The organism is Streptomyces sp. NBC_01381, from assembly GCF_026340305.1.
In the GTDB taxonomy this organism is placed as follows: domain Bacteria; phylum Actinomycetota; class Actinomycetes; order Streptomycetales; family Streptomycetaceae; genus Streptomyces.
Map to the genome: position 1 here is coordinate 2,793,215 of NZ_JAPEPI010000001.1, position 56,255 is coordinate 2,849,469.

At 70.7% G+C, this 56,255-nt stretch carries 50 protein-coding genes (2 of these 50 running past the window's edge); 21 read left to right on the forward strand and 29 right to left on the reverse strand.

The window, feature by feature from the left end:
* A protein-coding gene (locus tag OG453_RS13195; protein ID WP_266867618.1) for a small ribosomal subunit Rsm22 family protein crosses the window boundary here: on the forward strand, positions 1-892 show its 3' portion. The gene continues 116 nt to the left of window position 1, outside the view; 892 of the gene's 1,008 nt are visible here — the last part of the coding sequence; its start codon lies beyond the left edge, outside the window; the stop codon is at positions 890-892.
* Positions 893-899: 7 nt separating this feature from the next.
* Here OG453_RS13195 and ddaH read toward each other — a convergent pair whose 3' ends face one another.
* Complete coding sequence (ddaH, locus tag OG453_RS13200; protein ID WP_266869844.1) at positions 900-1,682, reverse strand: dimethylargininase; 783 nt, start codon at positions 1,680-1,682, stop codon at positions 900-902.
* A gap of 207 nt (positions 1,683-1,889) precedes the next feature.
* Positions 1,890-2,072 carry a DUF6243 family protein gene (locus tag OG453_RS13205; protein WP_266867620.1) on the reverse strand — a complete coding sequence of 61 codons (183 nt, stop codon included), beginning with the start codon at positions 2,070-2,072 and terminating at the stop codon, positions 1,890-1,892.
* Positions 2,073-2,210: 138 nt separating this feature from the next.
* Here OG453_RS13205 and OG453_RS13210 point away from each other — a divergent pair, with 138 nt between their 5' ends.
* Complete coding sequence (locus OG453_RS13210; protein ID WP_266867622.1) at positions 2,211-2,843, forward strand: TetR/AcrR family transcriptional regulator; 633 nt, start codon at positions 2,211-2,213, stop codon at positions 2,841-2,843.
* 13 nt (positions 2,844-2,856) lie between these two features.
* On the opposite strand, the gene OG453_RS13215 is transcribed toward OG453_RS13210, so the two are convergent.
* Positions 2,857-3,750, reverse strand: a complete 894-nt coding sequence (locus tag OG453_RS13215; protein ID WP_266867624.1) for a glycerophosphodiester phosphodiesterase — start codon at positions 3,748-3,750, stop codon at positions 2,857-2,859.
* Positions 3,751-3,920: 170 nt separating this feature from the next.
* Between OG453_RS13215 and OG453_RS13220 the strand changes: the two genes are divergently transcribed.
* Positions 3,921-4,670, forward strand: a complete 750-nt coding sequence (locus OG453_RS13220; protein ID WP_266867626.1) for a bifunctional DNA primase/polymerase — start codon at positions 3,921-3,923, stop codon at positions 4,668-4,670.
* Positions 4,671-4,696: 26 nt separating this feature from the next.
* Here OG453_RS13220 and OG453_RS13225 read toward each other — a convergent pair whose 3' ends face one another.
* The 7 genes from OG453_RS13225 to OG453_RS13255 form a co-directional block, all read right to left on the reverse strand.
* Positions 4,697-5,677 (reverse strand): hypothetical protein, encoded by a 981-nt coding sequence (locus OG453_RS13225; RefSeq protein WP_266867628.1) that lies wholly within the window; start codon positions 5,675-5,677, stop codon positions 4,697-4,699.
* 269 nt (positions 5,678-5,946) lie between these two features.
* Positions 5,947-6,795: an iron uptake transporter permease EfeU gene (efeU, locus tag OG453_RS13230; RefSeq protein WP_266867630.1), complete on the reverse strand. Its 849-nt coding sequence runs from the start codon at positions 6,793-6,795 to the stop codon at positions 5,947-5,949.
* Positions 6,796-6,812: 17 nt separating this feature from the next.
* Complete coding sequence (efeB, locus tag OG453_RS13235) at positions 6,813-8,093, reverse strand: iron uptake transporter deferrochelatase/peroxidase subunit (RefSeq protein ID WP_266867632.1); 1,281 nt, start codon at positions 8,091-8,093, stop codon at positions 6,813-6,815.
* Positions 8,094-8,125: 32 nt separating this feature from the next.
* Positions 8,126-9,292 (reverse strand): iron uptake system protein EfeO, encoded by a 1,167-nt coding sequence (gene efeO / locus OG453_RS13240; protein ID WP_266867634.1) that lies wholly within the window; start codon positions 9,290-9,292, stop codon positions 8,126-8,128.
* A gap of 352 nt (positions 9,293-9,644) precedes the next feature.
* Entirely contained in the window at positions 9,645-10,490 is an 846-nt protein-coding gene (locus OG453_RS13245; RefSeq protein WP_266867636.1) for a heme ABC transporter ATP-binding protein, read from the reverse strand.
* Entirely contained in the window at positions 10,487-11,572 is a 1,086-nt protein-coding gene (locus OG453_RS13250; RefSeq protein WP_266869845.1) for an iron ABC transporter permease, read from the reverse strand. The genes OG453_RS13245 and OG453_RS13250 overlap by 4 nt, the downstream gene beginning before the upstream one ends.
* A gap of 44 nt (positions 11,573-11,616) precedes the next feature.
* Positions 11,617-12,630, reverse strand: coding sequence for a hemin ABC transporter substrate-binding protein (locus OG453_RS13255; RefSeq protein ID WP_266867638.1), 1,014 nt, complete (start codon positions 12,628-12,630; stop codon positions 11,617-11,619).
* 135 nt (positions 12,631-12,765) lie between these two features.
* Here OG453_RS13255 and OG453_RS13260 point away from each other — a divergent pair, with 135 nt between their 5' ends.
* The 3 genes from OG453_RS13260 (at position 12,766) to OG453_RS13270 (ending at position 16,498) form a co-directional block, all read left to right on the forward strand.
* Complete coding sequence (locus tag OG453_RS13260) at positions 12,766-14,214, forward strand: HtaA domain-containing protein (protein WP_266867640.1); 1,449 nt, start codon at positions 12,766-12,768, stop codon at positions 14,212-14,214.
* A 61-nt stretch (positions 14,215-14,275) separates the two neighbouring features.
* Complete coding sequence (locus OG453_RS13265; protein ID WP_266867642.1) at positions 14,276-15,805, forward strand: HtaA domain-containing protein; 1,530 nt, start codon at positions 14,276-14,278, stop codon at positions 15,803-15,805.
* A 33-nt stretch (positions 15,806-15,838) separates the two neighbouring features.
* Positions 15,839-16,498, forward strand: a complete 660-nt coding sequence (locus OG453_RS13270) for a PhzF family phenazine biosynthesis protein (RefSeq protein ID WP_266867643.1) — start codon at positions 15,839-15,841, stop codon at positions 16,496-16,498.
* A 456-nt stretch (positions 16,499-16,954) separates the two neighbouring features.
* Here OG453_RS13270 and OG453_RS13275 read toward each other — a convergent pair whose 3' ends face one another.
* Positions 16,955-17,623: a heme oxygenase (biliverdin-producing) gene (locus tag OG453_RS13275; RefSeq protein WP_266867645.1), complete on the reverse strand. Its 669-nt coding sequence runs from the start codon at positions 17,621-17,623 to the stop codon at positions 16,955-16,957.
* A 138-nt stretch (positions 17,624-17,761) separates the two neighbouring features.
* Positions 17,762-18,619 (reverse strand): type I methionyl aminopeptidase, encoded by an 858-nt coding sequence (gene map / locus OG453_RS13280; protein ID WP_266867647.1) that lies wholly within the window; start codon positions 18,617-18,619, stop codon positions 17,762-17,764.
* A 58-nt stretch (positions 18,620-18,677) separates the two neighbouring features.
* On the opposite strand from map, the gene OG453_RS13285 reads away from it, so the two are divergent.
* Complete coding sequence (locus tag OG453_RS13285; protein ID WP_266867649.1) at positions 18,678-18,905, forward strand: hypothetical protein; 228 nt, start codon at positions 18,678-18,680, stop codon at positions 18,903-18,905.
* A 140-nt stretch (positions 18,906-19,045) separates the two neighbouring features.
* Here the strand turns inward: OG453_RS13285 and OG453_RS13290 are convergent, their stop codons facing one another.
* Both OG453_RS13290 and OG453_RS13295 read right to left on the reverse strand, forming a co-directional pair.
* On the reverse strand, positions 19,046-20,317 hold the full coding sequence (locus OG453_RS13290; RefSeq protein WP_266867651.1) for an MFS transporter: 1,272 nt from the start codon (positions 20,315-20,317) through the stop codon (positions 19,046-19,048).
* 43 nt (positions 20,318-20,360) lie between these two features.
* Positions 20,361-20,963 carry a hypothetical protein gene (locus OG453_RS13295; RefSeq protein WP_266867653.1) on the reverse strand — a complete coding sequence of 201 codons (603 nt, stop codon included), beginning with the start codon at positions 20,961-20,963 and terminating at the stop codon, positions 20,361-20,363.
* Positions 20,964-21,042: 79 nt separating this feature from the next.
* Here OG453_RS13295 and OG453_RS13300 point away from each other — a divergent pair, with 79 nt between their 5' ends.
* Genes OG453_RS13300 through OG453_RS13310 form a run of 3 tightly spaced genes read left to right on the forward strand, consistent with a single transcriptional unit; the run spans position 21,043 to position 23,123 of the window.
* On the forward strand, positions 21,043-22,119 hold the full coding sequence (locus OG453_RS13300) for an exo-alpha-sialidase (RefSeq protein ID WP_266867655.1): 1,077 nt from the start codon (positions 21,043-21,045) through the stop codon (positions 22,117-22,119).
* 37 nt (positions 22,120-22,156) lie between these two features.
* A complete protein-coding gene (gene npdG / locus OG453_RS13305; protein WP_266867657.1) occupies positions 22,157-22,861 on the forward strand; it encodes an NADPH-dependent F420 reductase in 705 nt (234 codons plus the stop codon).
* 13 nt (positions 22,862-22,874) lie between these two features.
* Positions 22,875-23,123: a hypothetical protein gene (locus OG453_RS13310; protein WP_266867658.1), complete on the forward strand. Its 249-nt coding sequence runs from the start codon at positions 22,875-22,877 to the stop codon at positions 23,121-23,123.
* 3 nt (positions 23,124-23,126) lie between these two features.
* Here the strand turns inward: OG453_RS13310 and OG453_RS13315 are convergent, their stop codons facing one another.
* A complete protein-coding gene (locus OG453_RS13315) occupies positions 23,127-23,930 on the reverse strand; it encodes a site-2 protease family protein (RefSeq protein WP_266867660.1) in 804 nt (267 codons plus the stop codon).
* A 259-nt stretch (positions 23,931-24,189) separates the two neighbouring features.
* Between OG453_RS13315 and OG453_RS13320 the strand changes: the two genes are divergently transcribed.
* Positions 24,190-27,528 (forward strand): BTAD domain-containing putative transcriptional regulator, encoded by a 3,339-nt coding sequence (locus tag OG453_RS13320; RefSeq protein WP_266867662.1) that lies wholly within the window; start codon positions 24,190-24,192, stop codon positions 27,526-27,528.
* A 12-nt stretch (positions 27,529-27,540) separates the two neighbouring features.
* On the opposite strand, the gene OG453_RS13325 is transcribed toward OG453_RS13320, so the two are convergent.
* The 3 genes from OG453_RS13325 to panB all read right to left on the reverse strand — a co-directional run bounded on the left by OG453_RS13325 (position 27,541) and on the right by panB (position 30,460).
* Positions 27,541-28,371: an ABC transporter permease gene (locus OG453_RS13325; protein ID WP_266867664.1), complete on the reverse strand. Its 831-nt coding sequence runs from the start codon at positions 28,369-28,371 to the stop codon at positions 27,541-27,543.
* Positions 28,368-29,390: an ATP-binding cassette domain-containing protein gene (locus OG453_RS13330; protein ID WP_266867665.1), complete on the reverse strand. Its 1,023-nt coding sequence runs from the start codon at positions 29,388-29,390 to the stop codon at positions 28,368-28,370. Before OG453_RS13330 ends, OG453_RS13325 begins: the two co-directional genes overlap by 4 nt.
* Before the next feature lie 185 nt (positions 29,391-29,575).
* Positions 29,576-30,460, reverse strand: a complete 885-nt coding sequence (panB, locus tag OG453_RS13335; protein ID WP_266867667.1) for a 3-methyl-2-oxobutanoate hydroxymethyltransferase — start codon at positions 30,458-30,460, stop codon at positions 29,576-29,578.
* Positions 30,461-30,655: 195 nt separating this feature from the next.
* Here panB and OG453_RS13340 point away from each other — a divergent pair, with 195 nt between their 5' ends.
* The 4 genes from OG453_RS13340 (at position 30,656) to OG453_RS13355 (ending at position 35,465) form a co-directional block, all read left to right on the forward strand.
* Entirely contained in the window at positions 30,656-32,248 is a 1,593-nt protein-coding gene (locus tag OG453_RS13340; RefSeq protein ID WP_266867669.1) for an MFS transporter, read from the forward strand.
* A 76-nt stretch (positions 32,249-32,324) separates the two neighbouring features.
* On the forward strand, positions 32,325-32,924 hold the full coding sequence (locus tag OG453_RS13345) for a TetR/AcrR family transcriptional regulator (protein WP_266867671.1): 600 nt from the start codon (positions 32,325-32,327) through the stop codon (positions 32,922-32,924).
* 173 nt (positions 32,925-33,097) lie between these two features.
* Entirely contained in the window at positions 33,098-34,123 is a 1,026-nt protein-coding gene (locus tag OG453_RS13350) for an endonuclease/exonuclease/phosphatase family protein (RefSeq protein ID WP_266867672.1), read from the forward strand.
* A gap of 130 nt (positions 34,124-34,253) precedes the next feature.
* Positions 34,254-35,465 carry an MFS transporter gene (locus OG453_RS13355; RefSeq protein WP_266867673.1) on the forward strand — a complete coding sequence of 404 codons (1,212 nt, stop codon included), beginning with the start codon at positions 34,254-34,256 and terminating at the stop codon, positions 35,463-35,465.
* A gap of 18 nt (positions 35,466-35,483) precedes the next feature.
* Here OG453_RS13355 and OG453_RS13360 read toward each other — a convergent pair whose 3' ends face one another.
* The 3 genes from OG453_RS13360 to OG453_RS13370 all read right to left on the reverse strand — a co-directional run bounded on the left by OG453_RS13360 (position 35,484) and on the right by OG453_RS13370 (position 39,671).
* Positions 35,484-37,235, reverse strand: a complete 1,752-nt coding sequence (locus OG453_RS13360; protein WP_266867675.1) for an NAD+ synthase — start codon at positions 37,233-37,235, stop codon at positions 35,484-35,486.
* A 118-nt stretch (positions 37,236-37,353) separates the two neighbouring features.
* Positions 37,354-39,039, reverse strand: coding sequence for a multicopper oxidase family protein (locus OG453_RS13365; RefSeq protein ID WP_266867677.1), 1,686 nt, complete (start codon positions 39,037-39,039; stop codon positions 37,354-37,356).
* 134 nt (positions 39,040-39,173) lie between these two features.
* Complete coding sequence (locus OG453_RS13370) at positions 39,174-39,671, reverse strand: hypothetical protein (protein WP_266867679.1); 498 nt, start codon at positions 39,669-39,671, stop codon at positions 39,174-39,176.
* Between the two features lie 73 nt (positions 39,672-39,744).
* Here OG453_RS13370 and OG453_RS13375 point away from each other — a divergent pair, with 73 nt between their 5' ends.
* Positions 39,745-40,479 (forward strand): DUF998 domain-containing protein, encoded by a 735-nt coding sequence (locus OG453_RS13375; protein ID WP_266869846.1) that lies wholly within the window; start codon positions 39,745-39,747, stop codon positions 40,477-40,479.
* Positions 40,480-40,502: 23 nt separating this feature from the next.
* Complete coding sequence (locus OG453_RS13380; RefSeq protein WP_266867681.1) at positions 40,503-41,240, forward strand: alpha/beta fold hydrolase; 738 nt, start codon at positions 40,503-40,505, stop codon at positions 41,238-41,240.
* Positions 41,241-41,668: 428 nt separating this feature from the next.
* Here the strand turns inward: OG453_RS13380 and OG453_RS13385 are convergent, their stop codons facing one another.
* The 4 genes from OG453_RS13385 to OG453_RS13400 all read right to left on the reverse strand — a co-directional run bounded on the left by OG453_RS13385 (position 41,669) and on the right by OG453_RS13400 (position 46,365).
* Positions 41,669-42,718 (reverse strand): LacI family DNA-binding transcriptional regulator, encoded by a 1,050-nt coding sequence (locus tag OG453_RS13385; protein ID WP_266867683.1) that lies wholly within the window; start codon positions 42,716-42,718, stop codon positions 41,669-41,671.
* Positions 42,719-42,838: 120 nt separating this feature from the next.
* On the reverse strand, positions 42,839-44,491 hold the full coding sequence (locus OG453_RS13390) for an extracellular solute-binding protein (RefSeq protein ID WP_266867685.1): 1,653 nt from the start codon (positions 44,489-44,491) through the stop codon (positions 42,839-42,841).
* Positions 44,492-44,578: 87 nt separating this feature from the next.
* The gene (locus OG453_RS13395; protein WP_266869847.1) at positions 44,579-45,442 is read right to left on the reverse strand and encodes a carbohydrate ABC transporter permease; all 864 of its coding nucleotides are present in this window, start codon (positions 45,440-45,442) and stop codon (positions 44,579-44,581) included.
* 68 nt (positions 45,443-45,510) lie between these two features.
* Positions 45,511-46,365, reverse strand: coding sequence for a sugar ABC transporter permease (locus OG453_RS13400; protein ID WP_266869848.1), 855 nt, complete (start codon positions 46,363-46,365; stop codon positions 45,511-45,513).
* 404 nt (positions 46,366-46,769) lie between these two features.
* On the opposite strand from OG453_RS13400, the gene OG453_RS13405 reads away from it, so the two are divergent.
* The gene (locus OG453_RS13405) at positions 46,770-47,741 is read left to right on the forward strand and encodes a hydroxyacid dehydrogenase (protein WP_266869850.1); all 972 of its coding nucleotides are present in this window, start codon (positions 46,770-46,772) and stop codon (positions 47,739-47,741) included.
* Positions 47,742-47,832: 91 nt separating this feature from the next.
* Here the strand turns inward: OG453_RS13405 and OG453_RS13410 are convergent, their stop codons facing one another.
* Positions 47,833-49,206, reverse strand: coding sequence for a hypothetical protein (locus tag OG453_RS13410; RefSeq protein ID WP_266867687.1), 1,374 nt, complete (start codon positions 49,204-49,206; stop codon positions 47,833-47,835).
* A 434-nt stretch (positions 49,207-49,640) separates the two neighbouring features.
* On the opposite strand from OG453_RS13410, the gene OG453_RS13415 reads away from it, so the two are divergent.
* On the forward strand, positions 49,641-51,002 hold the full coding sequence (locus tag OG453_RS13415) for a glutamine synthetase family protein (protein WP_135335056.1): 1,362 nt from the start codon (positions 49,641-49,643) through the stop codon (positions 51,000-51,002).
* 149 nt (positions 51,003-51,151) lie between these two features.
* Here the strand turns inward: OG453_RS13415 and OG453_RS13420 are convergent, their stop codons facing one another.
* Both OG453_RS13420 and OG453_RS13425 read right to left on the reverse strand, forming a co-directional pair.
* A complete protein-coding gene (locus tag OG453_RS13420) occupies positions 51,152-51,586 on the reverse strand; it encodes a VOC family protein (protein WP_266867691.1) in 435 nt (144 codons plus the stop codon).
* Between the two features lie 32 nt (positions 51,587-51,618).
* Entirely contained in the window at positions 51,619-52,134 is a 516-nt protein-coding gene (locus tag OG453_RS13425; RefSeq protein ID WP_266867693.1) for a pyridoxamine 5'-phosphate oxidase family protein, read from the reverse strand.
* Between the two features lie 115 nt (positions 52,135-52,249).
* Here OG453_RS13425 and OG453_RS13430 point away from each other — a divergent pair, with 115 nt between their 5' ends.
* Positions 52,250-55,243, forward strand: coding sequence for a bifunctional [glutamine synthetase] adenylyltransferase/[glutamine synthetase]-adenylyl-L-tyrosine phosphorylase (locus OG453_RS13430; protein WP_266867695.1), 2,994 nt, complete (start codon positions 52,250-52,252; stop codon positions 55,241-55,243).
* 18 nt (positions 55,244-55,261) lie between these two features.
* Here OG453_RS13430 and OG453_RS13435 read toward each other — a convergent pair whose 3' ends face one another.
* The gene (locus OG453_RS13435) at positions 55,262-55,864 is read right to left on the reverse strand and encodes a TetR/AcrR family transcriptional regulator (protein ID WP_266867697.1); all 603 of its coding nucleotides are present in this window, start codon (positions 55,862-55,864) and stop codon (positions 55,262-55,264) included.
* Between the two features lie 149 nt (positions 55,865-56,013).
* Here OG453_RS13435 and OG453_RS13440 point away from each other — a divergent pair, with 149 nt between their 5' ends.
* Positions 56,014-56,255, forward strand: the 5' end (the start) of a protein-coding gene (locus tag OG453_RS13440) for an APC family permease (RefSeq protein ID WP_266867699.1). 1,207 nt of this gene lie beyond the right edge of the window; 242 of the gene's 1,449 nt are visible here — the first part of the coding sequence; its start codon is at positions 56,014-56,016; its stop codon lies beyond the right edge, outside the window.

Sequence of the window (56,255 nt, forward strand, 5' to 3'; positions counted from 1 at the left end):
CAGTTATCGGGGGCGTACCCCTACCGACGCCCCGATTCTGCGTGACCGCGCGGATGTCGCCGCGTATGCCGCGTACCGGATGCCCGCGACGTTCGAGGCGGTGCGTTCCGCGCTCGGTGCTCTCGCGGACGCGGCGCCCGAGGGGTGGGTGCCCGGCAGTCATGTGGATGTCGGCGGTGGCACCGGCGCGGCGGTCTGGGCGGCGAGCGCGACGTGGGGCGGTGAGCGGCCGGTGACTGTCCTTGACTGGGCCGAGCCCGCTCTTGCCCTGGGGCGTGAACTGGCGGCCGGGGTCCCGGAGTTGAAGGCGGTGCAGTGGCAGCGCTCTCGTATCGGAGCGGCGCTCAGCATCGAGAGCACTGATCTCGTCACGGTGTCGTACGTACTGAATGAGCTGACCGAGGCCGACCGGCGCTCCCTCGTGGACGCGGCCGCAGCAGCCGCGGCGCAGGCCGTCGTCATCATCGAGCCCGGCACCCCCGACGGCTACGCACGCGTCATCGAGGCCCGCGACCGGCTGATCGCCGCGGGCTTCCGGGTCGCCGCGCCCTGCCCGCACAGCGCCGCCTGCCCGATCGTGCCCGGCGAGGACTGGTGCCACTTCTCGGCGCGCGTCAGCCGCTCCTCCCTGCACCGGCAGGTCAAGGGTGGCTCATTGGCGTACGAGGACGAGAAGTTCAGCTATGTGGCGGCCGTCCGCTTCGACGCGGAGCCCGCGGCCAACCGCGTCGTGCGCAAGCCGCAGATCCGCAAGGGCCAGGTCCTGCTCGACCTGTGCGCGGCGGACGAGACCCTTGGCCGCGAGACGGTGACCAAGCGGCACGGCCCGCTGTACAAGGCGGCCCGCGACGCGGAGTGGGGCGACCCGTGGCCGCCCCACCAGGAGGGGTAGCCGGGAGTCACCCGCGCAGCTCCTGCGTGCAGCACTTCACGCTGCCGCCGCCCTTGAGCAGCTCGGTCAGATCCATGCCGATCGGTTCGTAGCCGCGGGCCCGCAGCGGCTCGAAGAGGCCGACCGCGGCCTGCGGGAGCAGGACGTGCAGGCCGTCCGACACCGCGTTGAGCCCCAGGGCCACCGCGTCCGGTTCCTCCGCGATCAGCGCGTGCGGGAAGAGCCGCCGCAGCACCGCCTGGCTGCCCGGTGAGAACGCCGGCGGGTAGTACATGACGTCGTTCGCCGCGTCGTCCAGGACGGCGAGCGCGGTGTCGAGGTGGTAGTAGCGGGGGTCGACGAGGTCGAGTCCGAGCACCGGGCGGCCGAAGAACTCCTGGGCCTCCCCGTGCGACAGCGGGCTGGCCCGGAAGCCGCGGCCCGCCAGGACGCAGGAGGACGTGACGGCGAAGTCGCCCTCGCCCTCGTTGATGTGCACCGGTTCGTGGAGGTCCGTGAAGCCGTGCTCCCGGAACCACTCCAGGTGGGCCTCGGCCTCGGGTCCGCGCTCCGGGTGGGCGAACCGGGCGCCGAGCACGCGTCCCTCGACGACGGTCGCGCCGTTCGCGGCGAAGACCATGTCCGGCAGGCCGGGGCGCGGGGTGAGCTCTTCGACGGTGTGACCGAGCGAGCGGTAGCGGTCGCGCAGGTCTTCCCACTGCGCGACGGCCAGTGGCACGTCGACGGGTTTGGAGGGGTCCATCCACGGATTGATGGAGTACGTGACCTTGAAGTGTGCCGGTGAGCACATCAGATAGCGCCGGGGTGTGGCGCGACGAGGAAAACGACTCAACGAGGGCTCCTCACGTACCGCGGTGGTCAGTTGTCGCTGCCTTCTGTGGGGCAGGTGCTGACCATGGTGCGGTGTGCGGAGCCCTCGCGCTGTGATCTGAACGGGTGGTTCGACAAGTGGTCACCCGGGGCGGGGGATGGTTAACACGCCATCCACGTCCCGGTCTCATGACCCGTCGTGCGCCGAGCGGCCTTCCTGGAGCTTGCGAAGGAGTTCACGCTTCTGTGCCTGCGGACTGAGCCCGCCGCCGATCTGGCCGTCGCGGCCCGAGCCCCGCAGTGCCTTGCGGGACAGCTTCGAGCGCGTACCGCCGACGCCCAGCATGTTTCCTGCTCCACCTCGTGACATGTGCGTACCTCCGGATCGAGAGTTCCCTTGGCGAGACGTCTCGTCTCGCTTCCTTGGATACTTTGAACGAGACGATGCGTCTTGTCAAGGGTTTTCGAGACGGTACGTCTCGCCTCGTTCGCTGCTACATTCGGAGACATGGCCACGAAATCCGCCCCTGACTCCACGCGCCGCAGCGAGCGCTCGCGCCGCGCCATCTATGACGCCGCCATGGACCTCGTCACCGAGGTCGGCTACGGCAAGCTCACCATCGAGGCGATCGCCGCCCGCGCGGGCGTCGGCAAGCAGACGATCTACCGCTGGTGGCCGTCCAAGGGCGCCGTCCTGCTCGACGCCTTCCTCGACCTCGGCGAACAGGCCACCCGGCAGGCGAGCGACGCGGCGGGCCACGAGACGACCCAGTACGAGATCCCGGACACCGGAGACCTGGAGACCGACCTCAAGAACGTCGTGCGGTCCACCATCGACGAGTTCAAGAACCCCAAGTACGACGCCCCTTGGCGCGCGCTCGCCGCCGAAGGCATGATCAACCCGGAGCTCAGCGCCGAGTACGTGGAGAAGCTCCTTGAGCCCTCGCTCCAGCTCTTCGTGAAGCGCCTGGAGATCGCCAAGGAAGCCGGCCAGGTCGCCCCCCATGTGGACCCGCGCATCGCCCTGGAGCTGTGGAGCGGCCCGCTCGCCCAGCGCTGGCTGCAGCGCACCGGACCGCTCACCCACGAGTACGGCGACAAGCTCGTCGAGTACGCCCTCTACGGCATCGCTCCGCGCTGATCGTCCGCCGCGGTCAGTCGGCCGGCCACCACCTCTGCAGGTCGGCGGCCCTCGCGGCCTTCCCGCCCTTCACCGGTGTCCGCGCGAGCAGGCCCGGCGCATCCGTGATCACGCCGTTGCAGCCGAGTCGCAGCGCCCGGTCGCGCTGCTTCGGGGTGGTCACCGTGTGCGCCCACACCCGCGGGACGCCGGAGTTGACCGCGCGGACCAGGTCGCGGTCGCGCGCCTTGTAGTCCACGTCCAGTACGTCCACGAAGCCCGCCCAGCGCTCGGGCCGGTCGCCGAGCATCTGCTTCTTGGTGCGCCACAGCTGCGCAAGCAGACCCATGCGGTGCGCGCGCAGCGCCACGGCCGGCTCGTTGGAGTTCACGAACACCGAGCGGGTCAGGCCACGCGCCCGGATCAGCGCGCCGAGCTTGCGCAGGCTGCGCGGGTCCTTCGCCTCCAGCATCAGCACGACCTGCCCGCCGAACCGGTCCAGGACCTCCGCGACCGTCGGCGGCCGCTCGGCGCGCCAGCTGCCGGGCAGCGCCCTGCCCGGCCGCAGCCGGACGTCCCGCCACTCCCGCCGGGTGAGCGCACGCACCGGTCCGGTGGACGTCGTCGTACGGTCCAGGGTCGCGTCGTGCATGGCGACCAGCGTGCCGTCGCGCAGCATCCGCGTATCGACGTCGATGACCTCGGCCGTGCCGCGCTCGTACGCCGCCACCAGGCCCGACATGCTGTTCTCCGGAACCTCCAGGGCGCCGCCCCGGTGTGCGGTGTAGACGACGCGGGGGAGCGCCTTCACCGTCAGCGGGCCACCGCCCCATTCCAGCGGGGCCAGCGGGCCGGTGGGTGCCGTGAGGGCCAGCGTGGTGAGGCTCGTGAGCCCCGTGAGTCCCGTGAGCACAGTCCTGGTGACCATGGCGAACACGGTAGGGGCGTATATCCCGTCTTCATGCGCAATGACGCGCGATGTCACCCTGCGCCTTGCATCACCCCTGCTACCCCGGATGTGGGCTCTGGCCCCCCGAGGCGCAGGATGGTGGGACCATGGGAGAGGCTTCTCGGCACAAGTGTGAGGTGAGGGGATAGATGGGCGCGGAGTTCGGCCGCCGTTCCGGCGGGCAGAGCAGGATTTCCCAGTGGCTTCGCCGCCGCCCCCGTCCGCAGGACGCGGACGCGACGGGCGACGCGGCGGAGCGCGAAGCGCTGCTCGTCGCCGCCGCGGGGGCAGGGTTTCCGCTCTCGCCCGCCGCGCACCCTTCCGCGTACCGATGTTCCTGCGACCGCATCGGATGTCCCACCCCCGCGCGGCACCCGCTCTCCTTCGCCTGGCAGACGCAGGCCACCACCGATCGTGCGCAGATCGAGCGATGGGCCAGGCACCAGCCGCAGGCCAACTTCATCACCGCCACGGGGATGGTGCACGACGTCCTCGACGTCCCGCTGGCCGCCGGACGCGCGGCCCTGGAGCGGCTGCTCGCCGAGGGCATCGACGTGGGGCCCGTCGCCGAGTCCGACGGTGTCATGGACGAGGGGCGGATGCTCTTCTTCACGCTCACCCGCGGCACCCCCGAGGACGAGGACGAGTGGTGGCCCTGCGAGCTGGACTGCCACCCCGAGACGACGAACGAACACCCGGGCTTCCGGTGGCACTGCCGCGGTTCGTACGTCCTGGTGCCGCCCGCGCGGCTGCCGGGTGATCTCGCGGTCCACTGGATCCGGGGTCCCGAGCACGCGCTGCCGGATCCGCTGACGCTGCTCGAGGCCCTCACGGACGAATGCGCCCGGGTCGCGGGCGAGCCCCAACACGACGTGGCCGCTTGGCCGTTGAGGGGCTGACACCCCCAACGGGCAGGCGCCCCCCGCTACTCGCCCTTGGCGCCCGTCAGGCCCTGGATGCGGCTCAGAAAGGCCACCGGCTCCGAGCCCGCCGGGTCGATGACGAGCTGGTTGGAGACGCGCTCCAGCGTCACCGACTGCTTGACCTCGCCCTTCAGCAAGGGCTTCACGTCGGCGTCGACGGTGAGGTTGACGCCCTTCGCGGCGGTCTGCTTCTCGTAGTGGTGCGTCGCGAAGAAGACCATCGCCCCGCCGTCCTTGGTCCGCAGACCCACCGGCGCGAACGTGCCGGCGTTCTGCGGCTCGTCGATGTACTGGACGGCGATGCCCCGGCGCTTGGTGTTCTTGTCGCGGAACGCCTTCCACGTCGACGTGTGATCGCCCGGCGCGAACGTGTCGCCGCCCGACTTCAGATACGTCACGTACTCCTCGCCGAGATTCCTCGGCGCCACCGCGAGACCCGACGCGCCCACCTCGACCGGCTCGGCCCAGCCGTCCTTGTCCTTCTTGAGCTCAGGGACCTTCCCCGGCGCCACCAGGTTCAGGTACGAGGCCTCCCACAGCTGGTCGGCACTGCCCCGCGTGAAGACCAGCAGCCAGCGCATGTCCTCCCGGCGATTGGCATGCGTATCGGCGACGAACCACCGGGGCCAGCCGGCCTTCTTGGGGATCGAGAACTTCACGTCCGTCAGCTCCAGCGGCACCTGCTTGGGATTGCCGCCCGGATGCTGGGCCCTCTTGGACTTCAGCCCCGCCTGATTGATCGCCCCCAGGGGGCCCGTGATCCGGGCCGCGTCCAGGGCCGGGTCGTACGCTTTGTCCGCCTTGTTGTACGCGGTGAGGAAATCCTTCAGTGCGCGATTCGCCTCGGCCTTGGTCGCCGCCGGGACGACTTCCCGCTCCCCGTGCACCGTCACGCACCCGCTCGCCGTCATCGACAAGGCGCTCACCACTGCCGCCGCCGTGGCCGGTCGGCTGAGACTGCGAAGCCTGCGCACGTTACTCATGGGTCCCTCCACCTACGCCCTTCCCGGCCCCGAACCCTACCGGGGCCGGGAAAAGCGTCGAAGGCGGGTCAGAGCTCCTGGAGAGAGAAGTCGTAGACCCAGCCGCGGGCGCTGGTGCGGGGCAGGTCGCCGTAGTACCAGCGGTTGCCGTGGCTGTTCACGGCGTTGTTGCTCGGACCCTTGCGGGCGGTGCCGCCGAGATTGCCCGGCGAGTGCCAGGACCGTCGCGCCGATCAGGCCGGCAACTGGCCTGGGACGGCAGGTCAGCCCTATTCCGGAGCTGTCGCTTTCTCCTTCACCGGGGTCTCGCGGCGGGTGGACCTCACCGGGGCGAAGAAGAACGCGAGCGTCGGGATCAGGTACAGCAGCCACACCGTGACCTGGGCGACCGTCGGGTCGGGCTGGAAGTTGAAGATGCCCTTCAGGAGCGTGCCGTACCAGCTGTCCGGAGGGATCGTCGCGCTGATGTCGAACGCCTTGTCCTGCAGGCCGCCGAGGAACTCCGCCTCCTGCAGGTCGTGCACGCCGTACGCGAGCACGCCCGCCGCCACGACCACCAGCATGGCGCCGGTCCAGGTGAAGAACTTCGCCAGGTTGATGCGGACCGTGCCCTTGTAGAACAGCCAGCCCAGCGCGATCGCGGTGGCAAGGCCAAGGAGCACGCCGATCAGCGGACCGGGCGTGCCGTCGCCCGATGCCCGCACCGAGGCCCACACGAACAGCGCGGTCTCCAGGCCCTCGCGGCCCACGGCGAGGAACGCCGTGGCGACCAGCGCACCCGTGCCCATCTGCAGGGCCGCGTCCAGCTTGCCGTGCAGCTCGGCCTTGAGATGACGGGCCGTACGCCGCATCCAGAAGACCATCCACGTCACGAGCGCCACGGCGAGGATCGACAGCGAACCGCCGAGCGCCTCCTGCGCCTTGAACGTCAGCTCCTGCGAACCGAAGGTCAGCGCGCAGCCGAAGCCGAACGCGATGGCGCACGCGGCACCGATGCCGATCCAGATGGGCCGCAGCGCGTCGCGGCGCTCCGTCTTCACCAGATAGGCGATGAGGATGCAGACGACCAGGCTGGCCTCAAGGCCTTCGCGCAGGCCGATCAGATAGTTGCCGAACATGATTCAGTCAGTTCCCCTCAGCTGAACAGTGCCCGGCCCCACCAGTCGTCCTTGTCGCGGACGCCCGGCGGGATCGCGAAGACCGCTGAACCCACGTGCTGGATGTACTCGTTGAGAACGTCGGCGCGCGCCAGGCTGCGCTGCACCGGAATGAAGCCCGTACGGACGTCCTTCTGGTACGCGAGGAAGAAGAGCCCCGCGTCCAGGCGGCCCAGGCCGTCGGTGCCGTCCGTGAAGGAGTAGCCGCGGCGCAGGATCGTCGCACCGTCGTTGCTGTCCGGATGCGCGAGCCGTACATGGGCCTCGGGCTTCATCGCCTTCAGGAACGGCTCGTCGTGCTCCTTGGCCTTGCCGACCGGGGCGCCCTCGCGCTTGTCGCGCCCGAAGATGTCCTCCTGCTCACCGAGCGGAGTACGGTCCCAGGTCTCGACGTTCATCCGGATACGGCGCGCGACGAGATACGAGCCGCCGGCCATCCACTCCGGTCCGTCCTTCTCGCCCACCCAGACATGCTTGGCGAGCGCGGAGTTGTCCTCGCCCGAGACATTGCGGGTGCCGTCCTTGAAGCCGAACAGATTGCGCGGCGTCTGCGCGCCCGGCGTCGTCGACGACGTCTTGCCGAAGCCGAGCTGCGACCAGCGCACCGCGACCTTGCCGAAGCCGATGCGGGCGAGATTGCGGATCGCGTGCACGGCGACCTGCGGGTCGTCCGCGCAGGCCTGTACGCAGATGTCGCCGCCGCCACGGGACTTGTCGAGGTTGTCGCCGGGGAACTTGGGCAGATCGACCAGGGCTTCGGGCCGCCGGTCCTTGAGCCCGAACTTCTCGAAGAGGCTCGGACCGAAGCCGATCGTGAGCGTGAGCCGGGACGGCTTGAGGCCGAGCGCCTCACCGGTGTCGTCCGGCGGCGCCTCGGCGAGACCGCCGTAGGCGCCCTCGCCGACCTCGTGCCCCGCCGTCATCCGTGCGGCGGCCTTCGTCCAGTCCTTGAGGAGCTGCACGAACTGCTCGCGGTCGTCCGTCTTCACGTCGAACGCGGCGAAGTGAAGCCGGTCCTGGACGGCGGTCGCGATGCCCGCCTGGTGCCTGCCGTGGAAGGCGACCGCGCCGCCCGCCGACGCCGCGGGCACGGTCTCGTCACCGGACCGCCCCACCGCCACCGCGCCGCCCGTGACAGCGGCACCGAGCGCGAGCCCGGCGCCGCCCCAGCCGAGGAGCGAACGCCGGGAAGGGGAGGCGGAGTTGGTGTCCTCGTCCGGTATGGACGCACCGTCGGTGCCGCTCGTGATCTCAGTCATCCCTCGGTTCCCCCTTGCCTCTGCCCTTGCCTCTACTTGGACTTGCCGACGACTGCGGCGGCCAGCTTCGACAGCGGCTCCGCGAGGGCGTTGACGCCGTTCTGCAGCTCCTTGACGTCGGCCTTGCCGAGCTTCTCGTACGACTTGAAGGTGTACGAGTCCTTGCCGCCGCCCGTGCGGTACTTGCCGAGCAGTTTGTCCAGGGCCGCGAACTGCTTGTCGAGCTCCTTGGTGAGCGCCGGGTCGTTCTCGGACGCGACGGCCTTCAGCAGTCCGTACGCCTTCTCCGCACCCTCGACGTTCGCCTTGAAGTCGACGAGGTCGGTGTGCGAGTAGCGCTCCTCCTCGCCGGTGACCTTGCCGGTGGCGACCTCGTCGAGGAGCTCCTTGGCGCCGTTGGCCATGGAGGTCGGGGTGATCACGGCCTTGCCGACACGGTTCTGCCAGTCCTTGAGGTCCTTGTCCAGCTGGGTGGCGAGCTCCTTGTCCCGCTCGCCGATCTTCTTGTCCTGCCACAGGGACCGCTCCAGACGGTGCCAGCCCGTCCAGTCCTTCTCCAGGTCCTGGCCCTCCTCCAGGCCGTCCTCGCGGAGGTCGACCTTCGGGTCGATGTCACCGAAGGACTCGGCGACGGGCTCGGTGCGCTCCCAGCCGATGCGGGAGTTGGCGTACGTCTTCTTCGCGGCCTCGATGTCGCCCTTGCGGACGGCGTCGGTGAAGAGCTTCACCTTGGGCAGCGTCGCGTCGGCCTGCTCCTGCGCGTAGGCGCGGTAGTCGGCGACGGCCTTGTCCAGGCGCGGGTCGCGCTTGACGGCCTTGCCGCCGCTGACGGTGACCTTCTGGCGGATGCCGTCGCCCTTCATGCCGGGCTTGCAGGCGATCTGGTACGAACCGGACTTCACCTCGGCGGTCAGCTTCTGCTTGGTGCCGGGGCCGATGTTCTCGCGCTCGCTGACGATGCGGTCGTCGGGGAAGAGGAGGTAGACCTCGGTGACCTTGGAGCCCTTGTTCTCGATGGCGAGCTCGACGTGCCCGGCGGAGAGCTTGGTCTTGGAGACCTCGCACTTGTCGTCGGTGGCGGTCACCTCGACGGTGTTCCCGCCGCCCTTGGCGTCGCTTTTCTCGGTGCAGCCCGTGACGGCGGTGAGCGCTGCCGCTGCGGCGATGGCAGTGGCGGCGGAGAGGCGGACGGGGCGCATAGGGGCTCCAAGGCGGGGTTCACGGACGATTCCGGCACGGCATGCCGGTGAGGCGGACCTAACTTAACTGAGCCTTACCTGGTCGATACCCAGCCGTTCCGTGATTCACCTCTCAGTGTTCGGCGGTGCTTACGGGGGTGTCACGGTGGGGTGATGGGCGCTTCATGGGGTGGCAAAGTGCGGGTCAAGGAGTTGGATCACCGGCTCCGCCGAGTTCGTCCTCAAACGCCGGACGGGCTGGATAGATCCAGCCCGTCCGGCGTTTGAGGACATCTTGTACGGGGGTCCAGGGGGCGGAGCCCCATGGTTTCGGGAAGGGGCGGGATTGGGGAAAGCCCCGCAGGGCCCGCCCTCAGCCCCGCACCGGGGTCACGAGCGGAGCCCCCGTACGGGGATGCGGGAACACCTCCACCGGCTGGCGGTAGACCTTGCTCAGGAGCTCCCCGGTGAACGCCTCACCCGGAGGGCCCTCCGCGGCCACCGCCCCGCCGCGCAACACCACCGCCCGGTCCGCGTACGCCGCCGCAAGCCCCAGGTCGTGCAGGACCACGACCACCGCGTCCCCCGCGGCGGCCCGCTCCCGGCAGATCCGCAGGACCAGCTCCTGGTGGCGAAGATCCAGCGCCGCGGTCGGCTCGTCGAGCAGAAGGAGCGGTGCCCGCTGGGCCAGGACCCGGGCCAGCGCGACCCGCGCCCGCTCGCCCCCGCTCAGCGCGGAGAAGGAACGGGCGGCGAACTCGCCGACCTCCGTCGCGGCCATCGCCTCATGTACGGCACGGTCGTCGTCGTCCTCCAGGGCCGTCCCCGCCCAGGGCGCGCGCCCCATGCGGACGACGTCCTCCACCGCGAACGGAAAGGACAGCGCGGCCGCCTGCGGCAACACCGCACGCCGCAGGGCGAGTTCACGGGCCGGCCACTGGGCGACCGGGCGCCCGCAGACGCGCACGCTGCCCTCGTCCGCAGCGATGTCTGCCGCCAGGGCCGCCAACAGGGTTGATTTACCCGCCCCGTTGGGCCCGACGAGGGCCAGCACCTCACCCGCCCGCGCAGTGAGGGACACCCCGGCGAGCACCTCGCGCCCCCCGAGCCGCACCCGCAGGTCCGAAACCTCCGCGAGCGCATCACCGGGGGAGACCGGCCCCGGCAGGACGCGCCCGCCGCCGGAGGAGAACAGCCGGTGGGTGATCCGCCCGATCATGCCCAACCCCCTTGCCTGCGACGGGTCCTGCGCAACAGCCAGAAGAAGAACGGGCTGCCGAAGAGCGCCGTGAGCACCCCCAGCGGCAGCTCGGCCGGCGCCGCGACCGTACGCGCCGCCAGGTCCGCGCCGACCAGCACCACCGCCCCGCCCAGCGCACTGCCCGGCACCAGGAAGCGGTGCCCGGGGCCCGCCGCCATCCGCAGCAGATGCGGCACGAGCAGACCCACGAACGTGATGATCCCGGCGACGGCCACCGCGGCCGCGGTCAGCAGCGCCACCACGAGAACCAGCACGAGCCGCAGCCGCTCGACGTCGACCCCCAGATGCCGCGCGGGCCGCTCGCCGAGCGCGAGGAGGTCCAACTTCCGTGCGTACAGCGGCGCGACGGCAAGTCCGGCCACCGCGCACGGCAGCACGGCGAGCACCTTCGGCCAGGTCGCACCGGCGAGCGAGCCGAGCTGCCAGAACGTGATCTGGGTGATCTGCGCGTTGTCCGCGAAGAAGATGCAGAGCCCGATCAGCGCCCCCGCGAACGCGTTCACGGCGATCCCGGTGAGAATGAGCGTGACGACCTCCGTACGCCCGCCGTCGCGCGAGAGCACGTACACGAGAAGGACGGTCGCGAGCCCGGCGACGAACGCGCACACCGTCACCGTCCAGTTCCCGAAGAAGCTGAGGCCGAGCGCGATCGACGCGACGGCGCCGACGGCCGCGCCCGCCGAGATCCCGATGACCCCGGGCTCGGCGAGCGGATTCCCGAACACGCCCTGCATCAGCGCCCCGGCGCACCCCAGCGACCCCCCGACCAGCAGGGCGAGCGTCACGCGTGGCAGCCGCACGTTCCACAGCACGCTCTCCCCGACCCGGTCGAGCGCACTCCCGCCGAGCCCCATCCGATGCCGGACCGAACTGAGTACGTCCCCGAGCGGGATGTCGTACGCACCGATTCCGGCGGAGAGGAGGCAGAGGAGGACGAGGGCGCCGACGAGACCGAGGGTCAGGAGGAAGGGCGCGCTGCGCTTGGAGGTCCCGCCTTCGTTGTGGGCAGGCGTTCCGCACGGCGGAACGGGTGGGCACAACGCCTTACCGCCGGGCGCGGATGAAGCGGCCTTGGAGGTAACCGTCACTTCTCTGCGCCCCCGTACAACTGCCCCACCAGAGACTTCAGGACCTCATCCGTCCGAGGCCCATAGTTCAAAAGCACCCCGTCGTCGATCGAGACGACACGGCGGTCGAGCCCCGCGGGGGTCTCGGCGACGCCCGGGATCTTGAGCAGCCCGTCCACGCCGTCCACCGATTCAAGCCCCTTGGACATCACAAGAATCGCGTCCGGCGCCGCCTCGGCCAACGCCTCGCTGGTGATCGCGGTGAAGTCCTTCTTCAGGCCTGACGCCTTGCCCGCGTCGACCGCGCCCGCCGCCTCCAGGAGCGAACTCGCCCCCGACTCGCGCCCGCCGAGCAGATAGACGGAGGCGGACCCGCGCAGATACAGGAAGGCCACGCGCGGCTTCTCGGTGCGGGCGGACGCGGGGATGGACTTCCGCACCGCCGAAATCCGCTTCTCCGTACGGGACTTCAGCTCGTCGCCCGCCTTCTTCACGCCCAGGGCCTTGGCCACCGCGTCGATCCGCGGGCCCACGTCGTCGAGGCTCTTCGCCGGGTCGAGGACGACCAGCGGGATGCCCGCGTCACGGATCTGGTCGATCGCCTCGGCCGGGCCCGTGGAGGTGTCCGCGAGGACGACCGTCGGCTTCAGGGAGAGCACGCTCTCCGCCGAGACGTCGTGCGCACGTGTCACCACCGGCAGCTTCTCGGCCTGCTCGAAGGTCGCGGTGATGTCGCGGGCCACGACGTTCTTGCCGAGGCCGAGCGTGAACACGATCTCGCTCAGGCTGCCGGTGAGCGGCACGATCCGGCTGGTGTCCTTGACGGTGACCTTCTTGCCGTCGGCCGACGTGACAGTGGCGGGGAGCACGGGGTCGGGGCGGGACTTCAGGGGCTCGACCCGGTCGGGCGCGGAGGCCGTCTTCGCCTTCGGGGACGTGGCGCCACCGTCGTCCGACGATGATCCACAGCCCGTGAGGGCCAGGGCGAGAACGGCGGTCCACGCACCGGCGATACGGAGTGGGCGCGGCATGCGAAGCACCGAATTCCACCGTCCTGTCGTGTTGTTGAGCCGGCCGAGATCCGGGTGGCCGGGGTTGGGGGTTCCAGCCGGAGTGATCGTAGTTTAGGTTAGCCTTACCTCATTAGCCACACTCGGAGGGGTCCCATGTCGTCGTCAAGACAGACGCGAGCCATCGCCCGCGCCGGAGCCGTGGCGGTGCTCACCGCGCTCGTCGCGGCGCTGCTTCCCGCGGCCGCCGCGCACGCGGAGAGCCGCACGGTCCAGGGCGGACGGCTCGACTGGGGCATCAAATCCTCCTTCCAGAGTTACGTGACCGGGCCGATCGCCCAGGGGAGTTCGACGCTGCAGGGCGGCGCGGCCACGGTCGGCGGCAGCCAGTTCCGCTTCCATTCGGCCAAGGGGTCGTACGACCCGGACAGCGGGGCCTTCACCGCCGGGTTCTCCGGCGGAGTGCACTTCCTGGGGCACAAGAAGGGCGGCTCGTACGAGCTGGACCTCACCATCAGCAACCCCACCGTCAAGATCTCCGGCGGCTCCGGCACGCTCCACGCCGACATGGTCAGCAAGGAGAAGGGCACGGGCAAGGTCACGACCAACGCCCAGGTGCCGCTCGCGACCCTCGGCATGTCCGGCATCGACATGTTGGGCGGCTCGGGCCCGATCGCCCTCAACAACCTTCCCGCGACGCTCACTTCACAGGGGGCGAAGGCCTTCGCCGGGTACTACACGGCGGGCACCGAGCTCGACCGGGTGAGCCTGTCGACGGACCTCGCGGCGAAGTCCGGCTCCGACAAGCCGTCGAAGAAGCCGTCGCCGAAGCCCTCGGAGTCCGAGAAGAAGACGAAGGCGGGCCGCGTCGAGGACGCCGCCGTCGACTGGGGCGTGCGCCGCACCTTCCGGGAGTACGTCACCGGATCCATCGCCAAGGGCGAGTGGAAACTGTCCGCCGGGGCGCAGGACGGCGGCGCGTACTTCCGCTTCGCCGAGGGCGAGGGAACGTACGACAAGAAGAAGCAGACCCTCGACGTGGACTTCGCGGGGACGGTGCGCTTCACCGGCGCGCACGGCCTCGACCTCGCGCTGAGCAAGGTCGCCGTCGAGGTGAAGGACGGCAAGGGCACGCTCCTCGCGGACGTCGACAGCAAGGGCGACAAGGGCGTCACGCTGAAGAAGGCCCCGCTGGTCACCTTCGCGGCCGGGGAGCTGAAGCCGAAGGACGGCCTCGTCTCCCTCACCGAGGTGCCGACGAAGCTCACCGGCGACGGTGCGAAGGCCTTCGGGTCCATGTACAAGGCGGGCTCCGCGATGGACCCGCTGTCGCTCGCCGTCGCCCTCGACGCCGACGCGAAGCTGCCCGCGCTGCCGGACCTCGGCTCGTCCGCGAGCCCGACGCCGCAGCCGAAGAGGGCGACCGGGCCGAAGACACAGAACGCCGCCGACTCGGCCGACTCCTCATCGCCCGCCGTGCCGATCGGCGTGGGCGCGGGCGCGGCACTGCTGCTCGCCGCGGCGGTCGCGTTCGGCGTCGTACGCAAGAAGCGCGCGGCGTCAGGCGCCGACGCGTCGACGGACACCACCGGCTCCGATTCCTGACCCTTCCGGGTCACCCACCCCAGCTCACTTCCTCACCCGTCTCTCAAGGAGAAGACCGACCATGGCCGCCATTCGTCGTCCCATAACCCTCGCCGCAGCCGTCGCGACCGCCGTCACGCTCGGCGCGACCGCCCTCACCCTTCCCGCGCTCGCCGCCGACGGCGGCGCAGCAGCGGCGCCGCAGGTCGAGCTCAAGGACGGCACGCTGGACTGGGGCTTCAAGGAGTCCTTCCGCAAGTACGTCACGGGCATGGCCATGGGCAAGATCGAGGCCACGGACGGCGCCAAGCAGGCGGCGGACAACGGGGTGTTCACCTTCACCGACGGCACGGGGACGTACGACACCGGGACGCACGCCACCGACACCGCCTTCAAGGGCGCGGTCCGCTTCTCCTCCACGGCGCACGGCTTCGACATCAAGATGTCCGACGTGAAGGTCCGCACCGAGGGCACGGGCGGCGCCATCCAGGCCGACGTCAGCCTCAACGGCACCGCCCAGAACGACATCGACCTCGCCAAGCTCGACCTGACCGGCATCAAGCCCGGCCAGGGCGAGGGCGGCGCGATGACGTTCAAGGACATCCCGGCGACGCTGACGGCGGACGGCGCCAAGGCGTTCAACGGCATGTACAAGGAGGGCGACAAGCTCGACCCGGCCACCCTGACGGTGAAGGCGGCCGGCGCCCCGACGGAGAAGCCGACCGAGACGCCGAAGCCGACGGACAAGCCCACGGAAACCCCGAAGCCGACGGAGAAGCCTTCCGAGACCCCGAAGCCGACGGACAAGCCGACCGCGACCCCGAAGCCGACCACCACGTCCGACGCCGAGGCGCCCGCGGGCAAGGTCTACGACGGCTCGCTCGCCTGGGGCGTCAAGGAGTCCTTCCGCCGCTACATCGAGTCCGGCGGCGGCGCCACGCTCTCCGGCGGCGCCGAGAAGAACGACAACGGCTACGACTTCCCTTACGCCAAGGCCGACTTGGACGCCGACGCCAAGAAGCTGACCGCGTCCTTCGGCGGCGCCGTCCGCTTCGCGTACAAGGCGCACGGCATCGACATGAAGTTCAGCGACATCAAGGTCGCGGCGGACGGCGCCAAGGGCACGCTGACCGTGGACGTCACCACGCCCAAGGGCACCAACGACGACGTGAAGTTCGCGACGCTGGACCTCTCCAAGGCCTCGTACGAGGCGAAGGACGACGTCGTGCTGCTCGACAAGATCCCGGCGGCGTTCACGGCGGCGGGCGCGAAGCAGTTCGCCAACGAGACGACGGGCTCCATGTACAAGGAGGGCGACGCGATCGACCCGGTCACGGTGGCGCTCTCGGTCGCCGACGGTGCCGAGCTGCCGGGCGGCAGCGGCGGCAGTGGCGGCTCCACCGGTGGTGGCGGCTCGACCGGCTCCGGTTCCACCGGCGGGGGTTCGGCCTCGGCCTCGCTGGGCGGCGGCGGTTCGGTCGGCGGGGGTACGGGGGGCTCGCTGGCGTCCACCGGTTCGTCGACGCCGACCGGTGCGCTGATCGGCGTGGCCGGGGCGGTCGTCGTGGCAGGCGCGGGGGCGGTGTACGTGGCGAGGCGCCGCGTTTCCTGAGAAGGCTTCAACTGAGGATGCTTCAATGCCCGAATGACGGAACTTCCTGACGGCATTGACGTACTGAGGGTCTTCTGCGGGCCCGACGGTCGGCACGGCAATGAACTGGGTGTCGTGCGCGACGGGGCCCGCGTGGCCGCTCGCGGTGACCGGCAGGCGGTGGCCGCGAAGCTGGGCTTCAGCGAGACGGTGTTCGTCGATGACCCCGAGCGCGGGGTCATCGACATCTACACGCCCACGCTGCGGCTGCCGTTCGCGGGCCATCCGTGCGTCGGTACGTCCTGGCTGTTGGACATCCCCGAACTGGTCACGCCCGCGGGGGTGGTGGAGGCCCGCCAGGACGGGGAGTTCAACTGGATCGCGGCGCGGGCGGAATGGGCGCCGGTGCGGACGCTGCGTTCTTACGGGAGCGTGGCCGAGGTGGAGGCGCTGCGGGTGCCGCCGCCGGGGGAGTGGATCTACGCGTGGGCGTGGCAGGACGAGGCGGCGGGGCGGGTTCGCGCCCGCGCCTTTCCCGGCAGGGACGACGGGATCGACGAGGACGAGGCCACGGGGGCGGCGGCGTTGCTGCTGACGCATCAGCTGGGGCGGGCGCTGAACATCACGCAGGGGCGTGGCTCGCAACTTCTGACTGCGCCGGGGCCGGGGGGTCTGATCGAGGTGGGGGGTCGGGTGCGGCTCGTCTCGGGCTGAGGTCTGCCTCCGGCGGTCCTTTCCCCAACCCTGCCCCTACCCGAATCTCTTCCGGCTCCGCCGGCCGCGAGGTGGCCGTCAATCACCGGCTCCGCCGAGTTCGTCCTCAAACGCCGGACGGGCTGAAAGGTCCGCAGCCGGGCTGGAAGACCTACTGACGGGGTGGGCGGGCAACTTCGGGGCAATCGGGTGGGTGGGCGGGAAAGCTTTCGCCGCGAAGCGGCGGTACGGCGGCGCGGCCGACGACGGCGCGTGGGCAGACCGGGGCCGCTGCGGGGCAATCGGGCGGGTGCGCGGGAAAGATCGCCGCGAAGCGGCGGTATGGCGGTGCGGCCGTCAACGGTGCGTCGGCAGGTTGGAAGCGCTGCCGGGTAATCGGGTGGGTGGGCGGGAAAGATCCGCCGCGAAGCGGCGGGCTTGAGCGGGGTCTGGGGCGGAGCCCCAGGGCGGTGCCGCCTACGCCGAGAGTGGGAACTCCTGGCCCAGTTCGCGGAAGACCGCCGTATTCAAAGCGAAAGCGCGCTTGCATTCGTCAACGATCCGCTGCCGCTCCAACTCGTCAGGGACGACCTCCCCGAGCGCGTCAAGCAGTTCCCGGTACCCCCGCTTGAACGCCGCCGGGTTGGAGATGTCCTCGAAGACGTAGAAGCGGACGCCATCACCCTTGCGGGCGAAGCCCCATGCCTGTTCCGCTTTGCCGCGGATGATCTGGCCGCCGGAGAGATCGCCGAGATAGCGGGTGTAGTGGTGGGCCACGTAACCGCCGGGCCAGGTCCGCGCGCATTCGGCCACCCGCGCCGCGTACGCCGCCGTGGCGGGCAGCGGCGTGAGGCCCTCGCGCCAGTCCGCGCCCCGCAGATGCGCGAGGTCCCGCTCCAGCTCGGTCACGCGCAGCAGCTCGGGCTGTATGAACGGGCCCGCGACCGGGTCGTCCCGCAGGGCCTGCGCGGCGTCCTCCAGGGCGCGGTACACGAACCACAGCTGCTCGGTGTAGCGCGCGTACGCGTCGACGCCCAGTTTGCCGCCGAGCAGGTCGCTCATGAACGTCGAGGTCTCCGCCTCCGTGTGCTGCTCGTGCGAGGCGGTGCGGATCACCGTGGAGAAGGGCGTGGACGGCGTATCCATGAGGGACCTCCGAAGCCGAGGAATGACGGGAACCAGCGCGACCGCTACCGATGATTCAGGTTAGGCTTACCTAAGTCAACTGGTTCCCGACGTCCTGTCGGTAAAAACGCTACCCGCTCAGAGCCCGGGGATGCGTGTTCAGGGAAGCGTCAGGATCTCCGTCCCGCTGTCCGTCACCACGAGCGTGTGCTCGAACTGCGCGGTCCGCTTGCGGTCCTTCGTCACGACGGTCCAGCCGTCGTCCCACATGTCGTAGTCGTGCGTGCCAAGGGTCAGCATCGGCTCGATGGTGAACGTCATGCCGGGCTGGATCACGGTCGTGGCGTGCGGGCTGTCGTAGTGCGGGACGATCAGGCCGGAGTGGAAGGACGTGTTGATGCCGTGGCCGGTGAAGTCACGGACGACGCCGTAGCCGAAGCGCTTGGCGTACGACTCGATGACACGGCCGATGATGTTGATCTGGCGGCCGGGCTTGACCGCCTTGATGGCGCGGTTGAGGGACTCGCGGGTCCGCTCCACGAGCAGCGTGGACTCCTCGTCGACGTCGCCGACCAGGTATGTGGCGTTGTTGTCGCCGTGCACGCCGCCGATGTAGGCCGTCACGTCGAGGTTGATGATGTCGCCGTCCTTGAGGACGGTGGAGTCCGGGATGCCGTGACAGATGACCTCGTTGACCGAGGTGCACAGCGACTTCTGGAAGCCGCGGTAGCCGAGCGTGGAGGGGTAGGCGCCGTGGTCGCACATGTACTCGTGCGCGACACGGTCCAGCTCGTCGGTGGTGACACCGGGGGCGATGTGCTTGGCGGCCTCGGCCATCGCGCGCGCGGCGATACGGCCCGCGGTGCGCATCAGCTCGATGGTCTCGGGGGTCTGCACCTCGGGCCCCGTGTACGGGGTGGGCGAGGGTTTCCCCACGTACTCCGGGCGCCTGATGTTTCCCGGAACGGGGCGGATGGGGGAGAGCTCCCCTGGGACGAGCAGTGACTGGCCAGACATGCCAGCGAGTCTAACCAGGCGGTGTGGGGCAGCATGGCGGGAGAGAGAGGAGCAGACCATGCCTCTGTTCAAGAAGCGGACTGTCGGCAAACCGGGTGAGTGGTACTACTGCCTGGAGCATCAGCGGGTCGAGGAGGGTCCCGACTGCCCGGGCAAGGACCGCTTCGGTCCTTACGACTCCCGGGAGGAGGCGGAGCGGGCGATGCAGACCGCCGCCGAGCGGAACCTGGAGTGGGAGACGGACCCCAAGTGGCATGACGCCCCCTCCCGTGAGGGCGAGGACTAGTCGGTTTCGCCGCTCCGCGGCGGGTTTCCCGCCCGCCCATTACCCCGTGGCTGAATGGGTGGGCGGGCGGGAAACGCCGCGGAGCGGCGGAAGGCGGTGCGCCCGCCGCGGGGCGCCGGGAAGCCCCGTCCGGCAAAGCCCTACGGCGTGGCAGACAGCTTCCGGCGGCGCATCGCGTCCGCGTCCGTGCTCGCGTCGTACGACACCAGCTTCGGCAGCGCCGCGGTCAGCGCCCCCACCGCCGCCACGCAGGCAAGACCGCCCGACCAGACGGCAGTCCGCGTACCCGTCCAGCCGGCGGCGGCCCCCGCGCGGACCTGGCCCAGCTGGGGGCCCACGCTGTAGGAGAGGACCTCGATGCCGGCGAGCCTGCCCCGCAGCTCGTCCGGGATCGTCTGGTTCCAGATGGTGGAGCGGCCGAGCCCGCTCAGCATGTCGCCCGCACCCGCCAGGGCGAGGCACACAAGCACCAGCCACACATTCGAGAACCATCCGGCGGCCGTGATCGCGAGCCCCCAGCCCGCCGCCCCGAACACGACGAGCAGCCCGTGCCGCCGCACCCGTGACGTCCACCCGCTGGTCAGGCTGAGCAGCAGCGAACCGATCGCCCCGGCCGCGTACATCAGACCAAGGGACCACTCCGCGTCAAGATCCTCCGCGAGGAACGGGAAGATCGTGTTCGGGAAGGCGAAGAACATCGCCGCCATGTCGATCGCGTACGTCCCGAGCAGCACCGGCCGCGACGACGCGTACCGCGCACCCTCCGCCAGGCCCCGCAGCGACGGCTTCTCCGCGTCGTGCGCGGCGGGCGCAGGCGCGATGCGGGTGCACAGGGCCACGGAGACGGCGAAGCCGACGACCGTCACCGCGTACGCGGACGCGTGCCCGGCGAACGCCACGACCAGGCCCGCAAGCGAAGGGCCCGCGATCGCGCCGACGTTCCAGCGCAGCGAGTTCAGCGCGGCCGCCGCCGTGAGCTGGTCGTGCGGCACGATGCGGGCCATCAGCGAGTCCAGTGCCGGGCGCTGGAGGCCCGCGAGCGCCGATACGCCCGCCGCCACGACGTACAGGGGCCACAGCATCGGCTCCGGCAGCAGCGCGTTCACCAAGAGGATCGCGGCGAGCAGGCCGAGGCCCGCCTCCGTCAGAAGGATCACCTTGCGGCGGTCCACGGCGTCGGCGAGCGCACCCCCGTACAGACCGAAGACGATCAGCGGCACCAGCTCGACCGCTCCCATCGCACCGACCGCGAGCGGCGAGTCCGTCAGCTCCTTGATCTGCAACGGCAGGGCGACCAGCGCCATGAAGCTGCCGAAGTTGGTGACGAGACCCTGGACCCACAGCAGCCGGAAATCACGGGTGGATCGCCACGGCGAGAGGTCGGGCAGTATCGAGGAGGAGGAGAGGGACACGGAAAGCCATGCTCAGCGCCTGGCCCGCGTCCCGGCAACCGAATTACCACCGCGCCGGCGGCGGCGCCGTCAGCTGGTCGGCGAGGCGGGAGAGACGGTCGCGCAGCCGGCGCCTGCCCCGCGCCGCAGGCAGCGAGTTCTCGCCGGACGCCGCGCTCACCAGGTGCTGGACCGTGTCGAGGTCAAGCTCGGGGGAGTCCGGGACGGTCAGCGCCTCGTGCGCCATGGAGTGCAGCTCGCGGTCCCCGGAGTCGAGCGCGAGGACCGTCGCCCCCGCCGCCCGTGCGTCGTGCACCCGTTCAAGGAGCCCCGCGCCCGGCGCATCCGGCGCCACCACGAGCAGCGTCTCGCCGCGCCGCGCCGCCTCGATCCGCCCGAGCCCGGTGGACAGGTGGGCGGGGTCGCCCGCCCGCACCCGGTGCCGCACGAGCGTGGGCGTCAGTTCGGGCGTCCCGGACCACGCCGCCTCGTCCACGAGATGCGCGGCCAGATGCCAGGGCTCGTACTCCTCCGTGCCCACCAGGAGCAGCCCGCCGCCGTGCGGCACCACGGAGGACCGCAGCGTCTTCGCGAAGCGGCGGGTGGCGCTCGGCCACTCGGTTCCGGCGAGCACTTCGCGCAGCAGCGCGACCCTTACTGCGTCCATGAGGCCGCATCCTGCCCCAACAAGCCACTCGTCAGGTGGAGTTCACCGGGAATTCGCCCCGGGTGGGGAGTGACCCGGGATGGCTGATGAGACAACTGTTCCCTTCCGGGCGGGACGCGAGGGGTACGCGAGCTTCCGGATCCCCGCCGTCGTCCGCACGAACTCCGGCACCCTCCTTGCCTTCTGCGAGGGGAGGGTCGGCTCGCAGGAGGACTTCGGCAACATCGACGTCGTCATGAAGCGCTCCACCGACGGCGGCCGCACCTGGGGCCCGCTCCAGGTCGTCGCCAAGAACGGCGCCGACCTCGCGGGCAACCCCGCCCCCGTCGTCCTGGCCACCGGACGCGTCCTGCTCGTCCACGTCCGCAACGCCGCCGCGGCGACCGAGGACGCCATCCGCCGCGGCAAGGTCTCCGCGGCGAACGGACGCAGGATCTGGGTGCAGCACAGCGACGACGACGGTCTGACCTGGTCGGCGGCCCGGGAGATCACCGGGCAGGTGAAGAAGGCGAGTTGGCGGTGGTACGCGACCACCCCCGGGCACGCGGTGCAAACCAGCACGGGCCGGGTCGTCGTGCCCGCCAACCACTCCCTGCCGCCCGCCGGTACGGACAACGGCACCGAGGGCAAGTACAACGGCGGCCACTGCCTGCTCAGCGACGACCTCGGCCAGACCTGGCGGATCGGCTACATCGACGACAACACCGACGGCTATGTGAACGTGAACGAGACCACCGCGGCCGAACTCCCCGACGGGCGGCTCTACTTCAACACCCGCAACGACTCGCCGTCCCCCGGCACCCGCGCCGACGCCCACTCCCGCGACGGCGGCCAGAGCCTCGTCAAGCCCTTCCGGCCGCAGGCCGGGCTCGTCGGCCCCGTCGTCGAATGCAGCGTCCTTCAGCTGCGTACGCCCGACGTGCTGCTGTTCTCCGGACCCGCCGACCCCGGCTTCCGCGCCCTGATGACGGTGCGCCGCAGCCGAGACGGCGGCACCACCTGGCAGGACGCCCACACCGTGGACGGGCTGCCCGCCGCGTACTCCGATCTCGTACGCGTCGACGACGCGACCGTCGGACTCCTCTATGAGACGGGCGACTTCAGCGCGTACGAGACGATCACCTTTCGGCGGATACCGGTGGAGGCACTGGCCTGACGGAGGCCGCGCGCGGGCGGTGAGTAAGGTCGGCCGTATGACCTCTAACGACAGTGTGAAGAAGGCTCCCGCCAAGGATCCCTGGGAGCTGCCCGACGTCTCCGGGCTCGTCGTCGGCGTGCTCGGCGGCACCGGCGACCAGGGCCGCGGCCTCGCCTACCGCCTGGCCCGCGCCGGCCAGAAGGTGATCATCGGCTCCCGCGCGGCCGAGCGCGCGCAGACCGCCGCTGACGAGCTCGGCCTCGGCATCGAGGGCGCCGAGAACGCGGAGTGCGCGCGGCGCAGCGACATCGTGATCGTCGCCGTGCCGTGGGAGGGACATGGCAAGACCCTGGAGTCCCTGCGCGAGGAGCTGACCGGCAAGCTCGTCGTCGACTGCGTGAACCCGCTGGGCTTCGACAAGAAGGGCGCCTACGCCCTGAAGCCCGAGGAGGGCAGCGCCGCCGAGCAGGCCGCCGCCCTGCTGCCGGACTCCCGGGTCACGGCCGCCTTCCACCACCTGTCGGCGGTGCTGCTCCAGGACGTGGATGTCGAGGAGATCGACACCGATGTGATGGTGCTCGGCGAGGCCCGCGTCGACACGGACATCGTCCAGGCGCTCGCCGCCCGCATCCCCGGCATGCGGGGCGTCTTCGCGGGCCGACTGCGCAACGCGCACCAGGTCGAGTCCCTGGTCGCCAACCTGATCTCCGTGAACCGGCGCTACAAGGCGCACGCGGGGCTGCGGGTCACCGACGTCTAGGACGCCGACGGGCATGGGGGACACTGGAGGGCGTACGTCACGACGCACCCCGACACCCGATCAGGAGCCGACCCCCATGCCCCGCCTCGCTCTCTACGCCCTCACGGTCTGCGTCCTCGCCGTCGTCGCGGCCGTGGTCTCCTTCGTCCAGGGCCACTGGCTCGGCATCGTCTGGGTGCTGATCGCCGGGCTCTCGTCGAACATGGCGTGGTACTACCTGCGGCGCGCGAAGATCGAGCGGGACGCCGCCGCCACGGGCTGACGGCTACGGGCCGACGATCTCCGGGATGTCCGGCGCCCCGTCCCAGAAGCGGTACAGCTCAAGGCCCCAGTACGTGTCCCAGTCGCTGACGCCGAGCCCGCGCAGGATCGCGTCGATCGCGTCGAAGAAGGCCACGTTGACCTCGGGGATCCACAGGATGCCGAAGACCGCGATCAGGCCGAACGGCGCGAACGGCTCCACCTGACGGCGGATCTTGTGTGACAGCCACGGCTCGATGACGCCATAGCCGTCCAGGCCCGGGATGGGCAGCGAGTTCAGGATCGCGGCCGTCACCTGGAGCAGGGCGAGGAAACCCAGCGCGTACCGGAAGGTGTCCGGGACGCCGGAGAGCGCGTCGAGCCAGAAGGGCGCCGTGCAGACCACGGCGAAGAGCACGTTCGTCAGCGGCCCCGCGGCGGAGATCAGACTGTGCTTCCACTTCCCCCTGATCCGGCCCCGCTCGATGAAGACGGCCCCGCCGGGCAGGCCGATGCCCCCCATGATCACGAAGAGCACCGGAAGCACGATGCTCAGCAGGGCGTGCGTGTACTTCAGCGGGTTGAGGGTCAGATATCCCTTCGCCCCGATGGAGATGTCGCCGCTGTGCAGGGCGGTGCGGGCGTGCGCGTACTCGTGCAGACAGAGCGAGACGATCCAGGCGGCCGTCACGAAGAGAAAGACCGCGAGCCCCGGGTTGTCGGCGAATCCGGTCCAGGCGGCCCAGCCGGAGACCGCGGTGACGGCGGCGATCCCGAGAAACACGGGACTGATCCGCGAGTCACTGCGTCGGGCGGGAGCGGTGGTCATGGGGCGGGGCTCCTGGGATGGCGGTCGGGCCGGTTGTCGTACGGGACCGTACCCCGGCACACGCCGAAAACGACTCGCGCGGGGTGGGGAGTTCCGGGGAGGGTGGGGGGCTGAAGACTTCAGCCCGTCGAGGGGGTCCCCCCTGCTCTTTAAGAGCTTGGGGGAGTTTGAGGACGAACTCGGCGAAGCCGGTGATTGACGGCCACCTCGCGGGGACCGGCACCCGTCCCCGTCCCCGCCACCCAAGACACCAGAGACAATGGACCCCGTGCGCTACCGAATCCTCGGCACCACCCAGGCATTCCACACCGACGGGACCCAGGCCCCCATCGGCGGGCCAAGGCTGCGCGCCCTCCTCACGGTCCTCGCCCTACGAGCCCCCCGCACGGTCCCCGTGTCCGCCCTCGTCGACGAGGTGTGGGACGGCGACCCACCCGCGGACGCCCCCGCCGCGCTGCAGGCGCTGATCGGCCGCCTCCGCCGAGCCATCGGCGCCGCCGCGATCACCTCGGCCGACGGCGGTTACCGCCTCGCCGCGGCCCCGGACGACATCGACCTGTACCGCTTCGAGCGCCTCGCAGACGAAGGCACCCGCGCCCTCGAGAACGGCGACGCCGCGAAGGCGGCGACGGCCCTGGACGACGCGCTGGCGCTCTGGCAGGGCGGCAAGCCCCTGGCCGACCTGCCCGACCGCACCGCGCAGGCGTCCCGCTGGGAGGCCCGCCGCCTCGACGCCCGCCGCGCCCGGCTGACGGCGGCGCTCGCGCTCGGCCGGGCCGAGCAGGCGCTGCCCGAGCTGACCGCGCTGTGCGAGAGCCACCCCCTGGACGAGCCGCTGCAGGCCCTGCGGCTGCGGGCGCTGCGCGACGCGGGCCGCCCGGCGCAGGCCCTCGCCGCCTACGACGGCGTACGCCGCCTCATCGCGGACCGCATCGGCGCCGACCCGGGACCCGAACTCCGCGCCCTGCACGAGGAGTTGCTGCACCACACGGCGCCGGGGAGCGAACCGCGCCGGACCCAGCCACCCGCGAGCCGCCCGCACACCCCCGGCAACCTCCGCGCCAGGCTCACCTCCTTCGTCGGCAGGGAGGCCGACATCGAGGCCATCCGCGGCGACCTGCGGCGGGCCCGCCTCGTCACGCTGCTGGGGCCCGGCGGCGCGGGCAAGACCCGGCTCTCGCAGGAGGCCGCGGAGTCCGTCGCCGACACGGAGCCGGACGGCGTATGGCTGGCCGAGCTCGCCCCGGTGGAGGACCCGGACGCGGTGCCCGAGGCCGTCCTGACCGCGCTGGGCGCCCGCGAGACGGTGCTGCGCGGCGCCGGCGCCGAGGAGATGCGGGCGGTGTCCGACCGGCACGGCGACGACCCCGTCGTACGCCTCACCGAGCACTGCGCGCCCCGCCGGATGCTTCTGGTCCTCGACAACTGCGAGCACGTCATCGACGCCGCGGCCCGCCTCGCGGAACAACTGCTCGCGCACTGCCCCGGCCTCACGGTCCTGGCCACCAGCCGTGAACCCCTGGGCGTACCGGGGGAGTTGCTGCGCCCCGTGGAACCGCTCCCGGAGCCGACTGCGCTGCGGCTGCTCGCGGACCGCGGCGCGGCCGCGAAGCCGGGGTTCCGCGTCGAGGACGACCGGTCGGCCGCGGCCGAGATCTGCCGTCGGCTCGACGGGCTTCCGCTGGCCATCGAACTGGCGGCGGCCCGGCTGCGGATGCTCACCCCGCGGCAGATCGCCGACCGCCTCGACGACCGCTTCCGCCTCCTTACCAACGGCGCCCGCACGGTCCTGCCCCGCCAGCAGACCCTGCGCGCGGTCGTCGACTGGTCCTGGGACCTGCTCGACGAACCCGAGCGGACCGTCCTGCGCCGCCTCTCCGTCTTCGCGGGCGGCTGCGACCTGGCGGCGGCGGAGGCGGTGTGCGGGGCGAACGCCGGTGTCCCGGGGAGTCACCCCGCCGACGTCGCCGACGTGCTCGGCTCCCTCGTCGACAAGTCGCTCGTCGTCGCCGCCCCCGCGCCGCTGGGCGGCATGCGCTACCGGCTCCTGGAGACCGTCGGCGAGTACGCGGCGGAGCGCCTCGACGAGGCCGGGGACCGGGCGGCCGCCGAGCGGGCGCATCTGGTGTACTTCCGGGAGTTCGCCCGCGTCACCGAACCGCTGCTGCGCGGCAGCGGCCAGCGGGCGGCCGTCGACAGGCTCGAGTACGAGTACGAGAATCTGCGCACCGCCCTGCGGCACGCCGTCGCCGCGCGGGACGAGCAGGAGGCGCTCTGTCTCGTCCTTTCGCTGTCCTGGTTCTGGCAGATCCGCGATCTGCGCATAGAGACCCGCAACTGGTCCCGCGATGTCGTCGCTCTCGGTCCTGACCCCTTCGTCCGCCCGGTCGCACCCGTGGAGCCGCTCTACGAACGGTGCACGGACGCCCCGCTCCCCATGCGCCCCGAGGTGCTCGCGGAGGCGCGGCGCGGGGTGCATCTCATCCAGCTCTCCTGCATGGACATGAACATGGAGGCCTGGCAGACGCCCGAGGCCACCGAGAAGCTCGCGGGCATCAGGGAGGCGTACCGTCCCGGGCTTCCGCAGACCTGCTGGTCGCCGGGGAGCCTGTGGTTCTTCGCGGTGCTCTTCGGCGGTGACATAGGCCGGCTGCACACCATCATCGACGCGACCATCGCCACCTGCCGGGAACGCGGTTACGAGTGGGAGCTCGCGTCGGCGCTCCAGCAGCGCGCCAACATCCGCGCCAATCGCACGGACTGGGCCGGCGACGCGGGCCGTGACGCCGACGAGTCCCTGGAGATCTTCACCCGGCTCGGCGATGTGTGGGGGACGGCCGAGGCGCTCTCCTCGCGCGGCGAGGCGCACGAGCGGCGGGGCGCCTTCGACCGCGCCGCCGAGGACTTCAGCGCCGCCATCGAGTACGCGCAGCAGCTCGGCGCGCCCGCCCAGGTGACCGTGCTCACGGCGCGCCTCGGCGCGGTCCTCGTCGAGGCGGGCGAACCGGAACGGGGCGAGCGGCTGCTCTGGGGCGTCCTGGACCAGAAGGTCCAGGGCGGCCACTCCAGCGAGTCCATCTCCACCGCCCGGTTCTTCCTCGTCGACGTGCTGGGGCGCGCCGGGCGCATCGCCGAGGCCCGTGACCAACTGCGGCTGCTGCGCGAGGAGTTCAAGGTCGCCGACTTCGCGGTCTTCGACAGTTTCATGCTCGGCGCCGAGGCCTGGCTCGACACTCAGGACGGCCGCTATGCCAAGGCCCTCCGCACGGCGTGCGCGGCCGTGGAGAAGTCCATCGACCCGCTGACCAAGATGATCGCCCCGCATGTGACCGCCCATCAACTCACCATCGCCGCCCATGCCTTGACCGGTCTCGGCGGCGTCCGGCGCGCCCGCGACGCCGCCCGGCTGATCGGCGCCGCCGACCGTGACCTGCCGCCCGGCCACTTCCCGGCCGGCGTGGAGCGCGACATCAAGGCGGCCGCCGTCGCGGCGGTGCGCGCCGCGCTCGGGGACGCCGCGTACGAGGCCGCGTACGCGGAGGGCGGCGGCCTCTCCCTTGAAGAGGCCGCCGCCCTCTGCGACACGTATCTCGACTGAGGCGCCGGGCGCTCAGCTCTTCGTACGGAACTTGTGGATCGCGATCGGCGCCATCACCAGCGTGAGCGCCACCGCCCAGCCGATCGTCACCCACACGTCGTGTGCGGCCGGGCCGCCCACCATCAGGCCGCGCGCGGAGTCCGCGAGCGTGGACAGCGGGTTGTAGTCGGTGAAGGCCTCGAGCCAGCCCGGCATGGACTGCGTCGGCGCGAAGATCGACGAGCCGAACTGCAGCGGCATCAGGACCAGGAAGCCCATCGCCTGCACGGACTGCGCGCTCTTCATGGTGACGCCGAGGACCAGGAAGATCCACATGACGGACGAGCCGAAGAGCGCAGTCAGGCCCACGGCGGCGAACAGACCGCCCCAGTTGGTGATGTCGAAGCCCACCAGGACACCGACGATCATCATGATCGTCGTCGCGACGAGCATCCGCATCAGCTCCACCACGATCTTGGCGAAGAGGACCGAGCCCTGGCCGATCGGCAGGGTCCGGAAGCGGTCCATGATGCCGTTCTGGAAGTCCTGGTTGAAGCCCGTGCCGACGGCCATGGCGATGTTCAGGGACATCATCGCCATCATGCCCGGCACGACGTACTGCACATACGCGTCCTGACCGCCGCCGAGCGCCTGCCCGATGGAGCCGCCGAAGACGTACACGAACAGCAGCGTGAAGACGATGGGCATGAGCACCGCGTCGAACATCGACTCGGGATCGGCCCGGATCCACTGAAGATTGCGGCGGACCAGGGCGCCGGTGTGGCGCACGTGGCCGCGCAGGCCTATGCGGCCGTCGGCCTGGCCGGCCCCGGGGAGGGGGGCCGTGGCGGTGGTGGCACTCATACGGTGACCTCCTCGAGTTCGGCGGGACGGGTGTCCTGCGGGGCGTTGGCCTTCTGGCCGGTGATGGAGAGGAACACCTCGTCCAGGCTGGGCAGTTCGGTGGCGATCGAGCCGATCACGATGCCGCGCGCGGTGACCGCGCCGACCACCGCGGTCAGCTGCTCGTCGCTGAGGATCGGCACCAGGACCGTGCCGGTCTCGGTGTCCACGGCCGAGGTGGCGAGGCCGGTCAGGCCCAGGTCGTCAAGCGCGTTCGCCAGCGGGCGCAGCTCCAGCGGGTCGGCGGGGCGGATGCGCAGGGTGCGGCCGCCGACCTTCGCCTTCAGCTCGTCGATGCCGCCGTTGGCGATGACCTTGCCGCGGTCGATGACCGTCAGCTCGGACGCCAGCTGCTCGGCCTCCTCCATGTACTGCGTGGTGAGCAGCACGGTGACGCCGTCGCCGACCATGCGCTTGACCTCGGCCCACACCTCGTTGCGGGTGCGGGGGTCGAGGCCGGTCGTCGGCTCGTCCAGGTAGAGGACGGCCGGGCTGCCGATCATCGAGGCGGCGAGGTCGAGGCGGCGGCGCATGCCGCCGGAGTACGTCTTGGCCTGGCGTCCTGCGGCCTCGGTGAGCGAGAACCGCTCGAGCAGGCCGTCGGCCCTGGACCTGGCGTCCTTGCGGGACAGGTCGAGCAGCCGCCCGATCATGTACAGGTTCTCGCGGCCGGAGAGCTTCTCGTCGACCGATGCGTACTGGCCGGTGAGGCCTATGACCCGGCGGAGCTGGCGGGGCTGCTTCACCACGTCGTACCCGGCGACGTGGGCCAGGCCGGAGTCCGGGGTGATGAGGGTGGACAGGCAGCGTACGAGGGTGGTCTTGCCGGCGCCGTTGGGCCCGAGCACGCCGACGACCGTTCCTTCGCGTACGTCGAGGTCCACGCCGTCCAGTGCTTTGGTCTCGCCGTAGTGCTTGACCAGCCCCCGCACGGTGATGGCGCTCGCTGCGCCTCCGGGGTTCTTGTCGATTCGCGTCATGCCCTCAAGGTGCCATCCGCCACCGACAAACCACCGACAGGCTGCCGACAGGCACCGTCACCCTCAATTGAGGAACCCCAACGGCGACCAATTGGGTCCGCGAGAGCGGCGCCGGTTTAGGCGCAAAAAGCAGCAGCCCGTCGACGGGGGACGGTCGACGGGCTGCCGGTGGTGCCGCGATGGCTCTAGTGCACGGCGTGCTCCGCCGCGGGGAACGTACCGCCCACCACGTCCTCGGCGAACGCCCGCGCCGCGCCGCTCATGACGCCCCGCAGATCCGCGTACTGCTTCACGAAGCGCGGCATCTTGCCGCCGGTGAGGCCCAGCATGTCCGTCCAGACGAGGACCTGCGCATCGCATCCGGCGCCGGCCCCGATCCCGACGGTCGGGATGTGCAGGGAGCGGGTGACCTCGGCGGCCAGTTCCTCCGGGACCAGCTCAAGGACGACCGCGAACGCGCCCGCGTCCTGCGCGGCCTTCGCGTCGCTGAGCAGCCGGTGCGCCGCCTCGTCGCCGCGGCCCTGCACGCGGTAGCCCATGGTGTTCACGGACTGCGGGGTGAGGCCGAGGTGGGACATGACGGGGATGCCCGAGGAGACGAGCAGCTCGGTCTGGGGGAGCGAGCGCTCGCCGCCCTCCAGCTTCACCGCGCCGACCCCGGCCTCCTTGACCAGGCGGGTCGCCGAACGGAGGGCCTGGACCGCGCCTTCCTGGTAGGAACCGAAGGGCAGGTCGCCGACGATCAGGGCACGTGACGTGCCCCGTACGACGGCCGCGGACAGCATGGTCATCTCGTCGAGGGTGACGGGCACGGTCGTCTCGTAGCCGAGGTGGCAGTTGCCCGCCGAGTCGCCGACCAGCATCACGGGAATGCCGGCTTCGTCGAAGACGGACGCGGTCATCGCGTCGTACGCGGTGAGCATGGGCCACTTCTCGCCGCGCTCCTTGGCGGCGGTGATGTCCCGGACGGTGATGCGGCGGGTGCTCTTGCCCCCGTACAGCGCCTTGCTGCTGTCGGACTTCTGGGCGGCACCCTCTGCCGGCTTCTGGGCAGCCGAAAGTTGCGTCATCGCAACGGCTCCTTCTCTCATCTCGAGGCGCCCTCACGGCGTCCCCGGATCACCTCCATGGTGGCACCGTGTGCCGCCCGACGGCTAGTGCACCCCCGCGTGATCCGGCCCATCCGGGCGGCGAGCACCGGGCCGCGGGTAAATTCTTTCCAATACGAGACGGTCTCGTATCGAAATGGTTCTAGGGTGAGGGACATGACTTCTCCTGCCGTCACCACCCCTCGTATCCCGGAAGCCGTGCACCGGCGCCGCTGGGCGATCCTCGGCGTCCTGATGCTGAGCCTGCTGATCGTGGTGCTCGACAACTCGATCCTGAACGTCGCCATCAAGACGATCTCGACCCCGGCCCCCACCGGCCTCGGCGCCACCCAGGGCGACCTGGAATGGGCCATCAACTCCTACACCCTGGTCTTCGCGGGACTGCTCTTCACCGCCGGACTGCTCGGCGACCGCATCGGCCGCAAGAAGGTCCTCATCGCGGGCCTCGCCGTCTTCGGCATCGGCTCGGCGCTCGCCGCCGAGTCCGGCTCGCCGGTCCAACTCATCCTGTTCCGCGCGGTGATGGGCCTCGGCGCCGCCTTCGTGATGCCCGCCACGCTCGCCGTCCTGATGAACGTCTTCGAGCGCGACGAGCAGCCCAAGGCCATCGGCATCTGGGCGGGCGGCGTCGGTCTCGCCATCGCGATCGGCCCCATCACCGGCGGCGTGCTCCTCGACCACTTCTGGTGGGGCTCGGTCTTCCTGGTCAACGTGCCGATCGTGATCCTCGCGATCGGGCTGATGATCTGGCTCGTGCCCGACTCCCGCGACCCGAAGCCGGGCCGTATCGACCTGGTCGGCGTGGGCCTGTCCATCGTCGGCCTCGTGCTGCTCGTCTACGGCATCATCAAGGGCGGCCAGCTCGCCGACTTCACCGACCCCGCGGTCCTCGCGACGGTCGCCGCGGGCCTCGCCGTACTCGTCGTCTTCGTCCTGCACGAGAAGCGCAGCGACCACCCCTCGATCGACATCTCGTACTTCAAGAACCGGGTCTTCTCGGCGGCCATCAGCGCCCTCGCGCTCGTCTTCTTCGCGCTGATGGGCGTGACCTTCTTCGCCGTCTTCTACACCCAGAGCGTGCGCGGCTACTCGCCGCTGCAGACCGGCCTGTTGATGCTGCCGCTCGCCGCGGCCCAGCTCATCTTCGCGCCGCGCGCCCGCCTCGTCGTCGACCGCTTCGGCGTCCGCGCCGTCTGCACCGGCGGGCTGCTCACCATCGCCGCGATGCTCGCCGCCTTCACGGTCCTCGAGGCCGATACGCCGATCTGGATCCTGGAGGTCATCTTCTTCCTGATGGGCACCGGCATGGCGCACATCATGACGCCCGCGAGCGTCGTCATCATGCAGGCGCTGCCCCGCGAGAAGGCGGGCTCCGCCTCCGCGCTCAGCAACACCTTCCGCCAGGTGGGCGGCGCCCTGGGCATCGCCGTCCTCGGCTCGGTCCTCTCGGCCGCCTACCGCAGCGGCGTCGAGGACAAGCTCACCCTGCTGCCCGCCGAAGTGCGGCACACCGCGGGCGAGTCCATCGAGGCCACGCTCGGCGTCGCGGCCAAGCTCGGCCCGCGCGGCGAACCGCTGGTGTCCGCGGCCCACGACTCCTTCCTGCACGCCATGCACATCACCGCGCTCTGCGGCGCGGGCGTCGCCCTGTTCGGCGTCGTGATCACCGCCCTGTTCCTGCCGGGCCGCGCACCGCGGGAGCCGGAGGCGGAGCACAAGGAGGCGGAGCCGGTGGGCGCGGGGCGTTGACCGGGGCGCCGGGCCGGGAAGGGACAATCGGCCTGGCGGTACGCCGGATACGCCGGATGCGAGAGACGGAGCAGATGTGGTCGACACAGCCAGAGGTGTCCGGGGGCGTCCCCGCAGCGAGGCCGTGGAGCGGGCCATCATCGAGGGCGTACTGAAGCTGATGGAGGAGGGCGTGCCGCTCGCCGAGCTCTCCATCGAGCGGATCGCGCGCACCGTCGGCGTCGGCAAGGCCACCATCTACCGGCGCTGGAACGGCAAGGAGGAGCTCTTCGTCGACATTCTGCGCTCGGTGGACGACCCGCCGCCCGAGCTGGCGGGCGAATCGATGCGCGGCGATCTCATCACCCTCCTCGACCACCTGCGCAGGCGCGGCGTGAACATGCGCGCATCCGCCATGCTGCACAACGTGTTCGCGCAGATGAAGAGCCTGCCGAAGCTGTGGGACGCCTACCACGCCACCGTCGTCGCGCCGCAGCGCCGCGTCATGCTCGACGTGCTGCGCCGAGGCGTCGAGAACGGCGAACTGCGCGCCGACGTCGACATCATGCTCGCCAACGACCTCTTCGTCGGACCCATGCTCGTACGCACCGTCATGCGCTCCGACGCGCCGCTCGACGAGGACCTCGCCGAGCGGATGGTCGACGCCGTTCTCGACGGGCTGCGGCCCACGGGGTGAATGTGCGCGTTTCGTCACAGCGGCCCGTTGTGCGGGGGGATGTGGAACCTGCCGTGCCGCGCCGCTCGTCCTCGTCCCGTACGGCCGTCACGGACGGCGGGGAGGACACCCGATCATCGCCTAGGGTTTCAGGGGCGAAGACGGTTGCACGGCAGAGTTGAGGCGACGAGCGTATGGCGCAGGCGTATGTGACGGAGACGGGCAGCGGCGGCTCGGAGCCCGGCCGCCAGGGGTCCCGGCTCCGGCGCCTGGTCGACGGGTGGCGCGGCGACCGGGGCATCTGGCGGCGCGGGCTCGTCACCGCGGCGGTCGCGGTGCTGCTCACCCTGGTGATGCTCTTCCACGCACAGATCCCGAACGGCATCGGCAACCTCGGCAGCCTCATCGAGACGTTCCTGCCCTGGCTCGGCGTGCTGATCCCCGTGCTGTTCGTCATCGGCATCGTCCGCAAGTCCGCGACCGCGCTGATCGCCGTGCTGCTGCCCGCGGTGATCTGGCTGGGCTCCTTCGGCGGTCTGATCACCACCAAGTCCTCCGGCACCGGTGGCGACCTCACCGTCGCCACCCACAACGTGAACGCGGAGAACGCGGACCCGGCGGGCACCGCCCGTGACGTCGCCGCGTCCGGCGCCGACGTCGTGGCCCTGGAGGAGCTCACGGCGGATGCCGTCCCGACGTACGAGAAGGCCCTGGCCGGCACCTACAAGTACCACTCGGTGCAGGGCACGGTCGGCCTGTGGAGCAAGTACCCGCTGACCGGCACCAAGCCCGTCGACATCAAGCTCGGCTGGACCCGTGCGATGCGGACCACGGTCAACAGCCCCAAGGGCGAGGTCGCCGTGTACGTCGCCCATCTGCCGTCGGTGCGGGTCAAGCTGGACGCGGGCTTCACCGCCAACCAGCGGGACGCCAGCGCGGACGCGCTCGGCGAGGCGATCGCCGACGAGCAGGTCTCCAAGGTCGTGCTGCTCGGCGACCTGAACGGCACGATGAACGACCGCGCCCTGAACGCGGTCACCTCCCAGATGCGCTCCACGCAGGGCGCGGCGGGCGACGGCTTCGGGTTCAGCTGGCCCGCGTCGTTCCCGATGGCGCGGATCGACCAGATCATGGTCAAGGGCGTCGAGCCGGTGTCGTCGTGGACGCTGCCGGAGACGGGCAGCGATCATCTGCCGATCGCGGCGCGGGTCGAGCTCTAGCCTTTGGTGCACCCCTTTAGTGCACCGCACATCCGCTCTTAACCTCACGGAATACTGGGCCTGAGAGGCTTTGTTCCGTACGTAAACTTACGGAACACACTCCCTCCTGCGCTCCCCCGGAAGGTTCTTCATGCCCCTGGCCCTGCTCGCCCTAGCCGTGGGCGCCTTTGGCATCGGTACGACCGAGTTCGTGATGATGGGCCTGCTGCCCAATGTCGCGGACGACCTGGACATCTCCATCCCCACCGCCGGGCACCTGGTCTCGGCGTACGCACTCGGCGTCGTCAGCGGCGCCCCGCTGCTCGCCGCCGTCACCGCGCGGATGCCGCGCCGCCGTGTCCTGATCGGCCTCATGGTCCTCTTCGTGGCCGGCAACGTGCTCTCGGCCGCCGCCCCCGACTACCACTGGCTGATGGCGGCCCGCTTCCTCAGCGGACTTCCGCACGGCGCGTTCTTCGGCGTCGGCGCGGTCGTCGCGACCGGGCTCGTCGCCCCCGAGCGCAAGGCCCGCTCGGTCTCCCTGATGTTCCTCGGCCTGACCGTCGCCAACATCGTGGGCGTGCCGGTGGGCACCGCGATGGGGCAGCAGCTCGGCTGGCGCGCGACGTTCCTCGCGGTCAGCGCGATCGGCCTCGCGGCGATAGCGGCGCTCGCCCTGCTCGTCCCCGCCGACCACGGCCACGGTGAGCGCGGCGGGCTGCGCGGAGAGCTCCGGGCGCTCGGCAGCGTTCCGGTGTGGCTGGCGCTGGGCACGACCGTCGCGGGCTTCGGGGCGCTGTTCTCGGCGTACAGCTATGTGACGCCCATGCTCACGGACGCGGCGGGCTACGCCGAATCCAGCGTTACGTTGCTGCTCGCGCTGTTCGGTGTCGGCGCCACCGCGGGCAACCTGCTGGGCGGGCGCCTCGCGGACCACTCGCTGCGGGGGACGCTGTTCGGCGGCCTGGCGTCGCTGGTGGTCGTCCTCGCGCTGTTCCCGCTGCTGATGGGCGCCGCGTGGAGCGCCGCGCTGGCCGTGATGCTGCTCGGCATGGCGGCGTTCACGACGGGTTCGCCGCTGCAGCTGATGGTGATGGAGAAGGCGTCGGCCGCCCCGTCCCTGGCCTCCTCCGCCAACCAGGCGGCGTTCAACCTCGCGAACGCCGGGGGCGCGTGGATCGGCGGCCTTGCGCTGGCGGCAGGCTTCGGGGTGACGTCCCCGGCGGTGACGGGAGCGGCGCTGGCCGTTCTCGGCCTCGGGGTGGCCGGGGTGGCGTATCTGGTGGACCTGCGGGCGCCGGTGGCGGGCAGCGAGCGGCTCGTCGCCTCCCACTCCCCGCACCCGGAGCCGTCCCGCCGGTAGGCCCGCAGGCCCCCGGGGTCAGACCGACTCCCGCCAGCGATTGGTGATCGGGAGGCGGCGGTCCTTGCCGAAGCCCTTGGCGGAGATCTTCGTGCCCGGCGGGTACTGGCGGCGCTTGTACTCGGCGGTGTCCACCATCCTCAGGGTCTTCACCACCAGCTCCCGCTCGTGCCCGGCGGCGACGATCGCGTCCGCGCCCTGGTCCCGGTCGACGTACATCTCCAGGATCGCGTCCAGGACCGGGTAGTCCGGGAGCGAGTCCGTGTCCACCTGGTCCGGACGCAGTTCGGCGCTCGGCGGCTTGGTGATGGAGTTCTCCGGGATCGGCGGGGTCTGGCCCCGCTCGACCGCCGCGCGGTTGCGCCACTCGGCGAGCCGGAAGATCAGGGTCTTGTACACGTCCTTGATCGGCCCGTACGCCCCGACCGAGTCGCCGTACAGCGTCGAATAGCCCACCGCCAGCTCGGACTTGTTGCCGGGCGCCAGGACGATGTGGCCCTCCTGGTTGGAGATCGCCATCAGCATCGTGCCGCGAAGGCGCGACTGCAGGTTCTCCTCGGCGAGCCCGGTCAGGCCGAGCGACCCCATGTACGCGTCGAACATCGGCGCGATCGGCACGGTCCGGAAGTTCAGTCCCGTACGCCGGGCCAGCTCCTCCGCGTCGCCGATGGAGTGGTCCGAGGAGTAGCGGGACGGCATGGCCACGCCGTACACGTTCTGCGCGCCGAGCGCGTCGCAGGCGATCGCCGCGACGAGCGCGGAGTCGATTCCGCCGGAGAGCCCGATCAGGACGGTGCTGAAGCCGTTCTTCGCGGCATACGCCCGCAGGCCCACGACCAGCGCCGAGTACACCTCCTCGTCGTCGTCGAGCCGCTCCGCGTACCCGCCGGTGAGCTCGGGCTCGTACGTGGGGAGAGGCTCCTCCGACACCGTGACGTGCTCGATGCGCAGGCCGTCGTCCACGACGCCCGACGGCACGGCACCGGCCGCGGGCAGGTCCAGGTCGAGCACGACGCAGCCCTCGGCGAACTGCGGCGCCCGCGCGATGACTTCGCCGTCCCGGTCCACGACGATCGAGTCGCCGTCGAAGACGAGCTCGTCCTGGCCGCCGATCATGGCGAGATACGCGGTGGTGCAGCCCGCCTCCTGGGCGCGCTTGCGGACGAGTTCCAGCCGCTGGTCGTCCTTGTTGCGCTCGTACGGCGAGGCGTTGACGGAGAGCAGCAGGCCCGCCCCCGCGGTGCGCGTCGCGGGCACGCGGCCGCCGTCCTGCCAGAGGTCCTCACAGATCGCCAGCGCCACGTCGACGCCCCGCACCCGCACGATCGGCAGGGTCTCGCCCGGCACGAAGTAGCGGAACTCGTCGAAGACCCCGTAGTTGGGGAGGTGGTGCTTGGAGAAGGTGAGCACGGCCTCGCCGCGGTGCAGCACGGCGGCGGCGTTGCGCGGGGCGCCCGCCGGCTGGCCGTACTTCGGCTTGGCCTCCTCGGTGCGGTCGAGATAGCCGACGACGACCGGCAGCTCTCCGAAGCCTTCGTCGGCAAGACGCGCGGCGAGCGCGCGCAGCGCGTCCCGCGAGGCCTGAACGAAGGACGGCCGCAGCGCGAGGTCCTCGACGGGGTAGCCGGTCAGCGCCATCTCGGGGAACGCGACAAGGTGCGCCCCCTGCTCGGCGGAGTGCCGGGTCCAATGGACGATCGCCTCGGCGTTCCCGGCGAGATCGCCGACCGTCGAGTCGATCTGATTCAGGGCGAGGCGTAGTTGAGGCACGGGGCCCAGTGTAATCGTCAAAGCGACGCGATGCCCCCTCGGGCAGGTGTGGGGCGCCCCACGTCGGCGGCCCGGGCGGGCCCGGCATCTCCTGTGGAGTACCGGGCCCGCCGAGGTGTCAGCGGCGGTAGCCGAGGACCGTCATCATCCCGGCCTCCGAGTGGTACACGTTGTGGCAGTGGATCATCCACAGGCCCGGGTTGTCGGCTTCGAAGTCCACCGTCAGCGTGCCGTTCGGCAGGATCACCGCGGTGTCCTTGCGGGGGCCGCCCGCCACGTTCGCCAGGGCGAAGGTGTGGCCGTGCAGATGGACCGGGTGCCACATCGACGTGGAGTTGGCGAAGACGAGCCGGACGCGCTCGCCCGCGCGGACGGGGTGGCGCTGGTCGGGGTCGTAGGGCTTTTTGTCGAACGCCCAGTCGTACTTGGCCATCCCTCCCGTCAGCCGGATCCTGATCGTGCGGTCCGGCTTGCGGGACGGGAGCGCGACCGACTCCGCCGCCCGCAGCTTGTCCGCCGTCAGGAGGCGGCCCTTGAGCTCCTTGGGGCGGACCGAGGCGGAGGGCGCCGAGCCGCCGCCCGTGCGCAGGACCGCGAGCGCCGCCGCCTTCTTGCCCTCGGCCGCCGCGGTCAGCGGGAACACGCCGTCCCCCGCGGTGACGAGCACGTCATAGCGCTCGCCCATGCCGAGCAGCAGCGCGTCCGTCTTCGCGTGCTCCACGGGGAAGCCGTCCGTGTGCGTCACCGTCATCTCGTGGCCGCCGAGCGCCACCCGGAAGGCCGTGTCGCCGCCCGCGTTGATGATGCGCAGGCGGATGCGGTCGCCGGGACGGGCCTTGAACGACGAAGGCGCGTCCGGCGTACGGCCGTTGATCAGGTAGTGCGGGTAGGCCACGTCGCCCGCGTCGCCGCCGAGCAGGTCGCTCTTGGCGCCCATCATCACGCGGGAGGGGCCGGAGGGGCCAGAGGGATCGGAGGGCTTGGGGGATTTGTTCGTGCGCATCGACATGTTCGACATGTCGTGGCCGCTGTGGTCGGTGCCGCCCGTGTCACCCCCTTCCTTCTTCTCCTCGCCGTCCCCGCCCATGTCATGGCCGCCCATGCCCTTGCTGAGCTCCGCGAGGACGGCGTCCGGCGTCGAGCCGTCGACGCCGTCCACCCAGTCGTCGAGGGCGACGACCCACTCCTTGTCGTACTTCAAGGGCTCCTTGGGGTCCTCCACGATCAGTGGTGCGTACAGACCGCGGTCCTGCTGGGTGCCCGAGTGGGGATGGAACCAGTACGTCCCCGGGTGCGGCACCGCGAAGCGGTAGGTGAAGTCCGCGCCGGGCTTGATCGCCTGCTGGGTGAGGCCGGGGACGCCGTCCATGTCGTTGCGCAGGGTTAGGCCGTGCCAGTGCAGGGACGTGGGCTCCGGGAGATGGTTGGCCAGCGTGAGGGCGAGCGTGTCGCCCGCGGTGACGCGGACTTCCTTGCCGGGCAGCCGGTCGCCGTACGCCCAGGTCCTGACCGAGCGGCCGCCGAGGTCGAGCTTGGCCTTCATGGCCATCAGCTTCACCTCGCGGACCGCGCCGCCGGCTCGCTTCTTCTCCGCGGCGTCGACTTCCTTGCCGGACGGGTCGACATAACCCTCGGGCGCGGAGCCGCCGCCCTCACCGCTGCCGTGCCCGCCGTGGCCCGAGCCGGAACCGGAACCGGAGCAGGCCGTCAGGATTCCCGAACCGGCGACGGCGGTCGCGGCGCCGAGCAGGGCACGGCGCGAGGGGGCGCGCAGGGCTTGAGTGCGCGGGGGTTGAGTGCGCATGGCTGAGTAACACCTCGTCTTGGTGGTGCGTGCAGATGGGCGCATCTGCTGCTTCTGATACACCGCTCGGCGCCCGGAGGTTCCCATCGGGCATCCCCCGGTCGCGGGCAGCGCGAAGCAGCCGGTGCGCCGGCCTAAATGCGCAGCACCGAAAGACGGGCGAGGAGTATGCGGGGCGGCGGCGGATTGGGCCGCAGGCCGTCGAGCAGCCGGGCGAGCACGCGCGAGGGGACGGCGAAACCGCCGGGCCTCAGCAGGCCGGCCTTCAGGAGCAGGACGAGGGTGAACGCGCCGAGCACAGCGAGGCACACGGACAGCGGATCCATCCCGTGGAGCCCGGCGGGGGAGGATGCGGTGACGGTGTCATCGGCGGTGCGGGCAACCGGCTCCGTGCCCATGTCGTGGGCCTGGCCCATGCCATAGGACTGGCCCTGGTCATGGGCCTGGCCCATGCCCTGAGCGGCGGTCGTGCCCCGCGCCTCATGCTGGACGGATGCCTGGGCGGACGCCCGCTCGGCCCCGCCCCCGTGCCCCGTCGGATGACCCAGCGTATGCATCGTCACGATGCCGAGGAGGAGCGCGGCGAGCAGCAGGAGCTGTCCGCCCTTCGCCGGTCTCCTCGTCGTAGCCATGGGCGAAACCCTACCCCCGGCGGGTATCACGTGACATGCGGGCCCCCGGGACTCCATTGATCATGGGCCCATGATGATTACGGGCAAGCCGCTGCGGACCCGGTCGGCGGAGCCCGGCACCGAAGGACCCAGGAGTACCGCTCCCGTCGCGCTCCCGCTGGCACTCGGCGCGATCGCCTACAGCGCGTGGCTGCTCGAAATCCCCCTCGACACGGGGCTCTCGCCGGTCAGTTCGTACGTGAGTGAACTCGCCGCCCAGGACCAGCCCTACGGGACGCTGCTGCGGACGACCGACCTGGTCGCCGGGGTGCTGATCCTCGCCGGAGCGGTCTGTGCGCTGCTGCGGCTGCCGCGCGGGCGGCTCGCCGTCCTCGGGTGGGCGGGGCTCGCGCTCTTCGGGGCGGCCACCGCCGTCGACTCGCGGCTGCCGCTGAGCTGTACGCCGACCGCCGACGCGGAGTGCGCGGCCAGGGAGGGGGCGGGGCTCGTGCCCTGGACGCATGCCGCGCACGTGGGCAGCAGCGGGGTCGCCGTGGCGGGGGCGCTGGCGGGGATGGTCCTGCTGACGATCGCCTCGCGCCGGTACGGGAGCCCGCCGTCCCTGGCGGGCCCGCTCGGCATCGTCCTGGTCCTTCTCGAACTGGCGGCCACCGCCTGGACGTTGGCCGCCCTCGCCGCGTTCGACGCGGGGCACGGGACGTGGGCGCTGGGGCTCGGTCAGCGGCTTCAGGTGCTGCTGATCGCGCTGTGGCTGGGGCTGCTCGCCCGGGCGGTGGTGCGGTGCGGGCGCGGGCGCGTGCTCTCGTGAGGTCGTTCGTCAGGGTCGGGGGAGTGCGGCATCACGTGGAGGTGGCCGGGCGGGGGCCGGTGTGCGTGCTGAGCGCGGGGCTCGGCCTGGTCTCGGCCGACTGGGACGTGGTGGCGGAGCTGCTGTCCCCGTGGCGGACCGTCGTCCGCTTCGACCGGCCGGGGCTCGGGCTCAGCGGGCACGCGCGCGTGCCGCCTTCCCTGGCGGGTGAGGCGGGGCGGATCGCCGGGCTTCTGGACGCGCTGGAGTTCTCGGGGCCGGTCACGGTGGTCGGGCACTCGCTCGCCGGGTTCCACGGCGAGGCGTTCGCGCGGCTGTATCCGGCGCGTACGGAGGGGCTTGTCCTTGTCGACTCCAGCATCGAGGAGCGGCTGGGGCATGTGCGGGTTCCTCGTGTGGCGCGGGTGGGGGGTGCGCGGGTCGGCGGGGCCGTGCTGAGGGGGGTGGGGGTGTCCCGGCCGGTGGGGCCGGTGGGGGTGCGGAGGTTCTTGGTGCAGGGGGCGCTTCTGGAGTACGCGACGTATGGCGACGTCGCTCGCGAACTGGCCGCACTACGGGGGGAGTTCCCCCTCCCGGAGGGGGTGCCGGTGACGGTGCTCGCCGCGTACTCCCGGGGTTCGGTGCGGTGGCTCTACCGGCAGCGAGGCCTGGCGGCGACCCTCGGCGCGACGTTCCGCGTCGCGGAGCCGTCGGGCCACCTGGTGATGCGGGACAGCCCGGCGGACGTGGCGGAGGCGGTACTGGCGGTGCGCCCCGCTTAGTTCCTCGACACCCGGCAGCGTTGGCGTTGTGCCCACCCGTTCCGCCGTGCGGAACGCCTGCCCACAACGGGGACGGCCGGGTGGGATGCGCCGTGCGGAGCGCTTGCCCGCGATGGGGACGCCTGGGTGGATGCGCCGTGCGGAGCGCGTGCCCGCAATGGGGACGGCCGGGTGGATGCGCCGTGCGGAGCGCACGCCCGCAACGGGGACGGCCGGGTGGGATGTGTCGTGTGGAGTGTTTGCCCGCAATGGGGACAGCGGGGTGGGGGGCGTCGTGTGGAGCGCCCGCCCGCAACGAGGACGGCGGGCGGGCGGCCGCAGGGTAATCGGGTGGGTGGGTGGGAGAGCTTGTTCGTGCAGGTGGGGCTGCGGGGTAATCGGGTGGGTGGGTGGGAAAGGCCTGTTCGTGCAGGCGAAGCTGCCGGGGGTCACCCCAGCCGCAGCCCCCGCACACTCTCCCGGATCACAATATGCGTCCCCAGGAGATGCCTCTCCTGCCCCGCCCGGGGCGATCCGCTCAACGCCAGTCGCACGGCCGTACGGCCCATCTCCTCCGCGGGGATGTGGACCGTGGTGAGCCCGGGAGTGATGTCCGCCGCCACGGGGTCGTCGTTGTAGCCGACCACCGAGATGTCATCCGGCACCCGAAGCCCACGCTCCCGCAGGGCCACCACCGTCGCCGCGGCCACCCCGTCGTCGCCCGCGAACACCGCGGTGAACTCCGGCCGCCCGTCCGCCTTATCCAGAAGGTCGCGTATCGCCTCGTACCCGTTGTGCTGCCCGAAGCCGATCCCGTGCAGGATCGCCTCCTCGCGCGGCACCCCGTGGTCGGACAGCGCACGAAGGTAGCCGGCGACCCGGTCCTCGCCCGTGGTGTGGCCCGGCTGGTAGCCGATCAGGGCGATCTTGCGGTGGCCCGCCCCGAGCAGATGGCTCGTGATCGCGTACGCGCCCGCCTCGTTGTCGTACTCGACGACCAGCGCGGGAACGTCCGGCGCCGGCGCCGGACGACCGCACAGGACGAGCCGCGAGCCGGCCGCCGCAAGCGCCTCCGCGTACCGCGCCATCCGCTCGCGGTACTCGTCGTCCTCGATGACCCCGCCCACCAGGATCACCGCCTCCGCGGCCTGCTCGCGCATCATCTGGACCAGGGCCAGTTCACGGGCCGGATCGTTGCCCGTCGATGCGACCAGGGTGAGTCTGTCGCGCTGGGCGGCCTCCATCTCCACGCCCTGCGCGACATGCGCGAAGAAGGAGCTCACCACGTCGAAGGTGAGCACCGCGACCGTCTTGCGGCCCGCGCCTGCCAACGCGCGCGCGTGCGCGTTGGCGACGTAGTCGAGGTCCTTGACGGCCCGCAGGACCTTGGCACGCGACGCCGTGGACGTCGGATAGTTGCCCGCGAGCACCCGCGAGACGGTCGCGACGGAGACGCCGGCGCGTGCCGCCACGTCACGGATGGTGACCCGCTCACCCACAGTGTCTCCTCATCCTCATATACGCCTCTGGTGCCTCTGGTGCCTCAAGTGGCAGAGTCCGGGGCCGGGTTGCCCCACGACAACCCGTCCCGGACCATCATCCCGCCCCTACGCCCCGCGTCAGTGCGCGGCCTCGTACTCCTTGGAGAACTCCTCGTGGGACTTGTCGCCGCCCTGCGCCTGCCACTTCTGGTAGACGGCGTCCCAGTCCGACAGCTTCTTGCGGCCGGAGACGATCGCCGTGACCCCGTCCTCGATGATCTGCTGCATCGACGCGCCCTGCCGGTTGTACGTGTCCGACATCAGGCCCCAGTGGTCGTCGCGCACCAGGTTCGGCACGACCGCCTGCTCCCAGGTGTGCAGCCGCTTGGTGAGGTCGGGGAAGCCGGGGAAGTACAGCGGCTGCGGCGCGTCCATGAGGTAGGCGAACGGCAGGTTGGTCCTGTTCTCCACCAGGCCGAGGGAGTTGGGGATGGGGTCGCCGTTCTTGTCGTACTCGAAGTGCGTGCCCTCGACGCCCGAGTGCATCAGCTCGTACTCCTTCGAGCCGAAGGGCGAAGCCAGCCAGTCCAGGACCCGCAGCATCAGCTTCACGCGGTCCTTGGAGGCCTTCTTGATCACGGTGTAGCCGAAACAGCCGCGGTTCTGCTGGTAGACCGGCGTCGCGCCGTCGACCACGTACGGCACGGCCGCGTCCAGCGTGAACTCGTCCTTGATGCCCTGCGCGTTGGAGATGGCCGCGCCCCAGCCGTCCGTCATCGAGCGGACCGTGCCGTTGTAGAACTGGGTCTTCAGGTCCACCTGGGAGATCGAGGTGGCGTCGGAGTTGTACGAGCCGCTCTTGCGCATCTTCGCCATGAACTCGAGCGCGGCCCTGAACTCGTCGGTCCCGTACATGTCGGTGACCTTGCCGTTCTTGATCTGCCACTGGTTCGGCGCCCCGTGCCACATCGCGTGGTAGAGGTAGCCGAAGAAGCCGACCGAGGAGGCGCCGAGCGCGTACTTCTTGTTCTGTGAGGCCTCGCGCGCCATCGTCTGGAAGTCGGCCGCCGCCATGCCCGGCTTGTAGCCCGCCTTGTCGAAGGCCTCGCGGTTGATGAACATCGCGCCCTGCACCTTGGCGCGCTCGATCGGGAGGCCGTAGATGCGCCCGGCGACCCGGCCCATGCCCTCCCACGCGTACGTGGGGATGTTGGCGAGGTTCGGGTAGTCCTTGACCGCGTCCCCTGACAGGTGCTCCGAGAGGTCCGCGCAGCGCGACTTCACGAACTGCGACTCGCGCGGCAGGACGTACCCGCCACCGAAGTTGATCATGTCGGGGAGGTCGTCGCCCGACATCAGCGTGGACATCTTGGAGCGGAAGTCCGCGTCCGGCACCACCGAGAACTCGACCTCGACGCCGAGCGCCTCGTTCATCGCCTGCCAGTACTTGTTCGATCCGGCCGGCTTCGGCGGGGTGCCGTAGGTGATGGTCATGACCTTGATCTTCTGCTTGCCGGTGCCCGGCTTCTCGGCGGTCGCCTCGATCAGCTTCTGGGGGTACTTCGTGAAGCCGGGCTGTACGCCTTCGGCACTCGGCGCGAGATCGGGCTTCGGGCCCTTGGCGGGTGTGTACGTCGGCCAGGGCGCCGCCTTCTTGTCGGCGTTGGAGACCGAACCGCCGCCGCCGGACTCGGTGGAACAGGCGGTGAGCAGGGAGGGCGCGGCGACGGCGGCACCGCCGACGGCTATGGAGCGCAGCAGCGTACGGCGCGACATCGAGGAACCGGACACGGTGTCAACCTTTCGGGGGAGCACGGGAGTTGGCTCAGCTCTTGATGCGGGAGGTGGTGGCTCAGCTCGGGATGCGAGAGGCGTGGCTCAGCTCTTGATGGCGCCGGTGAGCACGCCCTTGGTGAAGTACTTCTGCAGGAAGGGGTAGACGATCAGGATCGGCACGGTGGCGATCACCAGGACGGCCATCTGCATCGTCTGCGGGGCCGAGACGTTCGAGGCGTCGCTCAGGCCGGTGTCGGCTATCTGGGAGCCGCCCATGACGTACGTACGAAGGACCTGCTGGAGCGGCCAGTGGTCGGACTCCAGATAGATCGAGGCATGGAACCAGGCGTTCCAGTAGCTGACCGCGTAGAAGAGGCCGACGACCGCGAGGGCCGCCTTGGAGAGCGGGAGCACGATCCGCCACAGGATCTGCCAGTCGCCCGCGCCGTCGAGCCGCGCCGCCTCGTACATCTCCTCGGGGATCCCCTGGAAGAAGCCGCGGAGCACGACCAGATTGAAGACGTTGATGAGGACCGGGACGATCAGGGCGCTGTAGCTCTCCAGCATTCCCATGCCCTTGACCAGCAGGAACGCGGGGATCATGCCGGGCGGGAAGAGGAAGGTGAACAGGACGACGAGGAGGATCGGCTTGCCGCCGTACACGTTCGGGCGGCTCAGCGCGTACGCCAGGAACGTGGTGCACGCGAGGGAGGCGAGGGTGCCGATGATCGTCACCCCGGCGCTCACCCCGAGCGCCTTGGAGACGATGCCGCCCGCGAAGACCTGCTCGTAGGCGCGCAGGGTCGGGTGCTCGGGCCACAGGACCCAGCCGCCGTTGGCGACGACCTCGCGGTTCGAGGCGAACGACGTCGAGATGATGACGAGGAAGGGGACGAAGACCAGGACCAGGATGGTGGCGATCGCAAGGACCTTGGCCACCTGGGTGACGGGCTTCGGCTGCTCCATCCAGGCGGGGCGCAGGGGGCGTGCCGCGGCGGATTTCGCGGCTCGGGCGGACTTCACGGTCGTCGTGCTCACTTGTAGACCCCCTGCTCGCCGAGGCGATGGGCGACCTTGTTGGCCGCGAAGACGAGAATCGCGCCGACCACGCCCTTGAACAGGCCGGCTGCCGCGGCGTATCCGGTGTCGCCGCCGACGATGCCCTGCCAGAAGACGAAGGTGTCCAGGACCTCTCCGGCCTCGGGGCCGACCGACTGCCGTTGCAGCAGCATCTGTTCGAAGCCGACGGAGAGGATGTCGCCGAGCCGCATGATGAGGAGCAGGATGACGACCGGCCGGATCGCGGGCAGCGTCACGTGCCAGAAGCGGCGCCAGGGCCCCGCGCCGTCGATCGCGGCGGCCTCGTACTGCTGCTCGTCCACCTGCATCAGCGCGGCGAGGAAGATGATCGTGCCCCAGCCGGCGTCCTTCCAGACGACCTGCGCGACGACGAGCGCGGGGTACGCGTCCGGGTTGCCGATGATGTCGACGGAGTGCAGACCGGCCTGCCCCAGCACGGAGTTGAGCAGTCCGGTGTCGGCGAGCACCTGCTGGAAGAGGGCGACGACGATGACCCACGACAGGAAGTGCGGCAGATAGACCACCGACTGCACGAAGCGCCGCGTCAGGTCCGACGTCAGGCTGTGCAGGAGCAGGGCGAGGCCGAGCGGGACCGGGAAGAAGAAGACCAGCTGGAGCACCGCGAGGAACAGGGTGTTCCAGGTCGCGTGCCAGAAGTCCGGGTCGCCGAACATCCGGTCGAAGTTCTCGAGGCCGACCCAGGGGCTGGCCCACAGGCCGTCGAAGGGGACGTACTCCTTGAAGGCCACGGCGTTGCCGATGAACGCGCCGTAGTGGAAGGCCAGGAAGTACGCGACGCCCGGCGCCATGAGCAGCAGCAGGACCCGCGAGGCGCGAAACCGTTTCCATCGCTCATCACGCCTGGTTTTGTTGCCATTTGGCCTGATGCTGCGCTTGCCGGGCGGCTTCACCGCCTCGGTTTCCGTCCGGTCCTTCGTCACCGCTGACACGGCAGCCCCTCCGTTGTCGGAACAAGGTGACCGGAATCTAAAGCGGTTACTAACCCCGGTCAACCCCCTTGGCCCCGCGATCTCTTGACCACTGTCCCGACTTCGGCCTAGCCTCCAGGCGCTGTTGGGTAACCGGTTACTACGAGGGGCGGTCACGCGTGGCAGACCAGGCAGACCAGGCAGAGCTGACGGGCCAGTTGGTGGACCGGTGGTCGGGCCGGTGGTCGGGCCGGTCGTCGGGCCCGCCGATCACGGCGCTCGCCATGAGCGCCGATGTGGCGGAGCGGGTGTTCGCACCGGACATCCGCGAACGGCTCGCCCACAGCGTGGAGTTGGCGCCCGCCCTGCTCGCCGGGCCGCTCACCGGGGCCGATGCGCGGGCGGTGCTGGCAGACGCGGAGATCCTGATCACCGGGTGGAACTGTCCGCCGGTCACGGCGGACGTCCTCGCGTACGCTCCTCGGCTGCGGGCCCTCGTCCATGCCGCCGGATCGGTGAAACCCGTGGTGACGGACGCCCTTTGGGACCGGGGGGTGGTGGTGTCCTCGGCGGCCGACGCCAACGCGGGCCCCGTCGTCGCCTTCGCGCTCGCCGCGATCACCTTCGCCGCGAAGGGGGCGCTGTCCACAGCCGCCCGCTACAGCGAGGGGTGGCCGCCCTTCACGGAGCGGACGGGCGCGGACGCGCGCACCATCGGCGTCATCGGGGCGTCGCGTATCGGCCGTGGGGTCATCGCGGCGCTGCGCGCGTCCGACGCGGGGTGGCGTGTGCTGCTCACCGATCCGTACGTCACGGGGGAGGAGGCCGCCGGCCTCGGCGTGGAGCTGGTCCCGCTGCCCGAGCTGTGCCGCCGCAGCACCGTCGTCAGCATTCACGCGCCCCAACTCCCCGAGACCCAGGGGATGGTGAGCGAGGTGATGCTGAAGCTGATCCCGGACGGCGGGACCGTCATCAACACGGCGCGGGGCTCATTGATCGATACCGAGGCGTTGGCCCGGGAGTGCGGGACGGGGCGCCTGGACGCGTTCCTCGACGTCACGTCGCCGGAGCCGCTGCCGCAGGGGCATCCGCTGCTGATGCTTCCGAACGTCCTTGTGACCCCGCACATCGCCGGGGCGCAGGGCAGTGAGGTGCGGCGCCTGGGGGAGCACGCGGTGGGGGAGGTGGAGCGGTTCGTGCGCGGCGAGCCGTTGCGGGGCCGCCTGCGCCGGGAAGATCTGCCGCGGCTGGCCTGACGGGGGCTGGCCTGACGGGGGTGGCCTCGACGCCCGCCTTGCTGCCCGCCGGTCGGCGGGCAGCAAGGCGGGCGTTCACAGTTTCGGAAAGTTACCCTCTGGCAAGCTTCCCCATGCCGTACGTCGACGCATAGCCGATCGAGCTGTAATGCATCCTGCCGCCGAATTTCCCGGAGAGCACACCTCGAGCGGTACTGCCCGTGGAACTGCTGGCGACCGCGCCGCCACTGTCACCCGGCGCCGCCGAGAAACTGGCGGCGGACTGCCCGTACACGACACAACTGCAGGTGTCGCTCCGGTGGCTCGCATTGGTGGAGGAGATCTTTCCGCAGCGCGGGTTCGCGGAGTTCCGGCCGAACAGGCACGACGTGTCGCCGACCGAGCCCAGCGATTCCTTCTTGACGACCCGGCCCTTGCTCGAGTTGTTCTGGTACAGCCAGGGCTTCGCACCGCTGGAAATCTTGATGTAGCGCATATCCGCGTGGGTGCCGTTTTTCAGGGCGTTGATGTTCGTCAGGGAGCCGTAGGTCGCGCTTCCGGACTTGACGGCGCCGCTGTTGCGGCGCCAGTCACAATGCCCCGCTGTCACCGCTCCATAGGAGCTGCCGCGCTTCACGACCCATCCGATCGTGCAATACCCGCCCGGCAGCTTGACGCCTACTCCGCCGCGCCTCGGTGAAGCGCAATTGTTGCGGGAGGAGCATGCCAGATCGGCCCCTTCGCCTTCCGTGATGTCTGCGGGGATGTCAAGGCGCCTCAGAGTTCCCCGCACGCCATCCGGTTCGGCTCCGGGGCGCAGGGCTATCTTGAGCCGGTTCGTCGTCACGTCCTCCTCGACGGAGACAACCTGCACCTTGCTCCGGCCCGCACTCTCCGCCGACTTCCACACCGCCCTCATGGCACCGGTGAGTTCCGCGGACGAGTGCTCGACGGTCCGGAATTCAACGTCATCGGCGGAGCTGCCTGACTTCACGGCGCTTGCCACCAGCTCGCCCCGGGTGTCCTGCGCGGGCAGCTTGCCGGCGAACTGCACCACGAGGCGTCCGCGGTTCTCGGTGTCGAGGTAGTGCCCCGCGTAGTTCGCCTGCTTGGCGAAGCGTTCAACCGTCGACTTGGTCCCGGAGAGCAGTGCGTCACGGCGCTTCATCTCCGCAGCCTCGGCGGCCGTGCCGATGAACCCCCATTCGTTGACGAGGGATTCGGCGGATTCGGCTCGCTTGTTCGTCGATTCGGCCGATATTCCCCGATTTGCGAGAATCGAGTCCAGCTTCTTTGTGTCGGCCTCGAAGCCGTATTCCTGGCGAAGGCGCAGCGACTCCGCGAAGACGTCGTCGCTCACCTTCTGGGTGGGTGCATCTGCCGTACGGGATGAGGGAGATTTCTGCGACGCCGCGGCCGGGATCACGGTCGGCACAAGCATCCCGGCCGCCGCCAGAGTGGTCCATAAAACGGATCTGAACTTCATCGAGCCCCCGCTGTGAGTTCCAAAGCCGAGCGGCGCGAGGGGATTCCTTGCGCCGCTGAGAGATGGAAAGATAGGGGAATTGAGTGGGAAGATCAAGTGTCCGAAAAACTGGAATCTCTAATTCCGTCAGCTGCGCCGCGTCAATGGTCGGCGGTAACGGTAATTCACTTCCACGCCGATCCGAAATGTCCTGGAATAAAACTGTCCATAAGGGGCGGTTTTCTTTGAGTCGCACGGGCCCTGTGGTGAGCCGGGAGGGCGGCCCGCTGTTACGGGGGCGCCGATCAGCAGGCACTATGGGCACAGGGCGGCACGAGCTCCGCAACGCGCACGAAACCGTGTGGTGGGATGCTCATGAGCCCCAATGTGTCCTCAGGCGCGATCACAGTGCGGACGCAGGCGGCCTGACCAGCAAGGATGGGTGGAAGCGGAAGATGGACAAGCAGCAGGAATTCGTGCTCCGGACTCTGGAGGAGCGCGACATCCGGTTCGTACGCCTGTGGTTCACGGATGTCCTCGGCTTCCTGAAATCGGTCGCGGTGGCACCCGCCGAGCTGGAGCAGGCCTTCGACGAGGGCATCGGCTTCGACGGATCGGCCATCGAGGGCTTCGCCCGGGTGTACGAATCGGACATGATCGCCAAGCCGGACCCCTCGACCTTCCAGGTCCTGCCCTGGCGCGCGGAGGCCCCCGGCACGGCCCGGATGTTCTGCGACATCCTCATGCCGGACGGCTCGCCGTCCTTCGCGGACCCGCGTTACGTCCTCAAGCGGGCCCTCGCCAAGACCTCGGACCTCGGGTTCACCTTCTACACCCACCCCGAGATCGAGTTCTTCCTCCTGAAGGACAAGCCGCTGGACGGCTCGCGGCCCACCCCCGCCGACAACTCCGGCTACTTCGACCACACCCCGCAGAACGTGGGCATGGACTTCCGCCGCCAGGCCATCACCATGCTCGAATCCATGGGCATCTCGGTCGAGTTCAGCCACCACGAGGGGGCTCCCGGTCAGCAGGAGATCGACCTCCGTTACGCGGACGCGCTCTCCACGGCCGACAACATCATGACCTTCCGCCTGGTCATGAAGCAGGTCGCCCTGGAGCAGGGCGTGCAGGCCACCTTCATGCCGAAGCCGTTCTCCGAGCACCCGGGCAGCGGCATGCACACGCACCTGTCGTTGTTCGAGGGTGACCGCAACGCGTTCTACGAGTCCGGCTCCGAGTACCAGCTCTCCAAGGTCGGCCGCTCCTTCATCGCGGGCCTCCTGAAGCACGCCGCCGAGATCTCCGCGGTCACCAACCAGTGGGTGAACTCCTACAAGCGCATCTGGGGCGGCTCGGAGCGCACGGCGGGCGCGGGCGGCGAGGCACCGTCGTACATCTGCTGGGGCCACAACAACCGCTCGGCGCTGATCCGCGTCCCGATGTACAAGCCCGGCAAGACCGGCTCGGCGCGGGTGGAGGTCCGCTCGATCGACTCGGGCGCGAACCCCTATCTGACGTACGCCGTGCTGCTCGCCGCGGGCCTCAAGGGCATCGAGGAGGGGTACGAACTGCCGCCGGGCGCCGACGACGACGTATGGGCGCTGAGTGACGGCGAGCGTCGCGCGATGGGGATCGAGCCGCTGCCGCAGAACCTCGGCGAGGCGATTGCGCTGATGGAGCGCAGTGAGCTGGTCGCCGAGACGCTCGGCGAGCACGTCTATGACTTTTTCCTCCGGAACAAGAAGCAGGAGTGGGAGGAGTACAGGTCAGAGGTGACGGCCTTTGAGCTGAGGAAGAACCTCCCGGTGCTGTAGGCGCCCTTTAGGGGCGCGGGGAACTGCGCGCTCAGCGCACGAAAAGCCGCAGTCGCGTCTGCCAAGCAATTCGGCAGACGCGACTGCGGCTTTTCTGTGGTTGCTCGCGCCCACGCGGCGGAGCCGCAAATCGATACAGCCCCGCGCCCCTACGGGGCGCTGACAATCGCGTCCCGCAGGGGTGTCGTGGCCCTTACGCGATACTCCTGGATCGCCCAGCCGTTGCCATCCGGGTCCTTGAAGTACATGAACGTCCCGCCGTCCTGCGGCGCGTGAGCCACCGGCTCGGAGACATCGAGGCCCCGCGCGGTCAGCTCCGCATGCGCCGCCTTCGCGTCGGAGACGCACAGCTGGAGGCCCTGGTACGAGCCCGCGGCCGGGGTCGGTCCTTCCATCGTGTCCCAGAGCGTGTCGGCGAGGGCGATGGAGCAGCCGGAGCCCGGCGGGGTCAGCTGGACGATGCGCATGCCCGGCATGACCTCCGTGTCGATGTCCACATGGAAGCCGAGCTTGTCGCGGTAGAACTCCTTGGCCCGGTCGACGTCGCTGACGGGGAGCGGGATCACCTCGAGTGTGTATTCCATGTGCGGCAGTACAGCAGGGACTGGCTCCGCTGTCAGCGCTCGAAACGCCACCGCGTCTGGCTGAACGGCTCGCCCTTGCCGAAGCCGAAGGCGGTGCGGGGTGTCACCTCGAAGACGTACGCGTGGCCGGCCCCGTGGTGGAAGCAGCCGTCGCGCACCTCGTAGTGCCAGAAGCTGCCGTACTTCTCCTCCCAGGCCGCCGCGAGCACCCGCAGCCGGTCCTCGTCGGTCACGCGGACCGCGGCGCCCTCGACGACCAGGTCGTGGCCCTTGTCCCAGAGGTTGACGCCGGTGGTGAGGACCACCTCCGGGTTGGCCGCGAGGTTCCTCGCCTTGCGCTCATCGGGGCCCGTCGCGAAGTGCAGGGCGCCGTCCAGCCACACCGCGGGCAGCGGGGTGACGTGCGGGCGCCCGTCGGGGCGCACGGTCGAGATCCAGAAGAGCTCGGCCGCCCGCAGCTGCCGCAGCGCGTCGGGCCACGGTGTCGCGGACGCGCCCTGGCTGCTGTACCGGGTGTCCAGTTCGGTACGCGGTTCCCTGCCGGTCATGTTCCGCCTCCTGTCACCGCCACCATGCTCCCGTCCAAGTACGGACCGCGCACGCGGGCGGAACTCATCGGTGAGGCCGTAGGCTCGGGCGAGGAGTGATCGAACGGAGGCGCGCATGACGGTGCCGCAAGGGCGCAGAAGCAGTACGTTCACGCGGCTGCTGCGGCATGGTTTCACCGACCCGTCGGCCGCCGAGCGGCTGCTCGGCGCCCCCGAGCTGGCTGCGCTGCGCTCCGACCCGCTCCTTTTCGACGCCCTGGGCGAGGCCGCCGACCCGGACCTGGCGCTGCTCGGTCTGGTCCGGCTCGTCGAGGCGCAGCCGGACCAGACGAGCCGCCGCGAACTGCTCGACACCCTGGTCAGTGCCAAGCCGCTGCGCGACCGGCTGCTCGGCGTGCTCGGCGCGTCCGAGGCCCTCGCCGACCATCTGGCCCGGCACCCCGGTGACTGGCAGGCCCTGGTCACGTACGAGGCGGCCGATCTGCACCCCGGCGTCGAGGAGTTCGAGCGCGGCCTCGCCGACGCCACCGACCCGGTCTCGCTCCGGGTCTCCTACCGCCGCTGTCTGCTCGCCATCGCGGCCCGTGACGTGTGCGGCACGACGAACGTCGCCGAGGCCGCCGCCGAACTCGCCGACCTGGCGACGGCGACGCTGCGTGCGGCCCTGGCCATGGCCGGGACGGCGGCGCCCGCGGACGCCGCGCAGTGCAGGCTCGCGGTCATCGCGATGGGCAAGTGCGGTGGACATGAGTTGAACTACGTGTCGGACGTCGACGTGATCTTCGTGGGCGAGGCGGCCGACGGCGCCGACGAGGGCAAGGCGCTGCAGGCCGCAACGCGGCTCGCCTCGCACATGATGCGGATCTGCTCGGAGACCACGGTCGAGGGCACGATCTGGCCGGTCGACGCCAACCTCCGCCCGGAGGGGCGCAATGGGCCGCTGGTGCGCACGCTCAGCAGCCACCTCGCCTACTACCAGCGCTGGGCCAAGACCTGGGAGTTCCAGGCGCTGCTCAAGGCCCGCCCGGTCGCCGGTGACCTGGAGCTCGGTGCGGAGTACGTCGCCACGCTCGCGCCGCTCGTCTGGCACGCGGCGGAGCGCGACAACTTCGTCCCCGACGTGCAGAAGATGCGCCGCAGGGTCGTCGAGAACATCCCGGCGGGCGAGGTCGACCGCGAGCTGAAGCTGGGCCCCGGCGGCCTGCGGGACGTCGAATTCGCCGTACAGCTCCTGCAGTTGGTGCACGGGCGCAGTGATACGTCGCTGAGGAGCGGCTCGACCCTGGAGGCACTCGGCGCGCTGGCCGCCGGCGGCTATGTGGGCCGGGTCGACGCCGTCCAGCTCGACGACGCCTACCGCTTCCTGCGCTCCCTGGAACACCGCATCCAGCTCTTCAAGCTGCGGCGCACGCATCTGATCCCGGAGGACGACGCCGACCTGCGGCGCATCGGCCGCTCCCTGGGCATGCGGACGGAACCGATCACCGAGCTGAACCGCGCCTGGAAGCGGCACACCTCGGTCGTGCGGCGCCTGCACGAGAAGCTCTTCTACCGCCCGCTCCTCGACGCGGTGGCCCAACTCGCCCCCGGCGAGATCCGGTTGAGCGCGGAGGCGGCCCGCGAACGCCTGGTCGCCCTCGGCTACGCGGACCCCACGACGGCCCTGCGCCACCTGGAGGCGCTCGCCTCCGGCGTCACCCGCAAGGCGGCGATCCAGCGCACCCTCCTTCCGGTCCTGCTCGGCTGGTTCGCGGACTCGGCGGACCCCGACGCGGGCCTCCTGAACTTCCGCAAGGTGTCCGACGCCCTGGGCAAGACCCCTTGGTATCTACGGCTGTTGAGGGACGAGGGCGCGGCGGCCGAGAACCTCGCCCGCGTCCTGTCCGCGGGGCGCCTGGCCCCCGACCTCCTGCTGCGCGCCCCCGAGGCGGTCGCCCTCCTCGGCGACCCCCGCGGCCTGGAACCGCGCGACCACGCCCACCTGGAGCAGGAGGTCCTCGCCGCCGTGGGCCGTGCGGACGGCGCCGAGCAGGCGGTGACGGCGGCTCGTGGCGTCCGCCGCCGTGAACTGTTCCGCACCGCCGCCGCCGACATCATCGGCTCGTACGGCACCGAGGAGAACCCCGCCGAGGCCGACCCCGGCGCGCTGGTGAACCTGGTGGGCGACGCGGTCTCGGACCTGACGGCGGCGACGATCGCTGGCACCCTGCGCGCCGTGGTCCGCGAGGGCTGGGGCGACGAGCTGCCCACCCGTTTCGCGGTCATCGGCATGGGCCGCTTCGGCGGCCACGAACTGGGCTACGGCTCGGACGCCGACGTCCTGTTCGTCCACGAGCCCCGCGAGGGAGCCGACGAGCAGGAGGCCGCGAAGGCCGCCGCCAAGGTGGTCTCCGAGATGCGTCGACTGCTCCAACTTCCCTCCTCCGACCCGCCGTTGCTCATCGACGCGGACCTGCGCCCGGAGGGCAGGAGCGGCCCCCCGGTGCGTACGCTCAAGTCGTACGAGGCCTACTACCGCCGCTGGTCCCTGGTCTGGGAGTCCCAGGCGCTGCTTCGGGCCGAACCGGTCGCGGGCGACGCCGAGTTGGGCCGCGCCTTCATCGACCTGATCGACCCCCTGCGCTATCCGGCCGAGGGCCTCGGCGAGGACGCGGTCCGTGAGATCCGCCGCCTCAAGGCCCGTATGGAGGCCGAGCGGATGCCGCGCGGCGCCGACCCGACGCTGCACGCCAAGCTGGGCCGCGGCGGTCTCTCGGACGTCGAATGGACCGTCCAGCTCCTGCAGTTGGAGGAGGGCTGGGCCGAACCCGGCCTGCGCACCACCCGCACCCGCGAGGCCCTGGCGGCGGCCTGCGCGGCCGAGCTGATCCCGGTCGAGGAAGCGGCGATCCTCGACGAGGCATGGGTGCTCGCCACGCGGGTGCGCAACGCGGTGATGCTGGTCCGCGGCCGCGCGGGAGACACCTTCCCCTCGGACGGCCGCGAACGGGCCGCCGTGGGACGGTACTTGGGCTACGACCCCGGGCATGTGGGCGACATGCTGGACGACTACCGCAGGATCACGCGGCGGGCGCGGGCCGTCGTGGAGGAGCGCTTCTACGGGGCGTGACCCCGGGCGCCTTCGCGGTCAGAGCATGGCGCGCGCATGGGCGAGGAACGCGGCGAGGGCCAGCTCGAAGGCCCGGTCGGCGCGGCCGCCCGGCGCGGCGTCGAGCGCCTCGGCAAGACGCGGCGTCGTCGTCTCGTCCGGCAGCTCCCACATCGCCTCCGGCGCCGCCAGGTCGAGCGCCGAGCCGAGCACCATGTTCTCCAGGGCGATGATCACCGGCATGACGTCCGCGAGGTCGAACCCCACGCCAAGCAGCAGCGTGACCGCGCGCTCGTACTGGTCGAGTACGCGCGGGGCCCGCACCGGCGACGTCATCAGGAGCGGGATGGCCCTCGGGTGGGCCGCGAACGCGGCGCGGTAGGAGCGGGCCCAGGCGGCGAGCGACTCGTCCCAGGGGCGGTCCGGGTCAAGGGTCCCGGCGTCGATCCCCTCGCTCACCCGCTCCCGCAGCAGCTCGACGATGCCCTCGCGGCCGTCCACGTGGTGGTAGACGGAGCCGGTCTGCGCGCCGAGCCGCCTGGCGATCTGCGGGACGCTGAAGTCGCCCTTCTCGTCGACCAGGGCGAGCGCGGTCGTGGTGATCCGCTCCCTGTCGAGCAGCGGTGTGCGCGGCCGTCCCATGTTTTCGATCTCCCCGTGAAGCCTTCCCGGATGCCCGTCGATGAGGTTACATTGCCGAAACCGAAAGCCTTTAGGTTTCGGGTTCGCGGCGGCCACTCCCCACTGCCGCGCCCCCTGCCCCCGCCTGCCGCAGAAGGGCTTCCCTCCGCATGTCCACCACCGCCCCAAGACCAGCCGTCGAGGACGCACCCACCCTCAGGACCGGCTCCCTCGGCACCGCCGACATCGCCTTCTTCGTCGTGTCGGCCGCCGCCCCGCTCACCGTCATGGCGGGCGTCGCCCCCATCGCCATCGCGCTCGGCGGCATCGGCGCCCCCGTCGGCTATCTCCTCGCCGGCATCACGCTCGCCGTGTTCGCCGTCGGATTCACCGCCATGAGCCGCCACGTCCG

Coding starts and splice junctions, on each gene's coding strand:
- ddaH (WP_266869844.1), bottom strand. CDS start 1,682: ATGTGCTCACCGGCACACTTCAAGGTCACGTACTCCATCAATCCGTGG.
- OG453_RS13205 (WP_266867620.1), bottom strand. CDS start 2,072: ATGTCACGAGGTGGAGCAGGAAACATGCTGGGCGTCGGCGGTACGCGC.
- OG453_RS13210 (WP_266867622.1), top strand. CDS start 2,211: ATGGCCACGAAATCCGCCCCTGACTCCACGCGCCGCAGCGAGCGCTCG.
- OG453_RS13215 (WP_266867624.1), bottom strand. CDS start 3,750: ATGGTCACCAGGACTGTGCTCACGGGACTCACGGGGCTCACGAGCCTC.
- OG453_RS13220 (WP_266867626.1), top strand. CDS start 3,921: ATGGGCGCGGAGTTCGGCCGCCGTTCCGGCGGGCAGAGCAGGATTTCC.
- OG453_RS13225 (WP_266867628.1), bottom strand. CDS start 5,677: ATGAGTAACGTGCGCAGGCTTCGCAGTCTCAGCCGACCGGCCACGGCG.
- efeU (WP_266867630.1), bottom strand. CDS start 6,795: ATGTTCGGCAACTATCTGATCGGCCTGCGCGAAGGCCTTGAGGCCAGC.
- efeB (WP_266867632.1), bottom strand. CDS start 8,093: ATGACTGAGATCACGAGCGGCACCGACGGTGCGTCCATACCGGACGAG.
- efeO (WP_266867634.1), bottom strand. CDS start 9,292: ATGCGCCCCGTCCGCCTCTCCGCCGCCACTGCCATCGCCGCAGCGGCA.
- OG453_RS13245 (WP_266867636.1), bottom strand. CDS start 10,490: ATGATCGGGCGGATCACCCACCGGCTGTTCTCCTCCGGCGGCGGGCGC.
- OG453_RS13255 (WP_266867638.1), bottom strand. CDS start 12,630: ATGCCGCGCCCACTCCGTATCGCCGGTGCGTGGACCGCCGTTCTCGCC.
- OG453_RS13260 (WP_266867640.1), top strand. CDS start 12,766: ATGTCGTCGTCAAGACAGACGCGAGCCATCGCCCGCGCCGGAGCCGTG.
- OG453_RS13265 (WP_266867642.1), top strand. CDS start 14,276: ATGGCCGCCATTCGTCGTCCCATAACCCTCGCCGCAGCCGTCGCGACC.
- OG453_RS13270 (WP_266867643.1), top strand. CDS start 15,839: ATGACGGAACTTCCTGACGGCATTGACGTACTGAGGGTCTTCTGCGGG.
- OG453_RS13275 (WP_266867645.1), bottom strand. CDS start 17,623: ATGGATACGCCGTCCACGCCCTTCTCCACGGTGATCCGCACCGCCTCG.
- map (WP_266867647.1), bottom strand. CDS start 18,619: ATGTCTGGCCAGTCACTGCTCGTCCCAGGGGAGCTCTCCCCCATCCGC.
- OG453_RS13285 (WP_266867649.1), top strand. CDS start 18,678: ATGCCTCTGTTCAAGAAGCGGACTGTCGGCAAACCGGGTGAGTGGTAC.
- OG453_RS13295 (WP_266867653.1), bottom strand. CDS start 20,963: ATGGACGCAGTAAGGGTCGCGCTGCTGCGCGAAGTGCTCGCCGGAACC.
- OG453_RS13300 (WP_266867655.1), top strand. CDS start 21,043: ATGGCTGATGAGACAACTGTTCCCTTCCGGGCGGGACGCGAGGGGTAC.
- npdG (WP_266867657.1), top strand. CDS start 22,157: ATGACCTCTAACGACAGTGTGAAGAAGGCTCCCGCCAAGGATCCCTGG.
- OG453_RS13310 (WP_266867658.1), top strand. CDS start 22,875: ATGGGGGACACTGGAGGGCGTACGTCACGACGCACCCCGACACCCGAT.
- OG453_RS13315 (WP_266867660.1), bottom strand. CDS start 23,930: ATGACCACCGCTCCCGCCCGACGCAGTGACTCGCGGATCAGTCCCGTG.
- OG453_RS13320 (WP_266867662.1), top strand. CDS start 24,190: ATGGACCCCGTGCGCTACCGAATCCTCGGCACCACCCAGGCATTCCAC.
- OG453_RS13325 (WP_266867664.1), bottom strand. CDS start 28,371: ATGAGTGCCACCACCGCCACGGCCCCCCTCCCCGGGGCCGGCCAGGCC.
- OG453_RS13330 (WP_266867665.1), bottom strand. CDS start 29,390: ATGACGCGAATCGACAAGAACCCCGGAGGCGCAGCGAGCGCCATCACC.
- panB (WP_266867667.1), bottom strand. CDS start 30,460: ATGACGCAACTTTCGGCTGCCCAGAAGCCGGCAGAGGGTGCCGCCCAG.
- OG453_RS13340 (WP_266867669.1), top strand. CDS start 30,656: ATGACTTCTCCTGCCGTCACCACCCCTCGTATCCCGGAAGCCGTGCAC.
- OG453_RS13350 (WP_266867672.1), top strand. CDS start 33,098: ATGGCGCAGGCGTATGTGACGGAGACGGGCAGCGGCGGCTCGGAGCCC.
- OG453_RS13355 (WP_266867673.1), top strand. CDS start 34,254: ATGCCCCTGGCCCTGCTCGCCCTAGCCGTGGGCGCCTTTGGCATCGGT.
- OG453_RS13365 (WP_266867677.1), bottom strand. CDS start 39,039: ATGCGCACTCAACCCCCGCGCACTCAAGCCCTGCGCGCCCCCTCGCGC.
- OG453_RS13370 (WP_266867679.1), bottom strand. CDS start 39,671: ATGGCTACGACGAGGAGACCGGCGAAGGGCGGACAGCTCCTGCTGCTC.
- OG453_RS13375 (WP_266869846.1), top strand. CDS start 39,745: ATGATTACGGGCAAGCCGCTGCGGACCCGGTCGGCGGAGCCCGGCACC.
- OG453_RS13395 (WP_266869847.1), bottom strand. CDS start 45,442: ATGGAGCAGCCGAAGCCCGTCACCCAGGTGGCCAAGGTCCTTGCGATC.
- OG453_RS13400 (WP_266869848.1), bottom strand. CDS start 46,365: ATGGCGCCGGGCGTCGCGTACTTCCTGGCCTTCCACTACGGCGCGTTC.
- OG453_RS13405 (WP_266869850.1), top strand. CDS start 46,770: ATGAGCGCCGATGTGGCGGAGCGGGTGTTCGCACCGGACATCCGCGAA.
- OG453_RS13410 (WP_266867687.1), bottom strand. CDS start 49,206: ATGAAGTTCAGATCCGTTTTATGGACCACTCTGGCGGCGGCCGGGATG.
- OG453_RS13415 (WP_135335056.1), top strand. CDS start 49,641: ATGGACAAGCAGCAGGAATTCGTGCTCCGGACTCTGGAGGAGCGCGAC.
- OG453_RS13420 (WP_266867691.1), bottom strand. CDS start 51,586: ATGGAATACACACTCGAGGTGATCCCGCTCCCCGTCAGCGACGTCGAC.
- OG453_RS13425 (WP_266867693.1), bottom strand. CDS start 52,134: ATGACCGGCAGGGAACCGCGTACCGAACTGGACACCCGGTACAGCAGC.
- OG453_RS13430 (WP_266867695.1), top strand. CDS start 52,250: ATGACGGTGCCGCAAGGGCGCAGAAGCAGTACGTTCACGCGGCTGCTG.
- OG453_RS13435 (WP_266867697.1), bottom strand. CDS start 55,864: ATGGGACGGCCGCGCACACCGCTGCTCGACAGGGAGCGGATCACCACG.